Here is a 54497-nt window from a genome sequence, read left to right as displayed (position 1 = left end):
CCAGTCGGTGATCTGCTGGTTGAAGATGCCCGCGATCACCTGGGGGGAGAGGTTGAGCTCGTCGACGCCCTCGAGGTTGTAGACGACCGCGATCGGCGAGATGTAGTTCGGCAGCTCGAAGACCTCGCCGCCGCCGCAGCGCTCGGCCGCAGCGGTCAGCTCCTCCTCGTCGAGCGCGGCGTCGGAGCCGGCGAAGTCCACGCCGCCGGAGACGAACTGCTCGCGGCCGCCGCCGGAGCCGACCGGGTCGTAGTTCACGGTCACGCCCGGCTGCACGCCCGAGTAACCGGCGGTCCACCCCTGCATGGCGGCCTGCTGGCTGCTGGCGCCGGCGCCGTCCAGCGCGCCGCTCAGCTCCGTGGCGCCGCCCGTGCTGCTGGTGGTGCTGCCGCCACCGCCGCTCCCCTCGTTCGCCGCGCCGCAGGCGGTCAGCGCGAGGGTGCCGGCGAGCGCGGTCGAGAGGACGGCGGCGCGCGACGTGGTGCTGAGCTTCAAGGAAGGGGCCCTTCGACGTGTGCCCGGACCTCCTGCCGGGCAGCGCGGAACCAACGAGGACCGACGCTAGGGAGCCGAGGTGGACGCCTCCCCGTGCACCGGTGAACGGTAGGTGAACGGTGCCCGAGGCCTGCGTCACGGGATGTGGACCAACTCACGTCCAGCCGGTGAACGAGGGCGCGCCGACTGGCGCAGCGGCCCCGCGGCGGGAGCACCCCGTCCTCCCCGCCCCCGGCGAGCTCAGGGCGGTGCCCGGGACGGGGCCGTGCCGCGGAGGGCGGAGAGTGGTCCTTCTTCAGCGGTCGCGGCGCCAGGAGACGTCGACCGCGTGCCGCGTGAACCCGCTGCGCTCGTAGAGCGTCACCGCCGCGGCGTTGTCCTCCTCGACGTAGAGCAGCACCTGGCGCAGTCCGAGACCCCGCAGGTGGGCCAGCCCCACGTCGGTGAGCGCGCGGCCCAGACCGAGGCCCTGCGCGTCGGGGTCGATCCCGAGCACGTAGACCTCGCCCACCGCCTCCGGCCCCTCGTCGCCGGGCGGGTGCACCTTCGTCCAGTGCGACCCCAGCAGGCGGTCCCCGTCCCAGGCGAGGAAGAAGCCGGCCGGGTCGAACCACGACTCGGCCTCGCGCAGCAGCAGGTCCTCCGTCGTCCAGCTGCCCTGCTCGGGGTGGGACGCGAAGGCGCGGGCGTTGGTGCGCAGCCAGGCCTGCTCGTCGCGGCCGGGCCGGAAGGTGCGCACCACGACGCCCGGGGGCAGGCGCAGCCGGGGCTCGGGGTCGACGCCAGCCAGGTCGCGGCGCATCTGCAGCAGCACCCGGGCCCGCTCGTACCCGCGAGGCTGTGCCAGCTCGGCCGAGCCCGGCAGGTCGCCGTGGGCCCAGACCCGCAGCGCGCGGTCGCCGGCCAGCTCCTCGAGGTGGGCCAGCAGCGTGCGGCCGACCCCCTGCCGGCGGGCGCCGGGAGCGACGACCAGCTCGGCCTCGGCGTCCCCGGTGCCGTCCCCGCCCTCGAACCGCGCGTAGCCGGTCAGCGTGCCGTCGGCGGCGGTGGCGAGCACGTCGCGACCGCCGACCGGACCGCCGTGCTGCAGCCGCAGCTCGGCCTCCTCCGAGAGCGGGCGGACGCCGTCGGCCGCGGTCGCCGCGCGCAGCAGCGCGAGGACCGCGTCGACATCGGCCGGGTCGAGCCGGGCGACGTCCCGGACGAGGGGAGCGGTGGACAGGAGGGCCTCAGACCAGCTCGGTGTCGTTCTGCGCCCGGGCCTCGGCCTCGGCGCGCGCGGCGGCCGCGGCGGCGTCGGCGACCTGCTGGTCGAGCTTGTAGCCGACGTTGCGCACGGTGCCGATCAGCGCCTCGTGCTCGGTGCCGAGCTTGGCCCGCAGCCGGCGCACGTGGACGTCGACGGTGCGGGTGCCGCCGAAGTAGTCGTAGCCCCAGATCTCCTGGAGCAGCTGCGCGCGGGAGAAGACCCGGCCCGGGTGCTGGGCCAGGTACTTCAGCAGCTCGAACTCCTTGTAGGTGAGGTCGAGGGGGCGGCCGCGCAGCTTGGCCGAGTAGCTGTGCTCGTCGATCACCAGCTCGCCGGCCTGGGTCACGCCGCCCTCCGGACCGTCGGCGGGGGAGGCGGCGGCCAGCCGGCGGGCGGTGGCCCACTTGAGGCGGGCGTCGACCTCGGCCGGGCCGGCCGTGTCGAGCAGGACGTCGTCGACGCCCCAGTCCGCCGACAGCGCGACCAGGCCGCCCTCGGAGAGGACCGCGACCAGGGCGGAGGCGACGCCGGTGGAGGACAGCAGCCCGCAGAGGGTGCGCGCCTGGATGAGGTCGTGCCGGGCGTCGACCAGGACGACGTCGCCGGAGTCCCCGTCGAGCAGGCTCGACAGCTCCGGGGCCACCACGCGGACGTGGTGGCCCAGGAGGCCGAGGGCGGGCAGCACCTCGGTCGTGGCCTGACGCGCGGCGGTCATCAGCACGAGTCGCATGACGTCTCCTCAGGGGAGGCGGGGACGACGGACGTCGTCCGGGGACCCACGACGGCGCTGTCGAAGAGACAGCAGGATAACCGACGTGATCCATCCGGCCCCCTACGTGATCAGATCGCGATCTGTGACCGTTGATACGGACGACGGCGCACGACTGGCCGGCCTCGTCGCCGCCGCGCAGGAGGCGGGCCCGACGGCGACGGCCGGGGTGGTCCCCGGGTCCGGACACGCGGGGAGCGGCGCCACCGCGCCGCTCGTCGAGCGCACCGGTCGGTGGGTGTCTGCGACCATCGGACCGTGACGGTGACCGAGGCGCGACCCGGGCTCCCGGCCCGTGTGGGGCACCTGCCCGTCGCCGTCGCCGTCGTCGTCGCGACGGCGGTGCTGGTCGGGCTGCCGGCGGTCGCGGGTGAGACGGGCCGGCTGGCGGCGGTCGCCGTCCTGCAGGTGGCGCTGGTCGCGGCGTGGGTGCCGGCGACCGGGATCCCCGGGCGGATCGGCGCGCCGGCGCTGGGGCTCGCCGCGGCGGCCGGCGCGGACCTGCTGCTCGTGGTGCCCGAGCGGCCGGAGATCGGCGCGCTGCTCGCCGTCCCGGGCCTGGGCCTGCTCGCCGCGGTGCTGCACCAGATGCTGCGCCGGGCGCCGCGGTCCGACGTCGTCGGCTCGCTGGCCGGCGTCCTGCTGCTGATCACCACGGTCAGCGCCCTGGCCGTCCTGCTGCTCCTGCCCGCCGCCGGCGACGGGACGGCCGCGGCCACCGCGCTGCTCGTCGTCGGGGCGACGCTGCTGGTGGGCTCCCTGGTCGACGTCCTGCTGCCCCGTCCGGCGGTCGCGGCCGGCGTGCCGAGGGGCGTGCCCGCGCTGGTGCTCGGCGTGCTGGCGGGTCCGGTGGTGGCCGTGGTCGGCACCGGTGCCGGCGACGTCGCCACGGTCCTCGGTGCGGTCGTCGCCGGTCTGGCGCTGGGCGCGGTCGCCGCGCTCACCGGGCTGGCCGCGGGCTTCGTCGTCGCGTCAGGCCCGCGCCGGGCCTGGGCGGCGGTCCTGCTGCAGGCGGTGCTGCCCTTCGCCGCGGCCGCCCCGGTGGCGTTCTCCGTCCTCCTGCAGAACGCGCTCTGATCGGCCGGCCGTGCGCGCCCTGCTGGTGGTCCTGCTGCTCCTCGGTGGGCTGGCGTTCGCTGCCGACCGGGGCGCCGAGGCGCTCGCCGAGGACCGGGTGGCGCGGCTGGTCGCCGAGCGAGGCGGCCTGGCCGGCGAGCCGGCGGTCGAGATCGGCGGCTTCCCCTTCCTGACCCAGGCGGTCGGCGGGCGCTACGACGACGTGCGAATCTCCCTCTCCGGCGCGGACCTGGGCCAGCCCGAGGGCACCCGTGCCGACGTCTCGCTGCAGGGGGTGCAGGTCGCGCTGTCCGACATCCTGGCCGGATCGGTGCAGGACGTGCCGGTGGAGCGGGTCGACGGCACGGCGACGCTGTCCTACGAGCTGCTCGCCGACCAGCTCGGCCCGGGCACGACCGTGACGCGGGACGGCGGCGGCCTGCGGGTACAGCGCAGCGTGGAGGTCGCGGGGGTGCGCGTGCCGCTGGCCGCCACGGGCACGGTCTCGCTCGACGGCGACACCGTGGTGGTCGACGTCGACGAGGCCACCGGCGCGGGCGTCGACGTCCCGGGGTACCTCGTCGACCAGGTCAGCGACGCCCTGGACCTGCGCTACCGCATCCCGCCACTGCCCTTCGGACTGCATGTCACCGGAGTCGCCCCTGCCGACGACGGTGTGCGGGTGCGGGTCGAGGCGGCCGACACGGTGTTGCGGGGCTGAGGCCCCCGATCGGGCGACCCGGAACAGCCGGTGGGCCGGGCGGGTTGCTCCCCGACGTGGACCCGATGGGAGCCGGCGAGCAGGGGCGGGCGGCCACCGCCGTGCTCGAGGGCCTGGGCGTGTGCCCGGGCGATGCCGACCTGACCGTCGTCCAGTTCTCGACGGCGTTCTGCGGGCCGTGCCGAGCGACCCGGGCCCGCCTGCAGCAGCTGCAGGCCACCCGGCCCGGACTGGCGTACGTCGACGTCGACGCCGAGAGCCACCTCGACGCCGTCCGTGAGCTGGGCGTCCGGCGCACCCCGACGCTCCTCTACGTGGACCGCGCGGGCCGGCTGCTCGGCGGCAGGAGCGGCGCTCCGCGCCCCGACGAGCTCACCGCGCTGGTCGAGGCGCACGTCGCCCGCGCCGGTGCCCGGGACGGGTGAGGACTGTGATCCGTTACCCTCGCGCCGTGGGCATCCTGCTGACCAGTCGCCGCACAGTGGACCTGTGCCGCGTCGGCAGCTGCCTGTGTCCGGCCTCCTAGGACGAGCCCGGCCTCGTCCCGACGTGCCCTGACCGCCGTCCGGAAGCCCTGCTCCCATGCCTCCAGCACACCTCCCGACCGGCCACGAGGTCGACGTCCGGGGTCCGCGCGCCGCCGCGTGGGTCCCCGGCGCCGTCCTCGCCGTCGCGACCGGCCTCGCGCTGGTGGCGGCCCTGCTCCACGCGGCCACGGGCTCCTGCCCCGGCCGTCAGCTGCACCCGACCGTCCGCCGGGCCCGTCCCGCGCGCACCGCCTGACCGACCGCACACCTACCACAGGAGGGAACACCCCCCATGAGCCGCAACGACGTGCTCGTCTCCGCCGACTGGGCCCAGGAGCACATCGGCGCCCCCGGCATCGTCTTCGTCGAGGTCGACGAGGACACCAGCGCCTACGACAAGGGCCACATCGAGGGCGCGGTCAAGCTGGACTGGAAGACCGACCTGCAGGACCCGCTGCGCCGTGACTTCGTGAGCAAGGAGCAGTTCGAGCAGCTGCTGTCGGAGCGGGGCATCAGCAACGACGACACCGTCGTGCTGTACGGCGGCAACAACAACTGGTTCGCCGCCTACGCCTACTGGTACTTCAAGCTCTACGGCCACGACCAGGTCAAGCTGATCGACGGCGGCCGCAAGAAGTGGGAGCTGGACAGCCGCCCGCTGTCCTCCGACGTCGTCGAGCGCCCGGCCACCCAGTACCGCGCCAAGGACCAGGACACCGACATCCGCGCCTTCCGCGACGAGGTCGTCGCCGCGATCGGCCAGAAGAACCTGGTCGACGTCCGCTCGCCCGACGAGTTCAGCGGCAAGCTCGTGGCCCCGGCCCACCTCCCCCAGGAGGGCGCACAGCGCCCGGGCCACATCCCCACCGCGGTGAACGTGCCGTGGAGCAAGGCGGCCAACGAGGACGGCACCTTCAAGAGCGACGAGGAGCTGGCCACGCTCTACGCCGAGGCCGGCCTCGACACCTCGAAGGACACCATCGCCTACTGCCGGATCGGCGAGCGCTCGAGCCACACCTGGTTCGTGCTGCGCGAGCTGCTCGGCCACCAGAACGTCAAGAACTACGACGGCTCCTGGACCGAGTACGGCTCCCTCGTCGGCGTCCCGATCGAGAAGGGGGCCTGAGCATGTGCGGCGCTCCCAAGCAGGGCGGCGCGCTGGCCGGCGTGGACCTGACGACCCAGACGGTCATCCAGGGCCAGGTCTGGCACGACGGCGCCCCCGTGGCCGGTGCCTACGTCCGGCTGCTCGACTCGACCGACGAGTTCACCGCCGAGGTGGTCACCAGCCCGGAGGGCGAGTTCCGCTTCTTCGCCGCCCCGGGTGAGTGGAAGCTCCGCTCCCTGGCTCCGGCCGGCAGGGGTGAGCGCGTCCTCACCGCCGACGTCGGCCTGAACGAGACGACCGTCGCCATCGACTAGCGGTGCGGCACAGCGCCCGTCCCGGCACTCGCCGGGGCGGGCGCCGTCGCGCGTGGCCCCGCCCAGCGGCTCGCCGCGAGCGCACGAGTGGTGAAGGGCAGGGGGTCCTTCCTCAGTCGACGCCGGGTGGGAGGCGGTTGGGGCCGGCCTCGGGCGGCCGCGGACGGTCCTCGGGGTGCGCCCGGACGGCGACGATCGCGACGTCGTCGGCCCCGTCCACGGGCAGCATCCGCTCGATCAGCGTGTCGCAGAGCTCCTCCAGCGACGTCTCGCCGAGATCGCGCAGCGCCTCCCGCAGCATCGCCAGCCCCTGGTCCAGGTCGGCATCCCGGCGCTCGACCAGGCCGTCGGTGACCAGCAGCAGGGTGTGCCCATCGGCCAGCTCGGCGGTGTGGTCGGTGCGCGGTGCGTCGGGGTCGATGCCGAGCATCAGGTCGGGGCGGGTCTCGAGCAGCGTCGTCGAGCCGTCGGGGGCCAGCAGCACCGGCGGGAGGTGCCCGGCGTTGCTCCAGCGCAGCACGCGGGTGCCCGCGACCGGTACGTCCGGGTGCCGCTCGACGCGGGCGAGGACGACGGTCGCCAGCGTGCTCACCGCGAGCCCGCGCGCCACGTGCTCGGCGCGGGACAGCGTCGCCGACGGTGGCTCCTCGTTGTCGTAGGCCAGCACCCGCAGCAGACCGCGCAGCTGCCCCATCGCCGCGGCGGCGTCGCTGTCGTGGCCGACGACGTCCCCGATGACCAGCATCGTCGCGCCGTCGGGCTGCAGGAACGCGTCGTACCAGTCGCCGCCAACCTGCGCCCCGTGCGCTGCCGGGCGGTACCGCACGGAGACCTGCAGGTGGTCGGGCTCCGGCGGCGGGGTCAGCAGCGCCTGCTGCAGCCGGTCGGACAGCGCCCGCTGCTCGGCGGCCCGCTCGGTCACCCGCCGCAGTTCCACGGCCTGGCTCCGGGCGGCCAGCCGGTCGGTCAGGTCGCGGAAGGAGACGACCACGCCCGTCACCGCGCCGTCCTCCACCGCCGGGACGGCGATCAGCTCGACCGGCACGGGGGTGCCGTCGCGGTGCCAGAAGACCTCGTGGTCGGCGCTGACCGTCCGGCCGCTGTGCAGTGCGGCCCAGACCGGGCACTCGTGCTTCGGGTACGGCGAGCCGTCGGGCCGGCGCCCGTGGATCATCGTGTGCTGGTCGCGCCCGAGCTGCTCCTCGGCGGCGAGACCGGTCAGGCGCACCGCCGCCGGGTTGACGAACTCGACGCGCCCGTCGGCGTCGAGGCCGTAGATGCCGTCGGCGATGTTGGCCAGCACGCGCTCGTACCGGGCGAGGGTCCGGGAGAGCAGGGCCTCCACGTCCGAGCGGAGCGTGCCGCCCCCACCGTTGCCGACGATCCCCACGACCGGCGTCACCCCCCTCGCGTCCCGGACCGGTACCGCTCCGGTCCGCCAGCCTGCCCTACCAGGATCGGGTCTCGACCGGGACGTCGCCGTCGTCCCCGCGCACACGCGCCGGCAGGACGGCGGCGAGGGCCGAGGCGGGCAGCGGCGTCCGCCGGAACGGCAGGGCCGCGGCCGGGGGGCTCCCGGCGATCGGCACGTCAGAGCCCGACCAGGGCGGCGAGCTCCCCCATCGCGCCGTCGAAGTACCGGTCGGTGTCGGTGACCGACCCGACGAGGTGGCCGAACAGCTCGAAGCTGATGGTCCCGTAGACCGAGCTCCAGGCCAGCAGGGCGCGCAGCCGGACGGCGTCGTCGATGGCGGGGTGCTCGCCGCCGAGCAGGGCTGCCGTCTCGTCGCTGACCAGGTCCGGGTCCCGCTCGCGCCCCGCTGACTCGGGCAGCGCCCCACTGCGGGCCGCGTCGCCGATGATCCGGCCCAGGACCACGGCCACCCGGGCGGCCGCGGGCACGGTGTCGCGCGGCGCGGCGTAGCCCGGCACGGGGGAGCCGTAGAGGAGCGCGTACTCGTGCGGGTGCGCCCGCGCCCATGACCGGACGGCCCGGCACACCGCCAGCCAGCGCTCACGCGGGGGAGCGGCCGGGTCGTCGGCGTCCTCCGCGGCGGCGCCGAGCGCGTCGTAGCCGTCGGTGATCAGCCGGGTCAGCAGGTCGTCGCGGCTCGGGAAGTAGCGGTAGAGCGCCGACGAGGCCATGCCCAGTTCCCGCGCCACCGCCCGCAGCGAGAGCCCGGCCGCCCCCACCTCGGCCAGCTGCCGGCGCGCGGCAGCAGTGATCTCGGCGGTCAGCTCGGCGCGGAAGCGCTCCCGGACGGTCGGCGGCACGAGGTCATCGTCGCATTCCGCGAGCAGTGTACGCAAACGAGAGCAGCGCTCTTGACGACGCGATCGACGATGTGCGAGCGTCGATCGCAGCGGAGAGCACCGCTCTCGCGCTTCGACCGAGGAGGGGTCATGGCACTGCACGTGATCGTGGGCAAGGGGCCGGTCGGGACGGCGACGGCCGAGCTGCTGGCCGCCCGAGGACACCAGGTGCGGGTGCTGTCGCGCAGCGGCGGCAGGTCCACGGACACCGTCGAGCACCGTGTGGTGGACGCGGCCGACGCAGCCGCGCTCGCCGCGGCCGCACACGGCGCGGCGGCGCTCTACAACGCGGTAAACCCGGCCTACCACCGCTGGGCGACCGACTGGCCGCCCGTCGCCACGGCACTGCTCAACGCGGCCGAGCGGACCGGCGCGGTACTGGTCACGATGTCCAACCTGTACGTCTACGGCGCCCCGACCGGCCCGATGCGGCCCGAGAGCCCGCTGGCCGCCACCGACCTCAAGGGCCGGGTGCGCATCGCTATGTGGCGGGAGGCGCTGGCCGCGCACGAGGCCGGCCGGGTGCGGATCACCGAGGCCCGTGCCGCGGACTTCGTGGGCCCGCAGGTGCCCGCCGAGCACTCCCACCTCGTCCGGCAGCTGCCCACGCTGCGGCGCGGTCGCCGCGCCTGGGTGGTCGGCGACCCCGACGCCCTCCGCAGCTGGGCGTACCTGCCCGACGTCGCCACCACGCTGGCCACCCTCGGCACCGACGAGCGGGCGCTCGGCCGGGCCTGGCACGTGCCGAGCGCACCCCCGCGCTCGCAGCGGCAGGCGCTGGCCGACCTGGCGACGGCCATCGCTGCGCCGCCGGCCCGGGTGAGCCGGATCCCGTGGTCGGTCCTGCGCGGGATCGGGCCGGTGTCGCCGACGATGCGCGAGGTCGTCGACGTCCGGCACCAGTTCGACCGGGAGTACGTGATCGACGCGTCGGCGACCACCGCCACCTTCGGGCTCGCCCCCACGCCGTGGGACGAGGTGGTGGCCGCGACGGCCGGGGCGGTGCCGGCGACCGCCTGAGGAAGGGCCACCCTGCTCACCACCACCCGTGGGAGGACCCCCCGTCCTCCTCCCCCATCGGAGAAGGGCCCGTCCCTCTCATCCCTCGCGAGCTCGGGGTGAGCCTCCGGACGGGGCCTGCGGGACCCGGGAGGGGGCCTGAGCCTCGGGACGGGGCCGGGGGCCCTGCAGGGAGGCCGGGCCGGGCAGCCCTACGGTGGAGGGCATGGTCTCTGCCTGGGTCCTCGTCGCCCTGGCGTCGTTCGCGGCGCTCGGCTGCGGGTACGGCGCCGCCCGGCTCGCCCGCCGTCCCCCCGAGGCGCGACGGTGAGTGAGCCCGCGAGCGGCGCCACCGAGCTGCCGGTCGCCGACACCGTCGACGTCCGCACGGGGCCGGAGGTCTCCGAGGAGCTCCTCGCCGTCCTGCCGCTGCTCGGTGAATGGCACGGCGAGGGGCAGGCCGCCGGAGCCGAGGGCGACCACCGCTTCGGCCAGTGGATCCGGTTCAGCCACGACGGCCGCGGCTTCCTGGCGTACGACTCCCGCACCTGGCGGCTCACCGACGACGGGGAGGTGGTCGGACCGGCGGTCCGGGAGTCCGGCTTCTGGCGGCCCCGCGGCGGGGACGACGTCGAGCTGCTGGTCACCAGTCCCGACGGGCTGGTCGAGCTCTACGTCGGCCGGGCCCGGACGACGACCAGCTGGGAGCTGAGCACCGACGTCCTGGCCCGCACGCCGGACGCCCCCGAGGTGTCCCGCGCCGTACGGCTCTACGGCATCGTCGAGGGCGCGCTGATGTACGCGATCGACCGCGCCGTCGGCGACGAGCCGCTGCGGCCCACCATGTCGGCCCGGCTGGAGCGGCTGCGGTGAGCGGTACGCCGAGACGGGTCGCCGACCGCTACGTCGACGCGGTCTGCGAGCTCGACCCGATCGTCGCCACCTCGCTGGGCACCCGCCCCGGCGACGACCGGCTGCCCGACCCCAGCCCGACCGGGCTGGAGGCCGAGGCGCAGCTGGCCCGCGACACCCTCGCCGAGCTGGACCGCGTGCTCGGGGCCGACCCGGCGCTGGACGACGACCCGGTCGAGCGGCGCTGTGCGCGCCTGCTGCGCGAGCGGCTGAGCGCCGAGCTGGACGTGCACGAGGCCGGCGAGGGGTTGCGCGCGCTGTCGAACCTGTTCAGCCCGGTGCACTCGATCCGGCAGGTCTTCCTGCTCATGCCGACGTCCTCGGCCGAGGACTGGGCGGTCGTCGGCCGCCGGATGGCCCGCGTCCCCGAGGCCTACCGCGGCTTCCGCGCCTCGCTCGAGGAGGGCGCCCGGCGTGGGCTCCTGGTGGCCCCGCGCCAGGTCTCGACGGTGGTGGAGCAGCTCGGCGAGTGGCTGGCCGGGCCCTTCTTCGGGGGGTTCGCCGCGGGCGGCCCCGACGCGCTCCGCGGCGAGCTGGACGCCGCCGCGCAGGCCGCCGACGGCGCGGTCGCCGAGATGCGCGACTTCCTCCGCGAGGTCTACCTGCCCCGGGCCGAGGGGACGCCGGACGCCGTCGGCCGCGACCGCTACGCCCTGGCCGCCCGTCGCTGGACGGGCTCGGACCTCGGCGCCGGTGACGGCCTGGAGGAGGCCTACGCCTGGGGCTGGGCCGAGCACCGCCGGATCGTCGCCCAGCAGCGGGCCGAGGCCGAGCGGGTGGTGCCCGGCAGCACGCCGATGGAGGCCATGCGCTGGCTGGACGTGCACGGTCCCGCCGTCGACGGCGTCGAGGCGATCCGCGAGCGGCTGCAGACGATGATGGACGACGCGATCGCGGCCCTGGACGGCGTCCACTTCGACCTCGCCGAGCCGGTCCGCCGGGTCGAGGCGATGATCGCGCCCCCGGGCAGCGCCGCCGCGCCGTACTACACGCGACCGGCGCAGGACTTCTCCCGTCCCGGCCGCACCTGGCTGCCGACCCTCGGCCGGGAGCGGTTCCCGCTCTGGGACCTGACCTCGATCTGGTACCACGAGGGCGTCCCGGGCCACCACCTGCAGCTGGCCCAGTGGGCGTACGTCTCGGGACAGCTGTCGACCTACCAGACGTCGCTGGGCTCGGTCAGCGCGAACGTCGAGGGCTGGGCGCTGTACGCCGAGCGGCTCATGGACGAGCTGGGGTACTTCGCCGAGCCGGGCACGCGGCTGGGCTTCCTCGACGCCCAGCAGCTCCGGGCGGTGCGGGTCGTCATCGACATCGGCATGCACCTGGGGCTGCCCGTACCGGACGACGCCGACGGCGCCCTCGCCGCGCACCGCGGGCGGCCGTGGACGCCGGAGCTCGCCCGCGCCTTCCTCGGGGAGCACAGCGGCGCCACCCCGGCCTTCCTCGACAGCGAGCTGGTCCGCTACCTCGGGCTGCCCGGGCAGGCGATCAGCTACAAGCTCGGCGAGCGCGCCTGGCTGGACGGTCGTGCGGCGGCGCAGCGGGCGCGGGGCGCGGCCTTCGACCGGAAGGCCTGGCACATGGCCGCGCTGTCGCAGGGCTCGCTGGGGCTGGACGACCTGGCCGCGGAGCTCGCCGTCCTCTGAAGGAGGACCCCGTCCTCCCCACCCCTCGCAAGCTCAGGGTGGGACCCGGGACGGGGCCGCGGCGGGCCTCTGGACGGGGGCGCCCGGGACGGGGCAGGCGGGACCCGCGCCGAGCCTGCGGGGCGTGGGGGCGACGGGGTCCGCTGTCAGAAGCGGGTAGGAGGCGGGTTGACCGGGTCGGTGTCGTGGCCCACCGGGTCGTCGGGGGAGGCGGGGTGCGCCTCCAGCCGGGAGCCGAGGAGGTCGTCGATCGCGCCGGCCGGCCCGCCGACGTAGGTGCTCATGAGGGTGGGGTCGGTGGCGACGAACCAGGCGCGGTCGGCCGGCCACCACACGGCGGCGCTCTGCTCCTGCGGCTCGGGGGCGAAGTTGGCCGAGGCCAGCGTCACCGGTCCGCGGCGCAGCAACAGGTCGCAGGTGGGCAGCGCCAGGTGCGGCCGGCCGTCGTGCGCGTCGTCGCACCAACCGAACCAGCATTCGTCCGGCGTGGTCGTCCACCGGGCGAGCAGGCCGGCCAGCGCCGCGGCCACGGAGGCGGGCAGGTGGCCCTCGGCGGGGCTGTCGTTCCAGACGTCGGGCTGGTCGTCCTCGCTGACGTACTCCCAGGAGCCGGTGATCGCCGGCCACTGCATCAGCCGGTGCGCCGTGGTGCCGTTGTAGGCCGCGACCTCGTCCCAGCGGACGTCGACGTCGTCGTCCCCGGCGTAGCGCACGGCGGGGTGCAGGACCCGGGCGTAGGCCTCGAAGACCGGTGGCACCAGGGAGGCGACGGTGCGGTCGCGCCGGAGGGCGGCAGCGACCCACGCGCCGGGGGAGTCGCCGGTCCCGACCGCGCCGGTGGACAGGGCGGACCTCCCCGGGAAACGGACAACCCCCGGGCTGCTCCACGGCGCCCTGCCTGGCGGGCCAGGGGGCAGCGCGTGGGCCGACTGGACAAGTGTCGGCAGCCCGGGGGTCGGGTGACTGTCCGGTTCTCGCTCGCCGCCGTACGACGGACGGGCGATCATGCCGTCGTTCGGATTCCACTCCGAACGGGCGGCCCATCTGGACGGCGGCTAGCGGACAGCCACCTCACGAGTCCGATAAGCATGCAAAGTTCGGACCACCTCCTCTCTCGTGTACCTCGACGGTACGTCCCCTCCGAGGGGTCGGCAACGCGCTTTTTCAGCCGTCGGCGGAACGCCGCTGGTACACGTCGGGGACGCCGTCGGCGTCGGCGTCGGCGCGCTCCTGCTCGGCGATCCGCTTGTAGCGGCGGTTGCGCAGCCGGAGCACCACCGTGGCCAGCAGCGCCGCCACGAACGTGCCGGTGAGGATGCCGACCTTCGCGTGGTCGTAGGTGGGCGAGCCGGCTCCGTAGGCCAGTTCGGTGATGAGCAGGGACACGGTGAAGCCGATGCCGCCGAGGAGTGAGAGGCCGAGCACGTCGGGCCAGCCGAGGTCCTCGTCGAGCTCGGCGCGGGTGAACCGTGACACCAGCCAGGTCGAGGCGGTGATGCCGATCGCCTTGCCCGCGACGAGGCCCACGGCGATGCCCAGGGCCACGCGGTCGGTGACGGACGTGGCGAGCCCGGACAACCCGCCCACGGCCACCCCGGCCGAGAAGAAGGCGAAGACGGGGACCGCGACCCCGGCCGACAGCGGCCGCAGCCGGTGCTCGAAGTGCTCGGCGAGCCCGGGGCCGGCCCCCGGCCCCCCGGCGGCCTGGCTGCGCACCACCGGGACGGTGAAGGCGAGCAGGACCCCGGCGACCGTGGCGTGCACGCCGGACTCGTGCACAAGCACCCAGGTCACCACCGCCAGGGGCAGCAGCAGCCACCACCTCCGGACGCGCTTCTGCACGAGGAACCCGAAGAGCGCCAGGGGGACCAGCGCGAGCAGCAGCGAGTCGACGGAGAGGTCCTCGGTGTAGAAGAGCGCGATCACCACGATCGCCAGCAGGTCGTCGACCACGGCGAGGGTGAGCAGGAAGGTCCGCAGCGCGCTCGGCAGGTGGGTGCTGATCACCGCCAGGACGGCGAGGGCGAAGGCGATGTCGGTCGCCGACGGGATCGCCCAGCCCCGCAGTGCGCCCGGCGCACCGCCCAGGTTCAGCAACACGAACAGCAGCGCGGGGACGGCCATGCCGCCGACGGCGGCCGCCACGGGCAGCGCCGCCCTGCGTGGGTCGCGCAGGTCGCCGGCCACGAACTCCCGCTTGAGCTCGAGGCCCGCGACGAAGAAGAAGATCGCCAGCAGGCCGTCGGCGGCCCAGGTCCCGAGAGTGAGGTCGAGGTGCAGGGACGCCGGCCCGATCCGTGTGTCGCGCAGGGTCTCGTACGCGGCCCGCCAGGGGGAGTTGGCCCACACCAGCGCGATCGCCGCCGCAGCGAGCAGCAGGGCCCCGCCCACGGTCTCCTTGCGGAGGATGTCGGTGATCCGGCGGGTCTCGGCCCAGGAACCGCGGGCGAAGACCGTCGAACCGGGGGGCTTGCTCATGGGGGGCTCCAGCGGGGTCGGCGGTAGAGGACCTGCCGACCAGACTTCCCGGCACACCTGTCCGGAGACCCTACCGGCGACCCGTCGGGTGCGCCGTCCCGCGCACCCCCGCTCCGTACAGTGGACGCCGTGACCCACCGCGCTGCACGGCCGTCCGGGGACGGCCGGTGAGGCTCGCCGAGCTGGCCGGGCGCCGGGTCGGCGTCTGGGGTCACGGTCGCGAGGGACGGGCCGCGGTGCGCGCCGCGCTGACCGCCGGCGCGGCGGGCGTCCTGGTCGTCGACGCCGTCCCGCCGACCGACCTCCCGCCGGGTGTGCAGGCCGGCAGCGACGTCGCCGACCTCGCCGGCTGCGACGTGGTGTTCCGCTCGCCGGGGATCAGCCCCTACCGCGAGGACGCCCGCGCGCTGGCCGCCCGGACCACCCTCGTCTCGGGCACCGGCGTGGCCCTGGCCGAGTTCACCGCCCGTGACGTCCCGACGCTCTGCGTCACCGGCACCAAGGGCAAGAGCACGACCAGCGCGCTGGCCGCCGTGGTGCTCAGCGCGGCCGGCCGGCCGGCGGTGCACGCCGGCAACATCGGCACCCCGCTGCTGGACGTCCTGCTGGACGGTCAGGTCGGCCGTGCGTCCGCCACCGGTCCCACGTCGCTGGTCGTCGAGGTCTCCAGCTACCAGGCGGCCGCGGTCGAGGGCTGGTCCGGCTGGGGCGCGGTGACCTCGCTGGCCCCCGAGCACCTGGACTGGCACGGCGACGTCGAAACGTACTACCGCGACAAGCTGCACGTCTTCGCCGCCTGCGGGCCCGGCTCGGTGGTCGTCAGCCCCCAGGCCCGGCCGATCGCGGAGCAGCAGCTCGACCCGGCGGTGCTGGTCGACCCGGCCGACGTCGTCCCCGAGGCGCGGCTGGCCGGCTTCCCGCTGGAGCGCCTCGCGGGCGTCCACAACGTCGCCAACCTGCACGTCGCGCTGGCCGCCTGCGTGCGGATGGGCGCCGACCTCGACCGCTCCGCCGAGGCCGTCCGCGCCGCCGTCGCCGACTTCCGGGCGCTGCCGCACCGGCTCTCGCCGGTGGCCACGCGGGACGGCGTCACGTTCGTCGACGACGCGCTGAGCACCACCCCGGTGTCGGTGCGCGCGGCGATCGACGCCTTCGCCGGGCGGCAGGTCACGCTGATCGCCGGCGGCCAGGACCGCGGGCTGGACTACACCGACCTCGCCGCGGCGGTCGTCGCCCGCCGCGGCACGGTGCAGGTGCTCACGATCCCGGACACCGGCGCCCGGTTCGCCGCCGACCTGCGCGCCGCCGCGGCCGCCGCGGGCGTCGACGCGCCGGTCACCGAGACCGGCTCCCTGGCCGAGGCCGTCGCCGAGGCGCTCCGCACCGCCCGCCCGGGCGGCCTGGTGCTGCTCTCGCCGGGCGCGCCCAGCTACAACCGCTTCCGCAACTACGAGGAGTTGGCACGCACCTATGAGCAGATCCTCCTCGACGCCGGAGCCCGGCGTGTCTGACGCCTTCGTCGTCGCCGGCCGCTCCCTCGACCCCGCCACCGGCGAGGCCGCCTTCACCTACCGGCTGGCCGGCGACGAGTTCACCGAGCGACTGACCCTGGATCCGGACCTGCTGGGCGGTGCCGACCCGGCGCGGGTGGACGCCGCACTCGACCTGGTCCACCTGGTCATGGGCACCAGCTACTACAAGCTGCGCGCGCCCGGCCGGGTCGTCGTCGAGCGGCCGGTGACCAAGGCGCAGGCCGCCGTCGCCGAGGCCGCGTACACGCACGGACTGGGCGAGTTCGCCGCGGTCAACCGGCTGCCGGTGCCGCACGAGGTCGCCTTCGACCTCGAGACGACCGACGACGTCCCCGCGCCGGCGGACCGCGGCGAGCGCCAGGCGCTGCTGCCGGTCGGCGGCGGCAAGGACTCCGCCCTGGCGTTGGTCGTCGTCACCCCGGCCACCGCGTTCGCGGTCAACCCGACCGACGCCCAGCGCGACGTGGCCCGGGCCGCGGGGGTGCCGCTCATCGGCGTCCGCCGCCGGCTGGACCCGCTGCTGGGCGAGCGCACGCGCGCCGGCGGCCTGAACGGGCACGTGCCGGTCACCGCGATCAACTCGGCGATCTCCACGCTGGTCGCCGTCCTCGGCGGGTTCGACCCCGTGGTGTTCGCCAACGAGCGCTCGGCCGACGAGGAGACCCTGACGGTCAACGGCGCGCGGGTGAACCACCAGTACTCGAAGTCCTACGAGTTCGAGCGGCTCTTCGCCGCGGCGGCGGCCGAGGTGGGCGTGGGCTACTTCAGCCTGACCCGGCAGCTGTCGGAGCTGGCGACCGTCGCGGCGGTGGCGGCCCTGCCGGACCTGCGCGGCGAGATCCTCAGTTGCAACCGCAGCTACACGCAGGCACACCTGGGTGGGGAGGCCACGCAGCGCTGGTGCCTGCACTGCGACAAGTGCCTGTTCACCTTCCTCTGCTTCGCGGTCTTCCTCACCCCGGGGGAGGCGCGGGAGGTGTTCGGCGGCGACCCGCTGGCCGACCTGTCCCTGGTCGACGGGTTCCGGCGGCTGTGGGCCACGGAGAAGCCGTTCGACTGCGTGGGGGAGCGGGCCGAGAGCGCCGCCGCGATGGCCCACCTCGCGCAGAGCGCCGCGTGGGGCGGGCACGCCGTCGTCCGGGCGCTGGGCGAGGAGGCGGCCTCGTTCGCCCGGGTCACCGGCGCCACCGTCGAGGGCTTCCTGCCGCCCCGCGGCGAGCACTCGGTGCCCGACCGCCACCTCGCCTCGCTGCAGCGGGTGCTCGCGGAGGCCCGCCCGCCGGTGCGGTGAGCGGCGCGCTCGCGGACGTCGCGCGGGCGCTGCTGCGGCCCGGCGCCCGCGACGTCACCGGACTGGCCGCCGCCGTCCCCGGGCAGCTGGGTCGGCTGGCCGCGGAGCTCACCGCCGCCGGTCGCGCCGGCACCCGGGTCGGCCTGGTCACGGGCGTGCACATCGCGTGGGCGCCCACGCCGGCGGCCGAGACCGACGGGCCGGTGGGCACCGCCGTCCTGGCCGCCGGGTTGGCGGAGCTCGGCGCGGACCCGGTGGTGCTCACCGACGAACCGTGTGCGCAGGTGACCGCCGCCTGCCTGGAGGTGCTCGGCGCCGGGCGCCTGGAGGTGCTGCCGGGATCCGCGGGCGAGGCGCAGGTGCGGGACCGGGTGGCCGCGCTCGGCCTCTCGCACCTGGTCGCGGTCGAGCGGCTGGGGCCGAACGCGGACGGGCGGGTGCTGACGATGCGCGGCTTCGACGTGACCGGGTCCACCGCGCCGCTGCACGCGGCCTTCGACCTGCCGGGGCTGGTGACCGGAGCGGTCGGCGACGGCGGCAACGAGATCGGCATGGGCAACGTGCCGGCCGACGTCGTCGCCGCCTGCGTCGCGCACGGCGACCGGATCGCCTGCCGGGTGCCCGTGGACGCCCTCGTCGTCGCCGGCACCTCCAACTGGGGCTGCTCCGGACTGGTCGCCGGCCTGGCACGGCTCTCCCACGGGCGCCGCGACGCCCTGGCCGCGCTGCTGGACCCGCAGGTGGACGCGCGGCTGCTCGCGGCCGCGACCGCGGCCGGCGCGATCGACGGCGTCACCGGGGTGCCCGGCGCCACGGTGGACGGCGTCCCGGTGGCCGGCTACGCCGACCTGCTGGCCGACCTGCGGGCCATGGCGCGGACCTAGGCTGGACCCGTGCCCGCCCCGCACCCGCACTCCGCCGCCGCGCCGGACGGCGCGGCACCGCTGGCCGAGCGCCTGCGCGCCCGCGGGCTGCGGCTGACGACCCAGCGTCAGCGGGTGCTCGCCGCGGTGGCCGCGCTGGAGCACGCCACCCCCGACGAGATCGCCACCCGGTTGCGCGAGGAGGCCGGCCCGGACGGCGCGGCACCGGACACCTCGACGGTCTACCGCAACCTCGAACTGCTCGAGCGGCTCGGGCTGGTGTGGCACACCCACCTCGGCAAGGGCGCGCCGGTCTACCACGCCGCCGAGCACCCCCACCTGCACGTGGTGTGCGCCAGCTGCGGGGAGATCTCCTCGGTCGACCCGGCCCTGCTCGACCCCGCCGCGGAACGTCTGGCCGCCGACCTGGGTTTCCAGCTGGACGTGGGGCACGTCGCGCTGTCGGGGACGTGCCGCGCGTGCCGCGAACGAGCCGGATCGGAGTCCTGATGTCCACCCCCAGCCCCCTGCTCTCGCGCCCCGGCGCCGTCCCGGTGGAGGACGGGTCCGTGCCGGCGCACTACGGCAGCCCCCTGCGCGAGCAGCGTGAGCTCGCCGAGGGCGCCGGTCTGGTCGACCGCAGCGACCGCGACGTGCTCGTCGTCCCCGGGGCCGACCGGCTGACCTGGCTGCACAGCCTGCTCACCCAGCACCTCGAGCAGCTCGGCGACGGCACCGGCGCCGAGGCCCTCGAGCTCTCCCCGAACGGGCACGTCGAGCACCACCTCGTCCTCGCCGAGCTCGCCGGCAGCACGTGGGTGGACGTCGAGCCGGGCACCGGCGCGGCGCTGCAGCAGTACCTGGAACGGATGCGGTTCCTGCTCCGCGTCGAGCCCGCGCTCGTGACCGAGGCCTGGGCGCTGCTGTCCCTGGTCGGCCCGCGCGGCGACGCGGTGCTCGCCGCCACCGGCCTGCCGGTCCCCGCCGCGCCGTACGCGGTGCTCCCCCTGGACGGCGGCGGCTGGGTGCGCCGGATGCCGCCGATCGGGGACGGCGCACCCGCGGTCGACCTGCTGGTCCCGCGCGCCGAGCTGGCCGACCGCGCCGACGCCCTGCTCACCACCGGGGCCGCGCCCGCCGGGGTGGACGCGTACGACGCGCTGCGGGTCGAGGCCCGCCGGCCGCGCCTGGGCGTCGACACCGACCACCGCACCATCCCCAACGAGACCGGTTGGCTGACCAGCGCCGTCCACCTGGCCAAGGGCTGCTACCGCGGCCAGGAGACCGTCGCCCGGGTGCACAACCTCGGCCGCGCGCCGCGGCGGCTGGTGCTGCTGCACCTCGACGGGTTGGCCGAGCAGCTGCCCGAGGCCGGGACGCCGGTGCAGCTCGGCCCCCGCGACGTCGGCCGGGTCGGCTCCGTCGTCCGCCACCACGAGCTCGGCGTCGTGGCGCTGGCGCTGGTCAAGCAGTCGGTGCCGATGGACGCCGAGCTGACCGTGGCCGGCGCCCGGGCCGCGATCGACCCCGACGACGCCCCGGCCACTCTGGACGACACGGTCGCTGCGGCGCGTGAACGGGTCCAGGCCGTGCGATCTGGGACCATCCCCCGGTGACCGCTCGCCCCACCGGAGAGGCCCGCTCGTGACCCCCGAACCGACCCGCGCCGGCGGCACCGCCGTCGACGCACTGCTCGACCCCGGCTTCCTCGAGGGCGCCGTGGCGCGGCCGATGGCCGACGTCCGCCGGCTGCGCCGCCAGGCCGAGCAGGAGGAGGTCAACCTCTCCTACACCCGGCGGCTGCTGCAGGGCCGGCTGGACATCGTGCGCCGCGAGCTGCAGCGCCGCGCCGAGCACGACGGCCGCTCGCTGGTCGACCTGCTGCCCGAGATCCTCGCCGAGAAGGGCCGCGGCCCGGCCCACGGCCTCGGCCGGCACCAGACCGTGCAGCCCGCCACGCCGGAGGCGTACGAGAGCTGGGTCAACTCGCTGACCCCCGGCGTCGACCTGTCGGCGGTCCCCGAGCTGCCGGACGCCGAGCTGGAGCGGGCCGCCCGCGCCCTGGCCGAGGCCGAGGGGGCGCTGTCCGAGCGGCGCCGTGGCGTGCAGCAGGTCATGGACGGGCTGGCCGCCGAGCTCGCCCGCCGCTACCGCAACGGCGAGGCCGACGTCGCCGCCCTGCTGGCCGACGAGGGACGGTGACGGCCTCCTCGGAGGGGCCCGCCGCGAGCTCGCGAGTGGCGGGGGGCGAGGAGGTCCTCTCGTGGCCGGACAACCCGGTGCTGGTCGAGGTGTGGCGCTCGGGCTTCCTGGAGTCGGTGCACTGCGGCTCCCTGGTCGTCGTCGGCCCCGACGGTGCCGTGCTGTACGCCGTGGGGGACGTCGAGCGGCCCGTGCTGCCGCGCTCGGCGAACAAGCCGGTGCAGGCCACCGCGCTGCTTGCCGCCGGCTGGAGGCCGCGCTCGGGGGAGGAGCTGGCGATCGGCGCCGGGTCGCACTCCGGCGAGGACGGGCACCGCGAGCTGGTCGCCGGCATGCTCGCCGCCGTCGGGCTCTCGCCGGACGACCTCGGCTGCCCGCCGGCGCTGCCGGTGCACGACCCCACCTCCGCGGCCTGGCTGGCCGCGGGCCGGTCGCCGGAGCGGCTGGCGATGAACTGCTCGGGCAAGCACGCGGCGATGCTCTCGGCGTGCGTCGCCGCCGGCTGGCCCACCGAGGGCTACCTCGAGCGCGAGCACCCGCTGCAGCAGGCGGTCGAGGCGCGCCTCGGGCAGGCCGCGCGCACGCCGGTGGCGGCGGTCGTCGTCGACGGCTGCGGCGCCCCGCAGCACGCGCTGCCGCTGACCGGCCTGGCACGGGGCGTGGCCTCGCTGGTCGAGGCCGCGGCCGGCACGTCGGACCGCGCGGTCGCCGACGCGATGCGGGCGCACCCCTGGTTCGTGGCGGGGAGCGGTCGCGACGACACCGACCTCATGCGCGCCGTCGACGGCCTGCTGGTCAAGGGCGGTGCCGACGGCGTGCACGTCGCCGCGCTGCCCGGCCGTGGCGCGGTCGCCCTCAAGCTCGACGACGGCGGCGACCGCGGCCGCACGCCCGCGCTGTGCGCCGGCCTGAGGCAGCTCGGCGTCCCGGCCGAGCAGCTGGCCCCCTGGTCGCTGACGCCGGTCTCCGGCGGGGACGGCGTGGTCGGGGAGGTGCGAGCAGCCGCAGCGCTGCTGACGTGAGTCGACACGCCGGGTGTGAGGCGCTTCACGGCCGGGTGCTAGCTCCTCCGCTTGCAGGAGCTAGCACCCCGGCCTAGCGTCATGAGTGTGCAGAACCCGAGCGACTTCGTCCGCGGGCAGGTGACCACCGTCCGCGGTGTGGTCGACCAGGTCGCGAGCAGTGTCGCGGGGACGGTGGCCGCCGAGCGCTCCAAGGTCTCGGCGACCGGGTCCCAGGTCGGGGAGTTCATCCGGGAGCAGCGCAACGCCGCCCGGGTGTCCCTCCGCGAGCTCGCCCGCACGGCCGGGGTGAGCAACCCGTACCTCTCGCAGGTGGAACGGGGGCTGCGCAAGCCGTCGGCGGAGATCCTCGCCGCCATCGCCAAGGGTCTGAAGATCTCGGCCGAGACGCTCTACGAGCAGGCCGGGATCCTCGACCGCCGCGCCGGCAACCCGGACACCGTGGCCGCGATCCGCGCCGACCCGTCGCTGTCCGAGCGGCACAAGGCCGTGCTGCTCGAGCTCTACGAGACCTACGTCAGGGAGCACGCCACCAACGCGTCCACCCCGGCGGACCCCTCTGACCCCACCCCGAACCGTTCCGCGAAGGAGTCGGCATGAAGACCCTGCTCAACAAGACCGTGCTGAAGGAGTACGGCGAGACCGTCGCCGTCCAGAACAAGCAGGTCCTGCTGGCCGCCGTCGGCGCCGGTGACCTGGCCGTCGAGCGGACCCTCGCCGCCGTCGGCACGCTGCGCTCGCGCGTCGAGGCCCTGCCCGGCGAGGCCCAGGTGCAGGTCGACCTGGCCGCCAAGGAGGCCCGCACCCGCGCCGAGGAGGCCGTCCGGACCGCCCGCACCTCGGCCCAGCACGTCGCCTCCGCCGTCCGCCCGGACGCCGTCGCCAGCACGGTGGCCGGCCTGGTGAGCACCGCCCGCACCCAGGCGGTCGCCACCATCGAGACCCTCGCCGTCCGCGGTGCCGAGGTCGTCGAGGAGCTGCGCCGCCAGCCCGTCGTCCGCCGGGTGGTCGGCCGCGCCGAGCGCGCGGTGGACGCCGTCGAGGACACCCTCGAGGAGGTCCTCGAGGAGACCGCCGAGACCGTGGCCGAGGCCTCCAACGAGGTCACCTCGATCGCGCAGAAGACGGCGGCGAAGGCGGAGAAGGCCATCGACTCCGCCGAGGAGGCCACGCACGAGGCCGCCCAGTCGGCCAAGGCGACCCTGGAGTCGGCCGAGGAGCCCGAGGCGCCCAAGCCGGCTCGCAAGCGCGCCGCCGCCAAGAAGACCTCCGCGGCCCGGAAGTCGACCCCGGCCGGCACCTCCACCCGCGTGACCCGCGCCCGCACCACCAAGCGCGACAACTGACCCAGGACCTCCCTGCCCCCACCGCTCGCAAGCTCGCGGCGGGACCCTGCAGGGAGGCCGGCCCGTCCTCCCCACCCTCCGCTAGCTGAGGGTGGGCCCCTGGACGGGGGCCAGAGAGGGCCGCGACCGGCTCTCGTTCGACCCAGGGCCCCGGAGCTGCGCACAGCGCTCCGGGGCCCTGCCGTGTCCGGACCTCCCTCGGAGGGGTCGCGGCACCGCGGGCGGGGCGCCCCCCGCGAGTACCCTCCCGGGCATGCTGAGCTTCAACGGGGTCCTGCTGGACGTGCTGAGCCTCGCGACCCTGGCGCTCGCCGCGTGGGCGCTGGCCGACGCCCTCATCCGCCCCGCCGCCGGCTACGTCGCGGCGGGCAAGCTCACCAAGCCCGGGTGGGGGGCCATCCTGGCCCTGTCCCTGGTCGTCCTCCTGCTCATGGGGCCGATGAGCTTCCTCGGTCTGCCGGCGGTGATCGCCGCGATCGTCTACCTGGTCGACGTGCGGCCCGCCGTCCGAGGCCTGAGCCGGGGCGGCAGCAGCTGGTGAGCCGCCGGGCTCACCAGCCCCGGGTGTCCTTCGGGATCACGATCCACAGCAGCAGGTAGGCGATGAACTGCGGGCCGGGCAGCACGCAGGAGAGCACGAACGCCAGGCGCAGGACGGTCGGCGAGATTCCGTAGCGCCGGGCGATCCCCGCGCAGACACCGGCGATGACCTTGTTCTGGGTGTCACGACGGAGGGGGAGGCGGGCAGGCGGGGTCATGCCCCCGACCCTACGGTCGGACCGTGCTCCTGCGCGCCGTCCGCGGCGACATCACCCAGGCCGACGTCGACGTCGTCGTGAACGCGGCCAACCCCGGGCTGCTCGGCGGCGGCGGGGTCGACGGCGCGATCCACGCGGCCGGCGGACCCGAGATCCTCGCCGAGTGCCGGGCGATCAAGGAGCGGCTGCCCGGTGGCCGGCTGCCGCGCGGCCAGGCGGTGGCGACGACGGCCGGCCGGCTCCCCGCCCGCTGGGTCGTGCACACGGCCGGGCCGGTCTGGTCGGCGGACGAGGACCGCTCCGCCGTCCTGCGCTCCTGCTACACCGAGAGCCTGCGCGTGGCCGACGGGCTGGGCGCGCGGTCGGTGGCCTTCCCCGCGGTCTCGGCCGGCGTCTACGGCTGGCCGCTGGAGGACGCCGCGGTCCAGGCGGTGGCCGGCGTCCGCGCGGCGGTGGTCCAGCACGTGCAGGAGGTGCGGTTCGTGCTGTTCGACGACCGCGCGCTGGCGGCCTTCGAGGCCGCCCTCAGCGGCTGAAGACGCCGTCCGGGGGCTCGGGGGAGGCGACCGCGTCGGCGTCGTGCACCGCCCGGGCCCGGCCGGCGAAGCGGTCCAGGTCGGCGCCCTCGACCACCCGGCTGGGCATCGGGTCGGCAGCGCAGCGGCGGACCAGCGCGGGGATCGGCAGCTCGGCGTCCGAGGCGACCGCCACCAGGTTGCCGAAGCGGCGGCCGCGGAGCGTGCCCGGCTCGGCCAGCAGGCAGACGTGCGCGAAGACGGCGCGCAGCGTGGCCACCTGGGTGCGGGCGAAGCGCAGCGGCGGGCCGTCGGCGACGTTCACGACGAACGAGCCGCCGGCCCGCAGCACGCGGTGCGCCTCCTGCGCGTACTCGACGCTGGTCAGGTGCGCCGGCGTGCGGGCCCCGGCGAAGACGTCGCTGACGACCACGTCCGCGCCGGCGCTCGGCAGGGCGACCAGCCCGGCGCGGGCGTCGGCGGCGCGCACCCGGACGCGGGCGTCGCGCGGCAGCGGCAGGTGGGTGCGGACCAGCTCGGTGAGCGGCTGGTCGAGCTCGACGACCCGCTGCCGGGAGCCGGGACGGGTCGCCGCGACGTAGCGCGGGAGGGTCAGCGCGCCACCGCCGAGGTGGACGACGTCGATGGGCCGGCCCTCCTCGGCGGCGAGGTCGAGCACGTGGCCCATCCGGCGCACGTACTCGAACTCCAGGTGGGCCGGGTCCTCGAGGTCGACGTGCGACTGCGGCGTCCCGTTCACCATCAGGACCCAGGAGCCGTCGCGGTCGGCGTCACCGAGCAGTTCGGCGGTGCCACCGTCGACGGGTGTGGGGCCGGGCGGGACGACGGGCTCGACCTGCTTGCGACGGCTCATCGACAGCCATCGTGCCGCACCGCCGAGATCGCCGGTCGCGTCGCTGGAGAGCCGCTCGCGCCGGGCGTCAGCGGCCGCGCAGCAGCGCCTCGGCGGCCGGGTCGCCGGTCACCGTGACCTCGGCCGGACGGCCCCACAGTCGGCACAGCAGCTGACCGGCCGGGGCCTCGAGCCGGGCGTCGGCGGCGCCGTCGTCCCCGTCGTGCACCTCGACGTCCCCGCGGCTGACCCGGACGGTCCAGGCCCGGCCGGTGTCGGTGCTGCGCACGACGACCGCCGCCGTGGCGGAGAGCACCGGCTCGACGTGCGCCCACCGGGGGACGACGACGCGCAGCACCTCGTCCGCGCCGTCCTCGGCCAGCTCCGGGTCGACCGCGGTGACCGGCCGGCCGGCGGCGACCTCGAGGTCCATGCGGTGGACGGCGAGCTCGTGGGCCTGCCGGCGGACCCACGAGCCGACGGTCCGCTCGGCTGCCGGGCTCATGTGCCAGGCCGGGGCATCCGGGGGCGTGTCGCGCAGGGCGCGCAGCAGGTCGGTGAGACCCGCGGCGTACCAGTCGAGCAGGCCGTGGTCCGGCGGCTGCGGCGGTGCGGCGGGCCGCTCCGTGGTGCCGGCCCGCACGATCGCGGTCGCCCAGCGGTGGACGGCGCCCAGGTGTCCGACCAGGTCGCGGATCGTCCACGCGGGCACCCAGGGGACCAGTGCCTGCAGGCCGGGCGCGGCCGTTCCCCCGGCCTCGACCTCCCGCACCAGGAGGCTGAAGCGCTCACCCTCTCGGACGACGGCCTCGGTGCACCGTCGCCGCAGGCGCTCGTCGATCGCCACGGCACCCATGGTGCCGGAGGGAGGCTCGGCGAGGGCGGGTCACGGATCGCTGCGGATGTGCTCCCGGACCTGGTCGATGAGGTGCTGCGGGATCTCGGTGAGACCGTGCTCGGCACGGGCGTGCTCGGCGACGGCGGCGAGGATCTCCTCGTCCGTGGGCTCGAGGAACGTCCGGGTGCAGTTGGGGACGACGTCGCCACAGGAGAAGTGCTTCACGATTCCCTCGGGGTTGCTGGTTCGGATGGGTGGTGGAGCCGGTTCCTACCCATCGGCGGCGAGCCGGAGCAGGAGACGTTCGACGCGGACGACGCCCACCGCGACCCCGACGTCGTCGACGCAGACGATCGGGTCGAAGCGCGAGTGCTCGGGGCGCGCCGCGGCACGCCGCGCCACCTCGCGGACCCCCGCGAGCGCGGGGACGCGGAGGCTCACCGGGGCGATCCGGTGACCCGGCTCGTCGTCGCCACGACGGCGCGGCAGCAACAGCGCCACGGGTCGGCCGGCGGAGTCGACGCGCAGCCCCGGCTGGCCGCCGGGCACCACGCCTCCCGACGGTCCGCCCTCGACGGGCACCTGCTCGACCAGGCTGGCCACGTGCTCGACCAGGCGGGCCTTCGCCGACCGGAAACGCAGCGGCGCGGCCGTCCCCGGGTCGAGTCGGGGCCAGGCGGGACCGGGCCGGCCGAAGAGCCAGCCCTGGCCGAGCGGGACACCCAGGCGGAGCAGCGCCTCCACCTCGCCCCAGGCCTCGATGCCCTCGGCCAGCAGCCAGGCGTCGATCCGTCCGGCGAACTCGCCGAGCAGTTCGGTGAGGGCCAGCTTCACCTCGTCGCCGTCCACCCCGGACACGATCGCCCGGTCCAGCTTGACCATCTGGGGCTTGATGGCGGCGATCTGCCGGAGGCCGGAGTAGCCGGACCCGGCGTCGTCCACCGCCAGGAGCGCGCCACGGCTGCGGAGCCGGTCGCGCAGGTCGAGGAGGGGTCCGAGATCGGTCACGTCCTGGTGCTCGGTCAGCTCGAGGACCAGCGGAGCGAGGTCCGGGACGGCCAGGAGGACGTCGGTGAGCTCGGGGTCGGTGAGCAGGTGCGGGCTGACGTTGACGGTGAGGAAGCAGTTGGGTGGCACCGTGCGCAGCAGGTCCAGGCAGCGCCGGACGACGAGGCCTTCCAGACGTGCTCCGGAGCCCCGGGTGCCCGCGGCGGCGAACCACCGATCGGGGGGCACCCGGCTCGGCTTCCCGTCGGGCTCGCAGAAGCGGGCCAGGGCTTCGTAGCCGGCGACGACGCCGCGTCGCAGGTCGATGATCGGTTGGAAGAGCAGACGCAGCAACGACGGGTCGGCGAGGACCGACTCCAGTCGCCGTGGCCACTCCGCCGACGTCCCCGCGGGGGTCACGGGCGGGCGTCGGGGGTGAGCAGGTGCATGGTGGTGCCCGCAGTCCTATCTCCGCAGTCCGACTCCGTCGCCCCGCATGTACGGACCGTAGCGGATCGGAACCTCTCCTGCCGCAGCGCCGGGAGGTCTCCCCGGCCGGGGAGGACGGCCCGGCGAGGACGAGCAGGTCAGGGACGCGTGTGCTGTGCGCCACACGCGTCGGGGCTCTCCGCCGGGTCGCGGCCGCGCTCAGACCGGGGCGACCGCCGACCAGCGCACGGTGACCTCGCCGTGCCGCCACCGGCGGCTGGAGCCGACGAAGGGCCAGCCCTGCTCGGCGAGCGACTCGACGGCGGCGGCCCAGCGCTGCCGCGGGCCGAAGGTCGACAGCCCGGCCGCCGTGGCCCACGCGGTGTCCAGGGCGCGGAGGAGCTCGTGCACCGGCTGGCCCGGCACGTTGTGGTGGATGAGTGCCTTGGGCAGCCGCTCGGCGAGGTCGGAGGGCCGGTCGAGGTCCGAGACCCGCGCCGACAGCGTCAGGGTGAGCGGCCCGTCGGCGTCGAGGGCGACCCACGCCGAGCGCCGTCCCCACTCGTCGCAGGTGCCCTCCACCAGAAGTCCTCCGGGACCCAGGGCGGCGCATATCGTCTGCCAGGCCCGGGCGGCGGACTCCTCGTCGTACTGGCGCAGCACGTTGAACGCGCGCACGAGCACCGGCCGCAGGCCGGCCAGCTCGAAGCCGCCCACCCGGAAGTCGACCCGCGGGGGGTCGCGGTCGGCGGCGACGGCGGCCACCCGCTCGGGGTCGATCTCCAGGCCGACGACCTCGAGGCCGTGCACCTCCGGGCCCAGCCGGTCGGCGAGCTCCAGCGTGGTCACCGCCGACGAGCCGTAGCCCAGGTCGACGACCAGCGGGCGCGCGGCGTCACGCAGCCGCGGCACCTGGGTGGCCAGCAGCCAGCGGTCGACCCGGCGCAGCCGGTTGGCGTTGGTGGTGCCGCGGGTCGGCAGGCCCAGGGCGCGGGCCCGGCCGGCGGCCAGCCGCGGGTTGGCCTTCTTCGGGAGGCTGGCGCGACGTCTGTGGTCCCCGCCTGCTGCCTCGCTCACCGGCCCAGAGCGTAGTCGCGGTTAGCGTGGTGCCGTGCAGGTCCGACGGAACGCCCGCCTCGCGGAGCTGACGACCCTCGGCGTGGGCGGTCCCATCGACCGGCTGGTCGAGGTGTCCGACCCCGACGAGCTGGTCGCCGCCGTCCGCGACGCCGACGCCGCCGGGCGGGCGCTGCTGGTCCTGGGTGGCGGCTCCAACCTGATCGCCCCGGACGCCGGGTGGCCCGGTGACGTGGTCGTGGTGCGCAGCCGGGGTGTCGAGCGGGACGGGAGCCGGCTGGTCGTGCAGGCCGGCGAGCCCTGGGACGACCTGGTCGCGTACAGCGTCGAGCAGCGGTTGGCCGGCATGGAGGCGATGTCCGGCATCCCGGGCTCGACCGGGGCGACGCCGGTGCAGAACGTCGGCGCCTACGGCCAGGAGGTCGGCCAGGTCATCACCGCCGTCCGCGTCTGGGACCGGGTGGGGTCCACCGAGCGCGTGCTGACCCCGGCCGAGTGCGGGTTCGCCTACCGGGACAGCCGGCTCAAGCGCGAGCCCGGCCGGTTCGTCGTCCTGACCGTCTCGTTCGAGCTCGAGCCGAGTGACCTGTCCCGGCCAGTGGGCTACGCCGAGCTGGCGCGCACCCTCGGCGTCGAGCTGGGGGAGCGGGCCCCGCTGGCCGACGTGCGCGCCGCCGTGCTGGAGCTGCGCCGCGGCAAGGGCATGGTCTGGGACCTCGCCGACCCCACCAGCCGCAGCGCGGGCTCGTTCTTCACCAACCCCGTCGTCCCGGTGGATCGGGTGGTCGAGGGCTGCCCGAGCTGGCCCGCCGGCGACGGCATGGTCAAGCTCAGCGCCGCCTGGCTGGTGCAGCACGCCGGCTTCGGTCGCGGCACGCGGCACGGACGCGTGGGGACGTCGCCCCGCCACAGCCTCGCGCTGACCACCGAGCCCGGGGCGACCGCCGAGGAGCTGCTCGCCTTCTCCGAGAAGATCATCGCCGCGGTACAGGAGCGCTTCGGCGTGACCCTGGAGCGCGAGCCCACCGCGATCACACCGTCGCCCTACCGGGCGACACCGCGGCCAGCTGCCGTCCCCGACGGACGCTGAGCCCCGTTCCGTCGTTCGTCGGGGGACCCTCCGGGCCCCCGCTCCTCACGACACCGCGGCCAGCTGCCGTCCCCGACGGACGCTGAGCCCCGTTCCGTCGTTCCTCGGGGGACCCCCCGGCCCCACTCGGCACGACAGGGCGGTCACCCGTCGACGAGGTCGAGGAACATCACGTGTAGACCGACGTAGCCGTGCTCGGGGTGGTGGAACGCGCCGGGCACCGTGCCGATGACGACGAAGCCCAGTGACCGCCACAGCGCGACGGCGGGCGCGTTGGTCTCGACGACGGCGTTGAACTGGATGCCGCGGTAGCCGGCGTCGCGGGCCCAGCCGACCACGTGCTCGCCGAGCGCCCGGCCGACCCCACGCCCCTGCGCGGCCGGGTCGACCAGGAAGCTCGCCGTCGCGATGTGGGACCCGCGGCCCGGTCGGTTCGGGCCCATCTTCGCGCTGCCGAGCACCGTGTCGCCGTCGACCGCGACCACGGTCCGCCCCGGCGGCTGCTCCATCCAGAGCGGCCGGGCCTCCTCCGGGGAGAGCCCCTCCGGGTAGGCGTAGGTGTGCCCGGCGTCCACGACCTCCCGGAAGAACCGGTGGATCGCCGGCCAGTCCTCGTCGGTCGCCTCGCGGATCAGCACCGGCTCAGCCCTCACGGTGCACCTTGTGCTGGGCGGCCTGCGCCCGTGGGCGGACGACGAGCAGGTCGACGTTGACGTGGTGCGGCCGGGTGAGCGCCCAGGCGATGCAGTCGGCGACGTCCTCGGCCACCAGCGGCTCGCGCACCCCGCGGTAGACCGCTTCGGCCCGTTCCCGGTCCTGGACCCGGTTGAGGGCGAACTCCTCGGTCCTCACCATGCCGGGCGCGATCTCCACCACGCGGACCGGTTGGTCGAACAGCTCCAGCCGCAGCGTCTCGGCCAGCGTGTGCACGGCGTGCTTGGCCGCCGTGTAGGAGGCCCCGCCCTCGTAGCTGACGAGCCCGGCGGTGGAGCCCACGAACAGCAGGTCGCCGGCACCCGACTCGATCAGCCTGGGCAGCAGCGCCTTGGTCAGCCGGACGGTGCCCAGCACGTTGACCTCGTAGGTGCGCGCCCAGGAGTCCAGGTCGGCCTCGGCCACCGGGCTGGCGTCGAACGCGCCGCCGGCGTTGTTGACCAGCACGTCGACCGGGCCGAGGGCGCCGGCGAACTCCGCGACCGAGTCGGGGTCGGTGAGGTCGAGCGGCAGCGCCCGGGCCCCGATCTCCGCGGCCAGTGCCGTCAGCCGGTCCATGCGCCGCGCGCCGAGGACGACGTCGAAGCCCTCCGCCGCCAGCCTCCGGGCCGTGGCCGCGCCGATGCCGCTCGACGCACCCGTGACGACGGCCGTCCGGCCGCTCCCGGGGAGTGCGCGGTACCCGGACGAGGGCGGAGGTGAGGCACCTGACATGTGGCCATCCTGGCGCTGATGCAGGATGGAGAGCCGACAGGGGGTGCCGAGCCGGCGCCGGGACGACAGCAGCAGACGGCGGGAGGTCCTCGTGCCCGCTCGCCGTTTCCCCCGCTCGGGCGCGCCCCGTCGGGTGGCCACCCTCTCGGTGCACACCAGCCCCCTGGACCAGCCCGGTGCCGGCGACGCCGGGGGGATGAACGTCTACGTCGTCGAGGTCTCCCGGCGGCTGGCCGAGCGCGGCATCGCCGTCGACGTCTTCACCCGCGCCACCTCCAGCGACCTGCCGCCGGTGGTCGAGATGAGCCCCGGGGTCACCGTGCGGCACGTCAGCGCCGGCCCGTTCGAGGGCCTGGGCAAGGAGGAGCTGCCGGCGCAGCTGTGCGCCTTCACGGCCGCCGTCCTGCGCGAGGAGGCCCAGCACGAGCCGGGTCACTACGACGTCGTGCACTCGCACTACTGGCTGTCGGGCCAGGTCGGCTGGCTGGCCCGCGACCGGTGGAGCGTGCCGCTCATCCACACCGCGCACACGCTGGCCAAGGTCAAGAACGCCGCGCTGGCCGCCGGCGACCGCCCCGAGCCGCGGGCCCGCGTCATCGGCGAGGAGCAGGTCGTCGCCGAGGCCGACCGGCTGGTCGCCAACACCGACGACGAGGCCCGCCAGCTGGTCGAGCACTACGGCGCCGACCCGCGACGCACCCTCGTCGTCCCGCCGGGGGTGGACCTCGACCGCTTCACCCCCGGCGACCGGACGGCGGCCCGCCGCCGCCTGGGCATCGCCGAGGACGCCGTCGTCCTCCTGTTCGTCGGCCGGATCCAGCCGCTCAAGGCCCCCGACCTGCTGCTCGAGGCGGCCGCGCGGATGCTCGCCGACGACCCCGCGCTGCGCGACCGGCTGCAGGTGCACGTGGTGGGCGCGCCCAGCGGCACCGGTCTGGAGGCCCCGCGCCAGCTCGAGCAGCTGGCCGCCGCGCTCGGGATCGCCGACCTCGTCCGGTTCCTGCCGCCGGTGCACGCCGAGCGGCTCGCCGAGCACTACCGCGCCGCGGACGTCGCCGTCGTCCCCAGCCACAACGAGTCCTTCGGCCTGGTGGCCCTGGAGGCGCAGGCCTGTGGGACGCCGGTCGTCGCGGCCGCCGTGGGCGGGCTGCGCACGGCCGTCCGGGACGGCGTCTCCGGGGTGCTGGTCGAGGGCCGGGACCCGGCCGACTACGCCGCCGCCCTCCGCGCGGTGCTCGCCCGCCGGGAGCTGCTGTCGGCCGGTGCGCGCCGGCACGCGGCCTCCTTCTCCTGGGAGCGCACCGTCGACAGCCTGGTCGCGGCCTACACGGCTGCCGCGGAGGAGATGGCCAGGGCATCCCAGGAGGCCGCCTCGGGTCGGCTGCGCCGCCCGGCCTGGGCGCTGGGTGGGGTGCGGGCGCTCGGCGCGCAGGTGGCCCGGTGAGCGGCTCGGCCGTCCTGGCGGCTCCGCCGCGCGGGAGCGAACGGGAGGCGAGGTGAGCCGCGAGCGGACCGTCGCCGAGCTCGACGCGGTCGTCGAGCAGACGCTCCGCGACAGCGAGCTGGTGCACGAGCACCCCGCGCCCGGTCGCTGGCTGGTCGACCTGCCCGGCACGAAGAAGCTCAAGACCGTGTGCGGGTTGATCGTCGGTGAGCACGCGTTGCGGGTGGAGGCCTTCGTCTGCCGCCAGCCGGACGAGAACCGCGAGCAGCTGTGGACCTACCTGCTGCAGCACAACGCCCGCATGTACGGCGTCGCCTACTCCATCGACAGCGTCGGCGACGTCTACCTGACCGGCCGGCTGCCGCACGCGGCGGTCACCCCCGACGAGCTCGACCGCGTGCTGGGCGCGGTGCTCAGCTACGCCGACGACCACTTCAACACCATGCTCGAGATCGGCTTCGGCACGTCGATCCGCCGGGAGTGGGAGTGGCGGGTCAAGCGGGGCGAGTCCCTGCGCAACCTGGAGGCCTTCGCCGACTTCGTCGACCCCGGGCGGAGGTCCCGCGCCGCCGGAACCCCGGACGGCGGGGAGTGACGGCGACCGAACGGTCGCTCCCCGAGGCCGCCGAGGAGCGGCCCGGTCACGCCCGCCGGTGGTGGGTGCTGGCCACCATGACGGTCTGCCTGCTCGTGGTGATCATGGGCAACACGACCCTCAACGTCGCGATCCCCACGCTGCAGCGCGAGCTGGGTGCCAGCCAGGGGGAGCTGCAGTGGGCGATCGACGCCTACATCCTCGTCTTCGCCGGCCTGCTGTTCTCCTGGGGCGTCGTCGGCGACCGCATCGGCCGCCGGAGGGTGCTGCTCATCGGCCTGTCGGTCTACACGGCCGGCTCGCTGCTCGGCGCGTTCAGCAGCAGCCCCGGCGAGCTGATCGCCTGGCGGGCGGTCATGGGCATCGGCGGCGCGGCCGTCCAGCCGACGACCCTGGCGGTCATCACCAACGTCTTCCCGCCGGGCGAGCGCGGCCGCGCGATCGGCGTCTGGGCGGGTACCGCCGGGATCGCCGTGGCCGGCGGCCCGCTGGCCAGCGGCGCGGTCCTGGAGAACGCCTGGTGGGGGGCGATCTTCCTCATCGCGGTGCCGGTCGCGCTCCTCGGCATCGTCGCGACGCTGCTCGTCGTCCCCGAGTCCCGCGACCCGTCGCCGGGCCGGCTCGACGTCCCCGGCGTGCTGCTGTCGGTGCTGGCGCTGGTGGGGCTGGTCTACGGGATCATCCACGGCGGCTCGGGGGCCGGCTGGGGCTCACCCGGTGTCCTCGTGCCGCTGTTCGGCGGGCTGGCCCTGCTGGCGCTGTTCGTGTGGCTGCAGCGCCGCTCGACGCACCCGGCGCTGGACGTCACCCTCTTCCGCAACCCGGCCTTCTCGGCCGCCGCGGCCGCCCTCGGGCTGAACTTCTTCGCGCTCATGGGCGCGACCTTCTACCTCGTCTACTACCTGCAGGGCGTGCTCGCGTACGGCCCGCTGGTCAGCGGCGCGGCGCTGATCCCGATGGCGCTGGGCATGGCGGTCATGGCGCCGGGCAGCTCGCGGCTGGCCGAGCGGTTCGGTGCCAAGGCCGTCGTCGGCACCGGGTTCGGCCTGCTCACAGCGGCCGTCCTGGGCTTCCAGCTGCTGGACGAGACCTCGTCGCTGGTGCTGCTGCTGGGGATCCTGTCGGTGCAGGGCCTGGGGATGGGCATGGTCATGGCGCCGACGACCGAGTCGATCATGTCCGTCGTCCCCCGGCACAAGGCCGGGGCCGGCGCGGCGGTGAACAACTCGGTGCGCCAGGTCGGCGGTGCGCTGGGTGTGGCCATCCTCGGGTCGCTGCTGGCCAACGCCTACGCGACGCGGCTCGGCGACGCCGTCGACGCGCTGCCGGCCGATCTGCGCGAGGAGGCCGGCACCTCGCTCGTGGCCACCCTCGGCGCGGTGCAGCAGACGCTGGCCGGCGGCGACCCCGAGGCCGCCGCCGCGGCGGGTCGGCTGGTCGGCCCGGCCCGGGAGGCGTTCGTCACGGCGATGCACCTCACCGCCGTGGGGACGGCGCTGGCCACCGCGCTGGCCGCCGTCGTCGTCCTGGTCTGGCTGCCGGGACGGCGTGCCCGGTCCGGGGGCTGAGGCGCCCGCCAGCGGTTAGCGTGGCGCCGGTGCAGGAACACCCCGAGCAGCAGCGGCAGGTCCGCGCGCTCGTGGGCCTGCTCGCCGCCACCGCGCTGGTGTACCCGCTGCTGCTGTGCGCGGTCCGCCTGACCTTCGCCCAGCTGCTCGACGTCGACCTCGGCGGCACCCTGCTCTGGCTCACCGCCGGGGCGGCGTGCAGCGTGGCCGCCGTCGCGGCGCTGCGCTGGGGCGTCGACCGCCCCGTCCGCAGCCCGTGGCTGCTCACCGGCCTGCTGCCGCCGGTGGCGTTCGAGGCCTGGCTGCTGTGGCCGCTGCTCGTCGGGTGAAGGACCTCCCTGCCCCGCCACTCACCGGCTCGCGCCAGGCCCCGTCCGGAGGCGGGTCGCGGCCCCGTCCCGAGGCTCACCGCGAGCCTGCGAGGGGTGAGGAGGACGTGGTCCTTCCACGGTGAGAGGGACGGGGTCCCTTCCTCCTGCAGGGAGGCCGTTCCGCCACCTCACCGGTCGGGCAGGATGGCCGTGTGACGACAGGAACGCTCGTGCTGCTCCGCCACGGCGAGAGCGAGTGGAACAAGGCCAACCTGTTCACCGGCTGGGTGGACGTGCCGCTGTCGGAGAAGGGCCGCGGCGAGGCCGCCCGGGGCGGTGAGCTGCTCGCCGAGCACGGCCTGCTGCCCGAGGTGGCGCACACGTCGGTGCTCAAGCGCGCGATCAGCACCGCCGAGCTGGCGCTGGCCGCCGCGGACCGGCAGTGGATCCCGGTCAAGCGCTCGTGGCGGCTCAACGAGCGGCACTACGGCGCGCTGCAGGGCAAGGACAAGGCCGCGACGCTCGCCGAGTACGGCGAGGAGCAGTTCACGATCTGGCGCCGCTCGTACAGCACCCCGCCGCCGCCCATCGAGCCCAGCAGCGAGTACTCGCAGGACGGCGACCCGCGCTACGCGGTGCTGCCCCCGGAGGTGCGGCCGCAGACCGAGTGCCTGGCCGACGTCGTCGTCCGGATGCTGCCGTACTGGTACGACGCGATCGTGCCGGACCTGCGCGCGGGCCTGACCGTGCTCGTCGCCGCGCACGGCAACAGCCTGCGGGCGCTGGTGAAGCACCTGGACGGCATGGGCGAGGACGAGGTCGTGGGGCTCAACATCCCCACCGGCGTCCCGCTGCGTTACGACCTGGACGACGACCTGCGTCCGGTCAAGCCCGGTGGCGAGTACCTCGACCCCGAGGCCGCCGCTGCGGCCATCGAGGCCGTCAAGAACCAGGGCAAGCGCTGACGAGTGGGGGGCCGGAGGCCTCCCCGAGGAAGCGCGGACGCGACGGCCCCCACCCGTCTGTCGCGACGAGTGGGGGCCGGAGGCTGCCGCGAGGAGCGACGCAGCGGCTCAGCGCACCCCGGGTACGGCACCTGGCCGCGGTCGATCGCCCGCAGGGCGGTCAATCAGCACGCGCGTGCATCTCCCGCTCGCCGGTGACCAGGTAGACGACCCGACGCGCCACGCTGACCGCGTGGTCGGCGAAGCGCTCGTAGTAGCGGCCGAGCAGGGTGATGTCGATGGCCGCCTCCATGCCGTGCGGCCAGTCCTTGCTGAGCAGCTCGCTGAACAGCTGCCGGTGCAGCTGGTCCATCAGGTCGTCCTCGGCCTCCAGCGCGGCGGCGGCCTCGACGTCGAGCTTGGCGATGACGGTCGCCGTCTGCCGTACCAGGCTCTCGGCGACGTGCCCGGCCTTGAGGAAGATCGGCCGCAGCTCCTGCGGGACGGCGTGCTCGGGGAAGCGCATCCGCGCCAGCTTGGCGACGTGGACGGCGAGGTCACCCATCCGTTCCAGGTCGCTGATGATCCGCATCGCTGCGGTGATCGTGCGCAGGTCCGTGGCGACCGGCGCCTGCCGGGCCAGCAGGGTGAAGCACCGCTGCTCGATGCTCTCCCGCGTGGCGTCGATGTGGTCGTCGCCCTCGATCACCAGGTTCGCCAGCTCGATGTCGGCGTCCAGCAGCGCGGTCGTCGCCTTGCTCATGGCCGACCCGACCGAGTTGGCCATCTCGACCAGGCAGTTGTTGATGTCGTCGAGTTCCTCGTGGTAGTGCTGCCGCACCGTCGTCCTCCTCGTCGGCCGTGTCGGCCGTGGCCAACACTCGGGGGTACCCGCTGTTCGAGGCCCCGACGATCTCTGGACCCCGAGGGTAGGACCGCGCGTCCACCTCGACCGGCCGCGGCGGTGAACGCGGGGACACGGGGACGTGAACAGTCACGATCCGGGGTGCTCCGGTCACCCGCACGGAGGATGTCCGGCGGTCCGCGCGGCCTAGCATCGGCGCGTGAGCTCGTCGGTCGCCCTGCTGGTCGGCCTCGTCGTCGGCGTGGTCGCCGGCGCCGTGGTCGCCGGTCTCCTGGTGCGTCCGCGCCGTCCCGACCCCGAGCACGCCGTCCCGTCCGGCGGCCCGGCGCCCGAGGCGGTCCTGTCCCAGCGGCTGCTGGACCTGATCGAGCCCGCCGTCGTCCTGCTCGACGCCGACGACGTGGTCCTGCTGGCGAACCCGGCGGCCCGCTCCCTCGGCATCGTCCGGAGGACCCGGCTGCTGGTCCCCGAGCTGCTGGACCTGGCCCGCGCGGTGCGCGAGGACGACCGGCGCCGCGCCGAGGTCTCGCTGCCCGGCTCGGTCGTCGGCGGGGGGCCGCGCCAGGTCGGGGTGCTGGGCGTCCGGCTGGAGCGCGACACCGGACCGGCGCCCGGGGCGGTGGCGCTGGTGCTGCAGGACGTGACCGAGGCGCGCCGGGTAGAGGCGGTCCGGCGGGACTTCGTGGCCAACGTCGGCCACGAGCTGAAGACCCCGGTCGGGGCGCTGTCGCTGCTGGCCGAGGCGATCGAGGACGCCGCCGACGACCCTGAGACGGTGCGTCGCTTCGCCAGCCGCATGACGCACGAGGCGGACCGGCTGGCCCGTCTGGTCCGCGAGCTCATCGACCTGTCCCGGCTGCAGGGGGGCGAGCCGCTGCCCGAGCTCGTGCCGGTGGACGTCGACACGGTCATCGCCGAGGCGGTCGACCGCACCAAGCTGGCGGCCACCGCCAAGCAGATCGCCATCGTCTCCGGCGGTGAGGGCGGGCTGGTGGTGCGTGGTGTGGAGTCGCAGCTCGCCACGGCGGTCACCAACCTGCTGGCCAACGCCGTCAGCTACAGCCCCGAGAACACCCGGATCGCCGTCGGCGCCCGCGCCCGCGCAGGGTTCGCGGAGATCACCGTGACCGACAGCGGCATCGGCATCCCGCGCGAGGACCGTTCGCGGGTGTTCGAGCGCTTCTACCGGGTCGACCAGTCCCGGGCCAGCCGCACCGGCGGCACCGGCCTCGGGCTCGCGATCGTCAAGCACGTGGCCACCAACCACGGTGGCTCGGTGAGCGTGTGGAGCGAGGAGGGCCTCGGCTCCACCTTCACCCTGCGGATCCCGCTCGCCGAGGCCGCACCCGAACCCGCCGGCGACGCGCCGGCCGAGCACGACCTGGCCGGCGGCCCGTCCGCCGCTGACGCCCCGGAAGGACGGTCATGACCCGAGTGCTGGTGGTGGAGGACGAGGAGTCCTTCTCCGACGCGCTGTCCTACATGCTGCGGAAGGAGGGGTTCGACCCGGTCGTGGCCACCACCGGGCCGGAGGCGCTCGCCGAGTTCGACCGCGGCGGCGCCGACATGGTGCTCCTCGACCTGATGCTGCCGGGGCTGCCCGGCACCGAGGTCTGCCGTCAGCTGCGCTCTCGCAGCAACGTGCCGATCATCATGCTGACCGCGAAGGACGCCGAGGTCGACAAGGTCGTCGGGCTCGAGCTCGGCGCCGACGACTACGTCACCAAGCCGTACTCGGCCCGCGAGCTGGTCGCCCGCATCCGCGCGGTGCTGCGCCGCCGTGGCGACGTCGAGGCGCCGGCCGACTCGGCCCTGGAGGCCGGCCCGGTGCGCATGGACGTCGACCGGCACGTCGTCTCGGTGGACGGCGAGCCGGTCGCCCTGCCGCTCAAGGAGTTCGACCTGCTCGAGCTGCTCATGCGCAACGCCGGACGGGTGCTCACCCGGGTCCAGCTCATCGACCGGGTGTGGGGTTCGGACTACGTGGGCGACACCAAGACCCTCGACGTCCACGTCAAGCGGCTGCGCGCCAAGATCGAGCCGGACCCGGCCAACCCCAAGTACCTGGTGACCGTCCGCGGGCTCGGCTACAAGCTCGAGGCCTGACCGGTCGTCGGCCCACCGGCCGCACCGCGGCCTGGAGCCGTCTCCCGAGGCGTTGAGCCCTGCCGGGCACTCCGTCGCGGGAGCCTCCGGCCCCTCCTCGCGCCGCCCCGCGGGGCGTCTCCTGTGCGCACCGCGGTCCGGTGTCGTCCCGGCTGCGCCGAGCCCCACCGCCGCCTCGTCGCGGCCCCCTCCAGGAGCCCACTCCTCGACGACACGACGGCCGGGTGCGGTCCCCGGCCGGGTGTCGAGCGGACCGGCCGGGGTTACTGACCCCGGCCGGTCTCGTCCTGCAGCTCGTCGATCTTGCGCGACGCGTCGGCCTTGGTGATGTCGTCCGGCACGTCCTCGCCGGCCTCGCGGGCCAGCGTGTGCAGGTAGCTCTTCTGGGCGCCGGTGGCGGGCTCGTCGCCGGTCACCCAGTCCGACGGGTCCTTCTGGGTGCTGCGGTCCTCGTTCGCGGTCGGTTCGCTCATGTGTTCGATCCTAGGCCGGGGTCAGCTCCCGCGCAGGTCGAGCCGCGGCCGCACGGCGAGCGGCCTCCCACCGGCGGCCGGTCCGGTAGACGTGCACGCCGCCGCAGGGGCACTCGACGTGCAGTGCGATGTGGGTCGGGTGGTTGACCACCGAGCGGATGCGCCGGTCGGCGACCAGCTCGTCGGTCCTCGTCACGGGGCAGGTGATCAGCAACACAGGCTGAGCGTGCTCCGGGGCGGCCGCGGGCACGAGTGGCAGAAGTGACCTCTATCGCATTTTTTCTGCCATGCTGTCCGGCATGAGCACCGACCGTCCCCTCGTGGTCAGCGTGGTGGTCGCCGACGGTCTCGTCGGCAGCTTCGGGCTCGGCGTGTGTGCCGAGGTCTTCGGCTACGACCGCCGGTACATGGGGCTGCCGCGTTTCGACTTCGCGCTGGTCACCGAGGCGCCCGGCGTCCTGCGCACCGACACCGGCATCCCCATCACGGTGGAGCACGGCCTGGAGCGGCTGGCCCGCTCCGACATCGTCTCGATCACGGCGTGGGAGTTGTTCGACCGCGTGCCCTCGCCCGTGCTGCTCGACGCCTTCCGCGAGGCGTATGCCCGGGGCGCCACGATCATCAGCCACTGCACGGGCGCCTTCGTGCTCGCCGAGGCGGGACTCCTCGACGGCAAGCGGGTCACCACCCACTGGAAGTACGCCGGCGAGCTGGCCGCCCGCTTCCCCGCCGTCGACGTGGACCCCTCGGTGCTCTACGTCGACAACGGCCGGATCCTCACCGGCGCCGGGACGGCGGCCGGCGTCGACACGCTGCTGCACCTGGTGCGCCGGGAGTGGGGCGCCGCGGCCGCCAACGCCCTGGCGCGCGAGATGGTGGTGCCGCCCCACCGCGACGGAGGGCAGGCGCAGTTCATCGACGCCCCCGTCGCCGAGTGCCAGGACGACCTGCTCGGCGCCGTCCTGGAGTGGGCCCAGAACCACCTCGCCGACGACCTGAACGTCGAACTGCTCGCCCGCCGCGCGCTGATGAGCCCGCGCAGCTTCGCCCGCCGCTTCAAGGCGACGACCGGCACCACCCCGCACGCCTGGCTGCTCGGCCGGCGCCTGGCGGCCGCGGAGGCGCTGCTCGAGGAGAGCGACGCACCGGTCGAGGAGATCGCCCGGCTCGTCGGCTTCGGCACCGCCGCCGGGTTCCGGGAGCAGTTCACCCGCCGGCGCGGGGTGTCCCCACGGGCCTACCGGCAGACCTTCCGGGCCGCGCTCGCCGCGGTGGACGACGACCGGGCGGCGTGAACCCGGCGAGATCGGCGGTCTCGCACGCTCCGACCGCGGGATCCGTGCCAGATCGCCGATCCCGCCGCGCTGACTAGGCGCCGGGGATGGGCCGGGCCACGCCGACCAGGGAGTCGAGCCGGCCGGCGTTGGCCGGGGCCAGCGGGCTGCGGATGACCCGGGTGAGTGCCAGCCCGGCCCGGGCCAGCAGCAGCGCGTGGGTGCGCGGCGTGAAGTGCCAGATGTGCTCGGTCGGCTTGAGCGTCCACCAGTGGGTGCGAAGCAGCCGAGCCGGCAGCGAGGAGACGTAGGGCGTCGAGAACAGGACGACGCCGTCGTCGGCGACCAGCGAGCGCACCGTCCGCCAGAAGGAGAGCGGGTCGGGCACGTGCTCGGCGGTGTCCCAGGCGCACACGACGTCGAAGCCCGGGGTCAGCGGCGCGTCCTCGAGCTGACCGCAGAACACGTCGAGCCCCAGGGTGCCCCGGGCGTGCTCGGCGCCGGTGCGGGAGAGCTCGACGCCGGACGTCGTCCAGCCGGCCTCCCGCGCCGCGGCGAGGAACAGGCCGTAGCCGGCGCCGACCTCGAGCAGCCGCCCGCCCACCGCGCCGCCGCGCTCGCGGTCGACCAGCGCGAGCCGGCCCGCCGTCCAGGTGCGCTGCAGCACCATCGCCGGCGACCAGCGGCCCCCGGCCGAGGGCGCGCCGTCGGCCGAGGCGACGCCCGCCCCGTAGACGCCGCCCTCGAAGTAGCCCACGTCGTCGTAGAGCCGCTGCAGCGCCTCGGGGCGCAGCCGCGGGCTGATGAAGACCAGCTCGCACTGCGGGCAGCGGACCACCCCGAACGGGGCGACGTCGTGCACCAGCGTGCCGGGCAGCCGGCACAGGCAGCAGACGACGTCCTCGGTGTCCCCGGCCGTCCAGTGCACGAGCTCTGCCACCGGGTCAGCCTACGGAGCGACCGGCCCCTTGCACCGCAGCGCCGGAGGCCGCGCCGGGCGTCCCCGGCCCGGCGGGCACCGGCCCGGGAGGGGCGGGCGGTGAGGTCGCGGCCGGATAGCGGCTGGCCACCAGGGTGGCCAGCCGCCGGCGGACGACGGGGGAGACCAGACCCTCGTCGGCGCCGGCGCCCAACAGCTCCCCGGGGACGACGACGTAGCGGTCCGGGGCCGCCTCGGCCAGCGCGAGGAAGGCGCGGCGCACCGCCTCGGCGTCGGCACCCGCGGGCGCCGAGGTCACCGGGGCGTCCACGACGACGGTCAGGTCGGGCAGCAGCCCGTGCGTACCCCACAGCGACGTCCGGAGGATGCGGTCGCCGTCGAGGCCCTGGCCGGCGCCGTGGAAGGCGATCGAGGTGTCCACGTAGTGGGTGTTGACCACCACCCGGTCGGCCTCGAGGGCCGGTCGGATCACCGTCGCGACGTGCTGGGCGCGGTCGGCGGCGGCCAGCAGCGCGGCGGTGTGCGGCGTGACCGGGCGGCCGGTGTCGTCGAGGGCCGGCCTGGGCTGCGGGAGGCCGGTCCCCGAGCCGGGCGCGGCCGGGAAGAGCAGGCCGCGCACCTGGCGGCCCAGCCGCGTGTCGCTGGGCTCGGCGGTCACCTCGACCTCGCAGCCGCAGTCACGCAGCACCTGGGCCAGGTCCGCGGTGTAGCGGCGGGTCAGCTCGCGGTCGGCGCCCTCGACGACGACGAACAGCCCCACGCCGCTGGAGGCGGCCGAGAACAGGTCCGAGCGGCCCCACAGCAGCCGCAGCACGTCGCGGACGCGGGTGCGCGAGCGGGCCGGCACCACCTGGCGGGTGGCGTAGGCGCTGACGACCAGGGCCATCGCGCCGCCGACCAGCAGCGTCAGGCCGGGGCCGGTGAGCGTGAGCACCAGGTCGCCGAGGCGGACGTCGTGGGTGCCCAGGAGCCCGGCCAGCCCGGGGCCGACCGCCACGGCGAGCAGCAGCACGATCCGCACCGAGGAGATGACGAAGGCGAAGACCCGGCCGCGCAGCCGGTCCTCGACCTCGAAGCCGATGAGCGTGTAGCCGATGATCCAGCTGACGCCGGCGAACAGGCCCACGCAGAACGCCGCGGCGGTGGCCAGCACGAAGTCCCGCAGCAGCGACATGACCAGCAGTGCGACGCCGGCCAGCCCAATGGCGTGGGTGAAGACGCTGCGCCGCGGGACCGTGGGCAGGATGCGTGGCCCGGCGAGCATCCCGATGGCCAGGCCGGTGAAGACGACGCCGAACACGACCGAGTAGCCGGCCGTACCGGCGCGCAGGGTGGCCACGTACAGCTGGGCCACGCCGACGGTGAGCCCGCCGGCGCCGAACGCGCCGATCACGCCGACGTACAGGGCCCGCATGAACGGCTGGCCGCGCAGGAAGGCCACGCCCTCCACGACCAGCGAGAAGACGTTGCGCTGCGCGCCGTCCCGGTCGACCGGCGTGCCCGGGATGAGCCGGCGGGAGACCAGCACGGTCATGGCGCTGAGGCCGAAGCTGCCGGCGTTGAAGACCAGGGCGACGACGATCGCCGTCCGCGCCTCGCTGCCGTCGCCCTCACCGAGGAGCCGGCTGACGGTGGACAGCAGCGCGAACAGCAGGGCGGCGACGGGGACCGCGCCGTACACGGAGAACAGCGACACCTGGTTGGCGACGGCGAGCCGCTCGCGGGGCACGATCGACACCCACATCGCCTGCTTGGCCGGGGTGGTGAAGAGCCCGACCGCCTCGACGAGGAACTGGGCGACGTAGAGCCAGGTCAGCTCGTAGGTGACCGCGATCGACAGGTACAGCGTCAGCGCCAGCAACTCGCCGACGACCACCGTCGTCCGCCGGTCGAGCCGGTCGGCCAGCGCTCCGGCCACCGGACCCAGCACCAGGTCGGGCAGGAGCCGGGTGAGGATGACGCCGGAGATCGCCGCGCCCTGCACCGCCAGGGACTCGCCGCGGGTGAGCTGCTGGGCCATCGCCGTGGTGGCCAGCAGCCCCAGCCAGTCGCCGAGGCTGGAGACGGTGATCGCGGCCCACAGCCGCCGGAACACCGGGATGCGGACGAGTGCGAGGAAGGCGTTGTCGGACCGCCCCCGGGCCGGGGGAGGGGCCGCCGTCGCGCGCTCCTCGCTCACAGTCCCCGCCGTCCGGTCGTCGGTCGCGTCGGGGAGAGGGTAGTGGCGCGACGTGACCGTTCGGTGCCGTTCGACCCTCGGACGGGGGAGCGCTCAGGGCCGACGGCGGTGCAGCGTCACCGGGACGGGCGGTGGGCTCGCCGGATGGGGGGCGACCAGGCCGCGGTCCAGCCGCTCCTCGGTCAGCCGGCGCAGCTCCGCGTAGGCCGCCGACCCCAGGAGGGCGGTGAGCTCGCCCTCGTAGGTGGCCACGAGCGGCTCGGCGGAGACGTGCGCCGCCGGTGAGCCGGTGCACCACCAGTGCAGGTCGTGCCCGCCGGGACCCCAGCCGCGCCGGTCGAACTCGCCGATGCTCGACACCAGCACCGTGGTGCCGTCGGGACGCTCGACCTCCTGCTGCTCCCGGCGCACCGGCAGCTGCCAGCACACGTCGGGCTTGGTCAGCAGCGGGTGCATCCCCTCGCGCAGCGCCATGCGGTGCAGCGCGCAGCCGGTGCCGCCGGGGAAGCCGGGTCGGTTGAGGAAGACGCAGGCGCCGTCGACCAGTCGGGTGCGCAGCGAGCGGACGCCGCCCTCCTCGTCGGCGTCGTCCTCCTCGGTCCAGGCGCCGCGACCGAGCGGTGCGAGCTGCCAGTCCTCGTCGGTGAGGTCGGCGACGGCGGCGGTGACCCGGGCCAGGTCGTCCTCGTCGCTGAAGAAGGCGCCGTGGCTGCAGCAGCCGTCGTCCGGACGGCCCTCCACGACGCCGGCGCAGCCGCGGCCGAAGACGCACGTCCAGGCCGACGACAGCCAGGTCAGATCGGCCCGGACGACGTGGTGCGGATCAGCCGGGTCGGGGAACTCGACCCACTCCCGGGGGAAGTCCAGCGGCACCTCGGGCGGGACGTCGTGCACCCGGCCAGCCTAGAGAAAGGACCCCCTCCCCCTCACGCCTCGCTCCGCTCGGCGCGAGCCTCTGGAGGGGGCCATGCAGACTGACCGCATGAGGCTCGGGGTCCTGGACGTCGGCTCGAACACCGTGCACCTGCTGGTGGTCGACGCCCATCGCGGCGGTCACCCGACCCCACAGCACGACGACCGCTGGCTGCTGCGCCTCGCCGAGCACGTCGGTGACGACGACCTGCTGTCCAAGGACGGCGAGAAGGCGCTGCTCAAGGCGGTGCGCAAGGCGTGCGAGCAGGCCGAGAAGCAGCGCTGCGACGAGGTGCTGGCGCTGGTCACCTCCGCCATCCGCGACGCCCGCAACGGCATGGAGGTGCTGGAGCGGGTCCGCCAGAAGACCGGCGTGGAGCTGCAGGTGACCAGCGGCGAGGACGAGGCGCGGCTGACCTTCCTCGCCGTCCGGCGGTGGTTCGGGTGGAGCGCCGGGCGGCTGCTCGTGCTCGACATCGGCGGCGGGTCGCTGGAGCTGGCCAGCGGCCTGGACGAGGACCCCGACGTCGCGCTGTCGCTCCCACTGGGTGCCGGCCGGGTGACCCGGCGCTTCCTGCCCGAGGCGCGCACCGGCGGGCGACCGGACCTGCGTGCCCTCGCCGAGCTCGACGAGTACGCCGCGGACCTGCTCGAGCCGGCGGCGAAGAAGCTGCTGGCCGGCGGCCCGCCGGACCTGGTGACGGCGACCTCCAAGACGTTCCGGACGCTGGCCCGGCTCACCGGCGCGGCGCCCTACTCCGCGGGCCTGCGTGCCCCGCGTGAGCTGACCCTCGAGGGCCTGGTCCAGCTGCTCGGGTTCGTCGCCCGCATCGAGTCCTCGGCGCTGGCCGAGCTGCAGGGCGTGTCGCCCGACCGCGCCCACCAGATCCCCGGCGGCGCCGTCGTGGCGCGGGCCGCGATGCGAGCGCTGGACGTACCGTCCGTGCGGATCTGCCCGTGGGCGCTGCGGGAGGGCGTCATCCTCCGGCGACTGGACTCGTTGGAGGACGAGAGATGAGCACTCCTCCCGGAAGCCGCGGCGAGGGGCGCCGCGACCCGGAGACCGGCGGCCGGCCGCTGGCCGACATCCTGCGCGAGGCCGGGGTCGAGTCACCCACCCGTGGCCGGCGCCGCCGCGGGGACGAGCTCGAGGACACCGGCGTCCGCCAGCGCGGCTCCGGGGACACCGGGCGGGTGGCCGACCGGACGCAGTTCGGTCGGCGCGCGAGCGACCGCGCGGGGGACCGGACCGGGAGCCGGGCCGGGGACCGCGTCAGGGAGCAGATCGAGGACGCCGCCGCGCCGGTGCCCGAACGGCGGGTCGGACGCCGACAGCCCGAGCCCTCGACCGCCGCCATCCCGGGGCTGCGGCCCTCGCGCAAACCGGGCGTCCCGACCGCCACCGGGACCACGCCGGAGGCCACGGTCCGCGAGCGGACGCCTCGGGCGCGGGCGGAGGGCGCCGAACCCGGGCCGCGGACCGGCCCGATCCCCGTCGTCCGGACCGACGACCCGCCGATGCTCGAGGACGAGGACCTCGGCCCCCGCGAGGGCGCCCTGGCCTGGCTGCGCTTCATCGGCGAGCTCGTGCTCGCGCTGGCCGCCGGGGTCGGCATCTACTTCCTGTTCACCGTGCTGTGGCAGCAGCTGCCCTACGTGGCCGTGCTGCTCGCGCCGGTCGCCGTGGCCGGCCTGGTCGGCGGCGTCAGCGCGTGGCGGCAGCGCCAGGACCGGGAGCCGGCCGGCGTGCGGCTGGTGGCGATCCTGGTCTTCGCCGGGACCCTGCTCACCATCGCACCCGCCGCCAACCTGCTCGCCACCGCGTGAGGACCCCTCTGCAGGGTCCCGCCACTCGCGAGCGCGGGGCGGGACCCTGCAGAGGGGCCACCCTCCTCACCTCCGCAGGCTCAGGCCGTGGCCGCCGTCAGTCCTCGTCCTCGTCCTGGTCCGTCGCGGCGAACTGCTCGACGATCGCGGCGTTGAACGCGTCGAGGTCGTCGGGCTTGCGGCTGGTGACGAGGTTGCCGTCGACGACGACCGCCTCGTCGACCCAGGTCGCGCCGGCGTTGCGCAGGTCGGTCTGCAGCGAGGGCCAGGAGGTCATCCGCCGCCCGCGGACGACGTCGGCCTCGGCCAGCACCCAGGGTGCGTGGCAGATCGCCGCCACCGGCTTGCCCGCCTCGAAGAACGCCCTCACGAAGGCCACGGCATCGGCGTCCGCGCGGACGAAGTCGCCGTTGATGACGCCGCCGGGCAGCACCAGCGCGTCGTACTCGTCGGGGTCTGCCGAGCTGACCACCGCGTCCACCTTCTTGGTGTCGCCCTTGTCGATGTGCTGGTAGGCGGTGATCTCCCCGGCCTCGAGGGACACCAGCTCCGGCTGGGCACCGGCCTCCTCGAGCGCCTGCCACGGCCGGTCGAGCTCCACCTGCTCCACGCCGTCGGTCGCGAGGACGGCCACCTTCAACCCGTTGAGTTCGTCAGCCATGCGGCGGCGGCTACCCCGCCCCCGAGTGGCACACACGCCGCGAGCACTAGGTTCGGCCCCGTGCGTGCGCAGATCACCGCCCCGGTGCGCCGCCTGCTCGACGCCCTCTCCGGGGCCGGGCCGCGGGTCGCGGACCCGGTCCGCGCCGCGGCCGACGCCACCGCCGCGGGGTGCACGGTCGCCCTCGAGCACACGCCTGCCGCGGACGCCCCCGTCGAGCTGCGCGACCTCGTCGCCCGGGTGGCCGGCGCGGGGCTCGCGGGTGCCTGCGAGCTCACCGTGCCCGTCGACCGGCTGGGGCCCGCGGCCGCCGGGGTGGTCCGTGCCGCGGCCGAGGCCGGGCTCGACGTCGCGCTGGCCGGCGCCCCGGCCGCCGTGGACGCCCTCGCGGCGGACGCCGGACCGGTCACCGTGGTGGTCCGTGCGGCCGACGCCGGCGCCGAGGAGCGTTGCCGTGCGCTGGCGGACGGCCGGGTGCGGCTGACCGGGGCACACCTGCCCGGGCGGCGCGGTGCGGCCGCCGACCTGGCCTTCGTGCGCTGCCTCGACGTGCTGATGAGCGGGGCCGGGCGCCCTGGCGTCGGCACGACCGACCCGCGGCTGGTCGCCATCGCCGGCGAGCGCGCCGCCTGGAACGAACGACCCCCCGACAGCTGGGAGTACGTCATGCCGTGGCAGGTCCGCAGCGAGCAGCAGCGCCGGTTGGTCGCCGGCGGTCACCGGGTGCGGGTGGTCCTGCGCTCGGGTCCGGCGACGTCCGCCCTCCGTCCGGCGGGCCGGTCGTGAGCGCGGGGGAGGCCGCCCGCTCCGGCCTGGCGATCATCGGTGGCGGGAAGATCGGGGAGGCGCTGCTCTCCGGGCTGGTCCGCCGCGGCGGGCCCGAGGGGATCGTCGTCTGCGAGCGCCACGCCGAGCGCGCCGCGCAGCTGACGGAGCGGTACGGCGTCCCGGTGCTGGAGCTCGCCGAGGCCGCCGCCCGCGCCCGGGTGCTGCTCCTCGCGGTCAAGCCCCAGGACATCGGCACGCTGCTCGGGCTGCTGGCGGGCTCGGTGGACGCCGGCCACCTCGTGGTGTCGGTCGCCGCCGGCGTCCCGACGTCGACGATCGAGGCAGCGCTGCCCGAGGGGGTCCCCGTCGTCCGGGTGATGCCCAACACCCCGGCCCTGGTCGACGAGGGGATGAGCGTCCTGTCGGCCGGGGCGCACGCCGACGAGGGGCACCTGGACGAGGCCGAGGCGCTGCTGGCCGCCGTCGGGCGGGTGCGGCGGGTGCCGGAGGCCCAGCAGGACGCCGTGACCGCCCTGTCGGGCAGCGGACCGGCCTACTTCTTCTACCTGGTCGAGGCGATGGTCGACGCCGGCATCCTGCTCGGCCTGCCGCGCGACCTCGCCGTGGACCTCATCGTGCAGACCGCGCTGGGCTCGGCGGTGATGCTGCGGGACTCCGGCGAGCACCCGGTGCAGCTGCGGGAGGCCGTCACCAGCCCGGGCGGGACGACGATCGCCGCCATCCGGGAGCTGGAGCGGCACAGCGTGCGCGCGGCGCTGATCGCGGCCATCGAGGCGGCGCACGCGCGCTCGGTGGAGCTGGGACGGGCCGCGCGCGACCGGTGACCGTACCCCGAGCGAGCGTCGATGTGTCGACTCAGCGTGACCGCGTCGCGACGTGTTGCCTACGACGCGCCCGGGCACATGTCGACGTGGCTACATAGGTGTAGTTCTGCCCAGGACGGACCGTTCCCCCTGTTCGTTTCTTCCATCGCTTCTGTCACGCATGTCCCCCTACTCTCTGTGTCAGCACATGCGGGCTCCGTAGTCGGTGGGGAAGCCGACGCCCGGCGCGTGCTAGGTCCGGAGATGAAGAGATGACCATGCCCCAGCGCACCGTTCCCGCCGCCTACGCCCGCCCGGGCATCCCCGGCCCGCGCCCCGCTGGCCGGCCCATCCAGGCCGCCACCATGGCCCGCCCCGTCCCGCCGCAGCACCCGGCCGCCATGCCCGTCGGCCGTCCGCCGATCCCGGCCCCCCGCGCCGCCGTCACCTTCCTGACGGTCGCCGAGGTCGCCAGCATGATGCGCGTCTCCAAGATGACCGTGTACCGCCTCGTGCACGCCGGTGAGCTCTCCGCCGTCCGCGTCGGCCGCTCGTTCCGCGTCCCCGAGCGCGCCGTCCAGGACTACCTGCGCGACGCCTACACCGACATCGCGTGACGACAGCGACGGGAGCATCGCAGCGAGCGCCAGCGAGCGAGGAGCGGACCGGCGCGCGGAGTCGCGCCATGGGCATCGCCTGAGACGTGACGGGCTCGTCGGCGCAGCCGGCGAGGAGGGGTGGACCGGGGCGCGGTCGCGTCACCGAGGTCGCCCGAGGCACCACCCCACCCCTCGCGGGTGGGATCCGGATCGCCGGCAGGCCCACGCGGCAGCGTCGCCGCGGGGCCGCCGGGTACGCTCGGACGCCGAGCGACGCCGGGGCTGGTTCCGGTCCGGGTCGTCGCACACGAGCTGATCACCTCGCGCGGCGCCCGGTGCGACCTCCCGGTCGACGGTGGCCGCCGCGCCGCAACGACGTCGGGAGCACGCACATGGGTTCGGTCATCAAGAAGCGCCGCAAGCGGATGGCGAAGAAGAAGCACCGCAAGCTGCTGAAGAAGACCCGCGTCCAGCGCCGCAACAAGAAGTGAGCTGACGCTCGTGCCGCCCGCGGTTGTCCTGGTCACCGGTGTCAGCCGGTGGCTCGGGGGTGCGCTGGCGGCCGAGCTCGCTCGCGACCGCGCCATCGAGCGCGTCATCGGGGTGGACACCGTCCCCCCGTCGCCGGAGATGCTCCGCCGGCTGGGCCGCACCGAGTTCGTGCGGGCCGACATCCGCAACCCGATGATCGGCAAGGTCATCGCGACGGCCTCGGTCGACACGGTCGTGCACATGAACATCAGCTCCACCCCCGCCGGCTCCGGCGGGCGGGGGCCGATGAAGGAGCTCAACGTCATCGGCACGATGCAGCTGCTGGCCGCCTGTCAGCGGGCTGAGTCGGTCCGCCGGTTCGTGTTGAAGTCGAGCAGCGCCGTCTACGGCGCCTCCTCCCGCGACCCTGCGGTCTTCACCGAGAAGATGCAGGCCCGCCGGGTGCCCTCCGGGGGCTTCGCCCGGGACAGCCTCGACATCGAGGGCTACGTCCGGTCCTTCGCGCGCCGCCGTCCCGACGTGGGGGTGGTCGCACTGCGCTTCACCAACTTCATCGGCCCGCGCATCGACTCGGTGCTCACCTCCTTCCTGCGCATGCCGCTGGTCCCCACGGCGCTGGGGTACGACGCCCGCGTGCAGTTGCTGCACGAGGACGACGCCCTCGCCGTGCTGACCAGGGCCACCACCGGTGACTTCGCCGGCACCGTGAACGTCGGCGGGGAGGGCACCCTGCTGCTGTCGCAGGCGATCCGCAGGCTCGGCCGGCTGCAGGTCCCGCTGCCCTCGCCCGCACTGGGCTCGCTGGGCCGGCTCACCCGCCGGTTCGGGTACGTCGACTACTCTCCGGAACAGATGCGCTTCCTCAACTTCGGTCGCGTCGTGGACACCACGGTGCTGCGCGACGAGTTCGGCTACACCCCCCGGTACACCACCGAACAGGCGCTGGCCGACTACGCGACCACCGTGGTGCCGGTGATCCCGCCCCAGGTGGTCGCCGGTGTCACGGAGCGGGCGCAGGGCCTCGTGGCCCGCATCGGTGCGACGGCCGGCACGGTGGGGGAGCGGCTGCGTCCGGCACCGCCGTCCCCGTCACTGCGGGCGGTGCGCGATGCCTGAGGCGCGGGTCATCCCGCTGCGGCCCGACGACGAGGAGCCGCGCGTCCCACCCCCGTCGTCCGCCTCGTGGGAGGAGCAGGTCGCCGGCGGCCTGGAGTTCCTCCGCCGTCGGGTGACCGGCGACTACGACACCGACGAGTTCGGCTTCGACCCCGACCTCACCGACCACGTGCTGCTCCCGCTGCTGCGGCCGCTGTTCGAGCGCTGGTTCCGGGTGGAGACCCACGGCGTGGAGAACGTGCCCACCACCGGCGGCGGGTTGGTCGTCGCCAACCACTCGGGCACCCTGCCGCTCGACGCGATGATGGCCACGGTCGCCCTGCACGACGACCACCCGGCCCGCCGGCGCCTGCGGTTGCTCGGCGCCGACCTGGTCTTCGACCTGCCCTTCATCGGCTCGCTGTCGCGCAAGCTCGGCTCCACGCTGGCCTGCAACGAGGACGCCGAGCGGCTGCTGACCGGCGGTGAGTTGGTCGGGGTCTTCCCCGAGGGCTTCAAGGGGATCGGCAAGCCGTTCCGCGAGCGGTACACGCTGCAGCGCTTCGGTCGCGGCGGTTTCGTCACGGCCGCCCTGCGCACGGGGGCGCCGATCATCCCGTGCGCCATCGTCGGGGCCGAGGAGACGTACCCGATGATCGGCAACGTCAAGACCGTCGCCCGGCTGGTCGGCCTGCCCTACTTCCCGGTGACGCCGACCTTCCCCGCGCTCGGCCCGCTGGGGCTGGTGCCGCTGCCGTCGAAGTGGCTGATCGCCTTCGGTGAGCCGATCGAGACGGCGTCCTACGGTCCGGCTGCCGCCGAGGACCCGATGCTGGTCTTCAACCTCACCGACCAGGTGCGCGAGACGATCCAGCAGTCGCTCTACCAGCTGCTCCTGCAGCGCAGGTCCGTCTGGGGCTGAGCCTGCGGCGAGTGGGGGCCGGAGGCCTCCGCGAGGAGGGGCAGGTGGAGCTCCGCGCAGGTCGGGGACGGCACCTGGCCGCGGTCGGAGGCCGGTAGGCCGACAGATCAACTCAGCTTGCGGCGGCGGATGGCCAGCGCACCGCCGACCAGACCGCCGGAGAGTGCGGCGGCCGCGACGGTGGGGACGACGGTCTTCGCGGCCTTGCGGCCGGTGCGGAAGTCCCTGATCTCCCAACCGCGGGAGCGGGCGACCGCACGCAACTCGGTGTCGGGGTTCACCGCGACCGCGCGGCCGGTGAGCGTGAGCATCGGGAGGTCGTTGGAGCTGTCGCTGTAGGCCGTGCAGCGCGACAGGTCCAGGCCCTCCCGCTCGGCCAGCGCCCGGACCGCCTCCGCCTTGGCCTCGCCGTGCATGAGCTCACCGACCAGCCGCCCGGTGTAGTGCCCGTCCACGACCTCCGCGACGGTGCCCAGCGCGCCGGTGAGCCCCAGCCGGTGGGCGATGATGCTGGCCAGCTCCACCGGCGTCGCCGTCACCAGCCAGACCCGCTGGCCGGCGTCGAGGTGCTGCTGGGCGAGCACCCGCGTGCCCGCCCAGATGCGGTCGGCCATGAGCTCGTCGTAGATCTCCTCGCCGGCCTGCACGATCTCGGCGACCGGGCGCCCGGCGACGAAGGCCAGCGCGCTCTCCCGGATCGTGTGCATGTCGTCGGCGCTCTCGTTGCCGGCGATCCGGAACTTGGCCTGCTGCCACACGAACCGCGACATGTCGCGGGCGGTGAGGTACTTGCGGGCGGCCAGTCCGCGGGCGAACCAGAAGATCGACGCGCCGACCATCATCGTGTTGTCGACGTCGAAGAACGCCGCCGCGGTCAGGTCCGGGACGACGGCCGGCGCCGGCTCGACCTCGGCGGCCGCGGCCGAGGCGGCACCGGCGACGTGGGCCCGCGTCTCCTCGTCCAGCACGTCCGCCGAGCGCCCACGGCGGCCGCGGAAGGGCAGTCCCGGCACGACGACCTCCACTGTGGCTCCTCCACCGCCCTCGCGGGCGGCCGGTGGACACCCGACCCTAGTGGCGTCCCGCGGGCGAGCGGCCGGGGGTCCTGGGCACCGCCCGTCCTCGGTTGCGACCCCGCTGGAGGGCGCGCGGTGCTGCGGGTCGGAGCCGGTGGTGACAACATGACCGCGGTCCGTCCACGCCACCCGGTCGAGGGGCGGTGCGAGTCACCCTCCGCGGGTGGCCATGACCGCTGCACCGGAGGAGATGTGCATGACCGACGTCGGTAGCTCGCTGTCCGCGCTGGTGCGCAGGGCGGCGCGGGACCGTGCGGACGCACCGGCCGTCGTCGCCGGCGAGGAACGGCTCAGCTGGGGGGAGCTGGACGCGCAGGTCGACCGCGCGGCCGCCGGCTACGCCGCCCGCGGACTGACCCCGGGCGAGCGGGTGGCGGTGCAGCTCCCCAACGGCGTCGACTGGCTGCGGGCGACGCTGGGCGCCCTGCGCGCGGGCCTCGTCGTCGTCCCGGTCAACACCGCCTACACCGACCCGGAACTGGAGTACGTGCTCACCGACTCGGGGGCGTCGCTGCTCGTCGCGGGCGGAGACCGTTCCCCGGTGGCCGGCGTGCCGGTGCTCGCCGGCCCGCCGGCGGACGACGCCCCGCCCCCCGCGGTGCCCGAGGGGGACGGCCCGGCCTTCCTCGCCTACACCAGCGGCACCACCGGCCGACCGCGCGGCGCCATGCTCCCCGCGGCGGCGCTGCGGGCCAACCAGGAGCAGTGCCTGCGGATGGACCCGCCGCCGGTCCGGCCCGACGACCGCGTCCTGATCGTGCTGCCGCTGTTCCACGTCTACGGGCTCAACGCCGGCTTCGGCCTGGTCGCCGCCACCGGCGCCTGCGCGGTGCTCCTGGAGTCCTTCGACCCGGTGGCGTCGCTGGAGGTCATGGCCCGCGAGGAGGTCACCGCGATCCCGGGCGCCCCGCCGGTGTTCCAGGCCTGGCTCGCCGTCGCCGACGCCGCCGGGTCCGACGCCCTCCTGCGCCGTGCCTTCGCCGCGGTCCGCATGGCCTCCTCCGGGGCCGCGCCGCTGCCCGAGGAGGTCTGGACGGCGATGCGCGAGCGGGCCGCGGTCACCGTGTGGGAGGGCTACGGGCTCACCGAGGCATGCCCGGTGGTGGCCAGCACCCTGGCGACCGGGCGGGCCAAACCGAACTGCATCGGCGGCCCGGTCCCCGGCGTGGAGCTGCAGCTGCGCGACACCGCGCTGCACGAGCCGGTCGAGGAGGACGACGTCCCGACGCCCGGCGACCTCGCCGAGGACGGTCCGGGCGAGATCTGGGTGCGCGGCGCCAACCTCTTCTCCGGCTACTGGCCCGACGGGGTCGACGGTCCGGACGCCGAGGGCTGGCTGCCCACCGGCGACCTCGCCTACGCCGACGAGGACGGCGACCTGCACCTGGTCGACCGGCGCAGCGACCTCATCCTGGTCAGCGGCTTCAACGTCTACCCCGCCGAGGTGGAGCGGGTGCTCGACGCGCACCCGGCCGTCGCGGAGAGCGCGGTCATCGGCGTGCCCGACCCGCAGACCGGTGCCGCCGTCCGGGCCGTGGTCGCGCTGCGGCCGGGCCGGCAGCTCGGCTTCGAGGAGCTGCGCGAGCACGCCGCGGCGTCCCTCGCCCGGTACAAGGTGCCGACGTCGGTGCACGTGCTCGCCGCGCTGCCGCACTCGCTGACCGGCAAGGTCAGCCGTGCCCGGCTGCGCGAGCTCGGCCTGGCCCGCGCCGACGAGGAGCCGGCGGCGTCGGGAGGCGACGGTGACCGCTGACGCACCCAGGCTGCAGCTGCTGACCCGGGCCGACTGCCACCTGTGCGC

Annotated in this window: 62 protein-coding genes (2 of these 62 running past the window's edge); 39 read left to right on the top strand and 23 right to left on the bottom strand. The window is 75.3% G+C overall.

Translation table 11 applies throughout. From position 1 onward, the window contains the following. The 3 genes from pstS to ACU610_RS17340 all read right to left on the bottom strand — a co-directional run. Nucleotides 1-495, bottom strand: partial view of a phosphate ABC transporter substrate-binding protein PstS gene (gene pstS / locus ACU610_RS17350; protein WP_446768939.1) — the start only. Its footprint begins 624 nt before the window's first position; the window shows 495 of its 1119 coding nt (coding positions 1-495); its start codon is at nt 493-495; its stop codon lies off the left edge, out of view. 295 nt (nt 496-790) lie between these two features. Beyond that, the gene (gene mshD, locus ACU610_RS17345; RefSeq protein ID WP_446770731.1) at nt 791-1717 is read right to left on the bottom strand and encodes a mycothiol synthase; all 927 of its coding nucleotides are present in this window, start codon (nt 1715-1717) and stop codon (nt 791-793) included. Nucleotides 1718-1724: 7 nt separating this feature from the next. Further along, nucleotides 1725-2474, bottom strand: a complete 750-nt coding sequence (locus ACU610_RS17340) for a winged helix-turn-helix transcriptional regulator (RefSeq protein WP_446768938.1) — start codon at nt 2472-2474, stop codon at nt 1725-1727. Nucleotides 2475-2771: 297 nt separating this feature from the next. On the opposite strand from ACU610_RS17340, the gene ACU610_RS17335 reads away from it, so the two are divergent. From ACU610_RS17335 to ACU610_RS17310, 6 genes are all read left to right on the top strand, one after another. Continuing rightward, the gene (locus ACU610_RS17335) at nt 2772-3590 is read left to right on the top strand and encodes a hypothetical protein (RefSeq protein WP_446768937.1); all 819 of its coding nucleotides are present in this window, start codon (nt 2772-2774) and stop codon (nt 3588-3590) included. Between the two features lie 10 nt (nt 3591-3600). Continuing rightward, nucleotides 3601-4290 carry an LmeA family phospholipid-binding protein gene (locus ACU610_RS17330; protein ID WP_446768936.1) on the top strand — a complete coding sequence of 230 codons (690 nt, stop codon included), beginning with the start codon at nt 3601-3603 and terminating at the stop codon, nt 4288-4290. A gap of 65 nt (nt 4291-4355) precedes the next feature. Then, complete coding sequence (locus ACU610_RS17325; RefSeq protein WP_446770730.1) at nt 4356-4715, top strand: thioredoxin family protein; 360 nt, start codon at nt 4356-4358, stop codon at nt 4713-4715. Nucleotides 4716-4872: 157 nt separating this feature from the next. Further along, nucleotides 4873-5073 (top strand): hypothetical protein, encoded by a 201-nt coding sequence (locus tag ACU610_RS17320; RefSeq protein ID WP_446768935.1) that lies wholly within the window; start codon nt 4873-4875, stop codon nt 5071-5073. Nucleotides 5074-5109: 36 nt separating this feature from the next. Next, nucleotides 5110-5943, top strand: a complete 834-nt coding sequence (locus tag ACU610_RS17315) for a sulfurtransferase (RefSeq protein ID WP_446768934.1) — start codon at nt 5110-5112, stop codon at nt 5941-5943. Between the two features lie 2 nt (nt 5944-5945). Continuing rightward, a complete protein-coding gene (locus ACU610_RS17310) occupies nt 5946-6239 on the top strand; it encodes a DUF1416 domain-containing protein (protein ID WP_446768933.1) in 294 nt (97 codons plus the stop codon). A 112-nt stretch (nt 6240-6351) separates the two neighbouring features. Here the strand turns inward: ACU610_RS17310 and ACU610_RS17305 are convergent, their stop codons facing one another. Further along, nucleotides 6352-7641 (bottom strand): PP2C family protein-serine/threonine phosphatase, encoded by a 1290-nt coding sequence (locus tag ACU610_RS17305; protein WP_446768932.1) that lies wholly within the window; start codon nt 7639-7641, stop codon nt 6352-6354. Between the two features lie 188 nt (nt 7642-7829). Then, on the bottom strand, nt 7830-8513 hold the full coding sequence (locus ACU610_RS17300) for a TetR/AcrR family transcriptional regulator (protein WP_446768931.1): 684 nt from the start codon (nt 8511-8513) through the stop codon (nt 7830-7832). A gap of 129 nt (nt 8514-8642) precedes the next feature. Here ACU610_RS17300 and ACU610_RS17295 point away from each other — a divergent pair, with 129 nt between their 5' ends. From ACU610_RS17295 to ACU610_RS17285, 3 genes are all read left to right on the top strand, one after another. Beyond that, the gene (locus tag ACU610_RS17295) at nt 8643-9572 is read left to right on the top strand and encodes an NAD-dependent epimerase/dehydratase family protein (protein ID WP_446768930.1); all 930 of its coding nucleotides are present in this window, start codon (nt 8643-8645) and stop codon (nt 9570-9572) included. 306 nt (nt 9573-9878) lie between these two features. Beyond that, nucleotides 9879-10424 carry an FABP family protein gene (locus ACU610_RS17290; protein ID WP_446768929.1) on the top strand — a complete coding sequence of 182 codons (546 nt, stop codon included), beginning with the start codon at nt 9879-9881 and terminating at the stop codon, nt 10422-10424. Next, complete coding sequence (locus tag ACU610_RS17285; protein WP_446768928.1) at nt 10421-12112, top strand: DUF885 domain-containing protein; 1692 nt, start codon at nt 10421-10423, stop codon at nt 12110-12112. Before ACU610_RS17290 ends, ACU610_RS17285 begins: the two co-directional genes overlap by 4 nt. Before the next feature lie 146 nt (nt 12113-12258). Here the strand turns inward: ACU610_RS17285 and ACU610_RS17280 are convergent, their stop codons facing one another. Both ACU610_RS17280 and nhaA read right to left on the bottom strand, forming a co-directional pair. Continuing rightward, a complete protein-coding gene (locus ACU610_RS17280; protein WP_446768927.1) occupies nt 12259-12870 on the bottom strand; it encodes a hypothetical protein in 612 nt (203 codons plus the stop codon). Nucleotides 12871-13276: 406 nt separating this feature from the next. Further along, on the bottom strand, nt 13277-14590 hold the full coding sequence (gene nhaA / locus ACU610_RS17275) for a Na+/H+ antiporter NhaA (RefSeq protein WP_446768926.1): 1314 nt from the start codon (nt 14588-14590) through the stop codon (nt 13277-13279). Nucleotides 14591-14757: 167 nt separating this feature from the next. Here nhaA and murD point away from each other — a divergent pair, with 167 nt between their 5' ends. The 10 genes from murD (at nt 14758) to ACU610_RS17225 (ending at nt 23387) form a co-directional block, all read left to right on the top strand. Continuing rightward, nucleotides 14758-16101 carry a UDP-N-acetylmuramoyl-L-alanine--D-glutamate ligase gene (gene murD, locus ACU610_RS17270; RefSeq protein WP_446768925.1) on the top strand — a complete coding sequence of 448 codons (1344 nt, stop codon included), beginning with the start codon at nt 14758-14760 and terminating at the stop codon, nt 16099-16101. Then, entirely contained in the window at nt 16094-17413 is a 1320-nt protein-coding gene (locus ACU610_RS17265) for a hypothetical protein (RefSeq protein ID WP_446768924.1), read from the top strand. The genes murD and ACU610_RS17265 overlap by 8 nt, the downstream gene beginning before the upstream one ends. Beyond that, nucleotides 17410-18297: a glutamate cyclase domain-containing protein gene (locus ACU610_RS17260; RefSeq protein WP_446768923.1), complete on the top strand. Its 888-nt coding sequence runs from the start codon at nt 17410-17412 to the stop codon at nt 18295-18297. Before ACU610_RS17265 ends, ACU610_RS17260 begins: the two co-directional genes overlap by 4 nt. A gap of 9 nt (nt 18298-18306) precedes the next feature. Then, on the top strand, nt 18307-18786 hold the full coding sequence (locus ACU610_RS17255) for a Fur family transcriptional regulator (protein ID WP_446768922.1): 480 nt from the start codon (nt 18307-18309) through the stop codon (nt 18784-18786). Further along, on the top strand, nt 18786-19892 hold the full coding sequence (ygfZ, locus tag ACU610_RS17250; RefSeq protein ID WP_446768921.1) for a CAF17-like 4Fe-4S cluster assembly/insertion protein YgfZ: 1107 nt from the start codon (nt 18786-18788) through the stop codon (nt 19890-19892). The genes ACU610_RS17255 and ygfZ overlap by 1 nt, the downstream gene beginning before the upstream one ends. 28 nt (nt 19893-19920) lie before the next feature. Further along, entirely contained in the window at nt 19921-20478 is a 558-nt protein-coding gene (locus ACU610_RS17245; protein WP_446768920.1) for an RsiG family protein, read from the top strand. Then, a complete protein-coding gene (locus ACU610_RS17240) occupies nt 20475-21500 on the top strand; it encodes an asparaginase (RefSeq protein WP_446768919.1) in 1026 nt (341 codons plus the stop codon). The genes ACU610_RS17245 and ACU610_RS17240 overlap by 4 nt, the downstream gene beginning before the upstream one ends. A gap of 87 nt (nt 21501-21587) precedes the next feature. Further along, nucleotides 21588-22100: a helix-turn-helix domain-containing protein gene (locus tag ACU610_RS17235; protein ID WP_446768918.1), complete on the top strand. Its 513-nt coding sequence runs from the start codon at nt 21588-21590 to the stop codon at nt 22098-22100. Then, nucleotides 22097-22846 (top strand): hypothetical protein, encoded by a 750-nt coding sequence (locus tag ACU610_RS17230; protein WP_446768917.1) that lies wholly within the window; start codon nt 22097-22099, stop codon nt 22844-22846. Before ACU610_RS17235 ends, ACU610_RS17230 begins: the two co-directional genes overlap by 4 nt. 253 nt (nt 22847-23099) lie before the next feature. After that, entirely contained in the window at nt 23100-23387 is a 288-nt protein-coding gene (locus ACU610_RS17225; protein ID WP_446768916.1) for a DUF2516 family protein, read from the top strand. Between the two features lie 10 nt (nt 23388-23397). Here the strand turns inward: ACU610_RS17225 and ACU610_RS17220 are convergent, their stop codons facing one another. Beyond that, entirely contained in the window at nt 23398-23604 is a 207-nt protein-coding gene (locus ACU610_RS17220; protein ID WP_446768915.1) for a PspC domain-containing protein, read from the bottom strand. A gap of 23 nt (nt 23605-23627) precedes the next feature. Here ACU610_RS17220 and ACU610_RS17215 point away from each other — a divergent pair, with 23 nt between their 5' ends. Then, nucleotides 23628-24140, top strand: coding sequence for an O-acetyl-ADP-ribose deacetylase (locus ACU610_RS17215; RefSeq protein ID WP_446768914.1), 513 nt, complete (start codon nt 23628-23630; stop codon nt 24138-24140). On the opposite strand, the gene ACU610_RS17210 is transcribed toward ACU610_RS17215, so the two are convergent. The 5 genes from ACU610_RS17210 to ACU610_RS17190 all read right to left on the bottom strand — a co-directional run bounded on the left by ACU610_RS17210 (nt 24130) and on the right by ACU610_RS17190 (nt 28303). Then, complete coding sequence (locus ACU610_RS17210) at nt 24130-24993, bottom strand: spermidine synthase (RefSeq protein WP_446768913.1); 864 nt, start codon at nt 24991-24993, stop codon at nt 24130-24132. The genes ACU610_RS17215 and ACU610_RS17210 overlap by 11 nt on opposite strands. Nucleotides 24994-25060: 67 nt before the next feature. Beyond that, nucleotides 25061-25819 carry a maleylpyruvate isomerase family mycothiol-dependent enzyme gene (locus ACU610_RS17205; RefSeq protein ID WP_446768912.1) on the bottom strand — a complete coding sequence of 253 codons (759 nt, stop codon included), beginning with the start codon at nt 25817-25819 and terminating at the stop codon, nt 25061-25063. Nucleotides 25820-25858: 39 nt separating this feature from the next. Beyond that, complete coding sequence (locus ACU610_RS17200) at nt 25859-26035, bottom strand: DUF1059 domain-containing protein (protein WP_446768911.1); 177 nt, start codon at nt 26033-26035, stop codon at nt 25859-25861. Between the two features lie 45 nt (nt 26036-26080). Beyond that, entirely contained in the window at nt 26081-27217 is a 1137-nt protein-coding gene (locus ACU610_RS17195; protein WP_446768910.1) for an EAL domain-containing protein, read from the bottom strand. Between the two features lie 228 nt (nt 27218-27445). Continuing rightward, nucleotides 27446-28303 carry a class I SAM-dependent methyltransferase gene (locus ACU610_RS17190; RefSeq protein WP_446768909.1) on the bottom strand — a complete coding sequence of 286 codons (858 nt, stop codon included), beginning with the start codon at nt 28301-28303 and terminating at the stop codon, nt 27446-27448. A 34-nt stretch (nt 28304-28337) separates the two neighbouring features. On the opposite strand from ACU610_RS17190, the gene ACU610_RS17185 reads away from it, so the two are divergent. Further along, entirely contained in the window at nt 28338-29393 is a 1056-nt protein-coding gene (locus ACU610_RS17185; RefSeq protein ID WP_446768908.1) for a UDP-N-acetylmuramate dehydrogenase, read from the top strand. Between the two features lie 143 nt (nt 29394-29536). On the opposite strand, the gene ACU610_RS17180 is transcribed toward ACU610_RS17185, so the two are convergent. Together ACU610_RS17180 and ACU610_RS17175 are read right to left on the bottom strand one after the other, a co-directional pair. Next, nucleotides 29537-30046, bottom strand: coding sequence for an N-acetyltransferase family protein (locus tag ACU610_RS17180; RefSeq protein WP_446768907.1), 510 nt, complete (start codon nt 30044-30046; stop codon nt 29537-29539). Next, nucleotides 30036-30821, bottom strand: a complete 786-nt coding sequence (locus tag ACU610_RS17175) for an SDR family oxidoreductase (RefSeq protein WP_446768906.1) — start codon at nt 30819-30821, stop codon at nt 30036-30038. Before ACU610_RS17175 ends, ACU610_RS17180 begins: the two co-directional genes overlap by 11 nt. 91 nt (nt 30822-30912) lie before the next feature. Between ACU610_RS17175 and mshA the strand changes: the two genes are divergently transcribed. The 5 genes from mshA to ACU610_RS17150 all read left to right on the top strand — a co-directional run bounded on the left by mshA (nt 30913) and on the right by ACU610_RS17150 (nt 35704). Further along, nucleotides 30913-32265, top strand: a complete 1353-nt coding sequence (gene mshA, locus ACU610_RS17170; protein ID WP_446768905.1) for a D-inositol-3-phosphate glycosyltransferase — start codon at nt 30913-30915, stop codon at nt 32263-32265. Between the two features lie 52 nt (nt 32266-32317). Continuing rightward, nucleotides 32318-32860, top strand: coding sequence for a YbjN domain-containing protein (locus tag ACU610_RS17165; RefSeq protein ID WP_446768904.1), 543 nt, complete (start codon nt 32318-32320; stop codon nt 32858-32860). Next, on the top strand, nt 32857-34428 hold the full coding sequence (locus tag ACU610_RS17160; protein WP_446768903.1) for an MFS transporter: 1572 nt from the start codon (nt 32857-32859) through the stop codon (nt 34426-34428). The genes ACU610_RS17165 and ACU610_RS17160 overlap by 4 nt, the downstream gene beginning before the upstream one ends. Before the next feature lie 29 nt (nt 34429-34457). Next, a complete protein-coding gene (locus ACU610_RS17155; RefSeq protein ID WP_446768902.1) occupies nt 34458-34757 on the top strand; it encodes a hypothetical protein in 300 nt (99 codons plus the stop codon). Between the two features lie 194 nt (nt 34758-34951). Further along, the gene (locus ACU610_RS17150; protein WP_446768901.1) at nt 34952-35704 is read left to right on the top strand and encodes a phosphoglyceromutase; all 753 of its coding nucleotides are present in this window, start codon (nt 34952-34954) and stop codon (nt 35702-35704) included. Between the two features lie 160 nt (nt 35705-35864). Here the strand turns inward: ACU610_RS17150 and phoU are convergent, their stop codons facing one another. After that, nucleotides 35865-36524 (bottom strand): phosphate signaling complex protein PhoU, encoded by a 660-nt coding sequence (gene phoU / locus ACU610_RS17145; RefSeq protein ID WP_446768900.1) that lies wholly within the window; start codon nt 36522-36524, stop codon nt 35865-35867. Nucleotides 36525-36747: 223 nt separating this feature from the next. Between phoU and ACU610_RS17140 the strand changes: the two genes are divergently transcribed. Both ACU610_RS17140 and ACU610_RS17135 read left to right on the top strand, forming a co-directional pair. Continuing rightward, nucleotides 36748-37977, top strand: a complete 1230-nt coding sequence (locus tag ACU610_RS17140; protein ID WP_446768899.1) for a sensor histidine kinase — start codon at nt 36748-36750, stop codon at nt 37975-37977. Beyond that, nucleotides 37974-38654, top strand: a complete 681-nt coding sequence (locus ACU610_RS17135) for a winged helix-turn-helix domain-containing protein (RefSeq protein ID WP_446768898.1) — start codon at nt 37974-37976, stop codon at nt 38652-38654. Before ACU610_RS17140 ends, ACU610_RS17135 begins: the two co-directional genes overlap by 4 nt. A 263-nt stretch (nt 38655-38917) precedes the next feature. On the opposite strand, the gene ACU610_RS17130 is transcribed toward ACU610_RS17135, so the two are convergent. Together ACU610_RS17130 and ACU610_RS17125 are read right to left on the bottom strand one after the other, a co-directional pair. Beyond that, nucleotides 38918-39127, bottom strand: coding sequence for a DUF3072 domain-containing protein (locus tag ACU610_RS17130; protein WP_446768897.1), 210 nt, complete (start codon nt 39125-39127; stop codon nt 38918-38920). A gap of 10 nt (nt 39128-39137) precedes the next feature. Continuing rightward, a complete protein-coding gene (locus ACU610_RS17125; protein ID WP_446768896.1) occupies nt 39138-39323 on the bottom strand; it encodes a hypothetical protein in 186 nt (61 codons plus the stop codon). A gap of 103 nt (nt 39324-39426) precedes the next feature. On the opposite strand from ACU610_RS17125, the gene ACU610_RS17120 reads away from it, so the two are divergent. Beyond that, nucleotides 39427-40422, top strand: a complete 996-nt coding sequence (locus ACU610_RS17120) for a helix-turn-helix domain-containing protein (protein WP_446768895.1) — start codon at nt 39427-39429, stop codon at nt 40420-40422. Between the two features lie 73 nt (nt 40423-40495). Here ACU610_RS17120 and ACU610_RS17115 read toward each other — a convergent pair whose 3' ends face one another. The 3 genes from ACU610_RS17115 to ACU610_RS17105 all read right to left on the bottom strand — a co-directional run bounded on the left by ACU610_RS17115 (nt 40496) and on the right by ACU610_RS17105 (nt 44414). Continuing rightward, nucleotides 40496-41341 carry a class I SAM-dependent methyltransferase gene (locus ACU610_RS17115; protein ID WP_446768894.1) on the bottom strand — a complete coding sequence of 282 codons (846 nt, stop codon included), beginning with the start codon at nt 41339-41341 and terminating at the stop codon, nt 40496-40498. 4 nt (nt 41342-41345) lie between these two features. After that, nucleotides 41346-43520: a bifunctional MFS transporter/dTMP kinase gene (locus tag ACU610_RS17110; RefSeq protein WP_446768893.1), complete on the bottom strand. Its 2175-nt coding sequence runs from the start codon at nt 43518-43520 to the stop codon at nt 41346-41348. Between the two features lie 93 nt (nt 43521-43613). Then, entirely contained in the window at nt 43614-44414 is an 801-nt protein-coding gene (locus ACU610_RS17105; protein WP_446768892.1) for a hypothetical protein, read from the bottom strand. 88 nt (nt 44415-44502) lie between these two features. On the opposite strand from ACU610_RS17105, the gene ACU610_RS17100 reads away from it, so the two are divergent. Further along, nucleotides 44503-45450, top strand: a complete 948-nt coding sequence (locus ACU610_RS17100) for a Ppx/GppA phosphatase family protein (RefSeq protein WP_446768891.1) — start codon at nt 44503-44505, stop codon at nt 45448-45450. Further along, the gene (locus ACU610_RS17095) at nt 45447-46259 is read left to right on the top strand and encodes a hypothetical protein (protein ID WP_446768890.1); all 813 of its coding nucleotides are present in this window, start codon (nt 45447-45449) and stop codon (nt 46257-46259) included. The genes ACU610_RS17100 and ACU610_RS17095 overlap by 4 nt, the downstream gene beginning before the upstream one ends. 97 nt (nt 46260-46356) lie before the next feature. Here ACU610_RS17095 and ACU610_RS17090 read toward each other — a convergent pair whose 3' ends face one another. After that, nucleotides 46357-46920: a type 1 glutamine amidotransferase domain-containing protein gene (locus ACU610_RS17090; protein WP_446768889.1), complete on the bottom strand. Its 564-nt coding sequence runs from the start codon at nt 46918-46920 to the stop codon at nt 46357-46359. A 60-nt stretch (nt 46921-46980) separates the two neighbouring features. Here ACU610_RS17090 and ACU610_RS17085 point away from each other — a divergent pair, with 60 nt between their 5' ends. The 6 genes from ACU610_RS17085 to ACU610_RS17060 all read left to right on the top strand — a co-directional run bounded on the left by ACU610_RS17085 (nt 46981) and on the right by ACU610_RS17060 (nt 51620). Further along, nucleotides 46981-47706, top strand: coding sequence for a hypothetical protein (locus tag ACU610_RS17085; RefSeq protein ID WP_446768888.1), 726 nt, complete (start codon nt 46981-46983; stop codon nt 47704-47706). Beyond that, complete coding sequence (gene proC, locus ACU610_RS17080; protein ID WP_446768887.1) at nt 47703-48533, top strand: pyrroline-5-carboxylate reductase; 831 nt, start codon at nt 47703-47705, stop codon at nt 48531-48533. Before ACU610_RS17085 ends, proC begins: the two co-directional genes overlap by 4 nt. Nucleotides 48534-48790: 257 nt before the next feature. Further along, nucleotides 48791-49129: a helix-turn-helix domain-containing protein gene (locus ACU610_RS17075; RefSeq protein ID WP_446768886.1), complete on the top strand. Its 339-nt coding sequence runs from the start codon at nt 48791-48793 to the stop codon at nt 49127-49129. Nucleotides 49130-49503: 374 nt separating this feature from the next. After that, nucleotides 49504-49602: a 30S ribosomal protein bS22 gene (locus tag ACU610_RS17070; RefSeq protein ID WP_012854759.1), complete on the top strand. Its 99-nt coding sequence runs from the start codon at nt 49504-49506 to the stop codon at nt 49600-49602. A 10-nt stretch (nt 49603-49612) separates the two neighbouring features. After that, nucleotides 49613-50719, top strand: a complete 1107-nt coding sequence (locus tag ACU610_RS17065; protein WP_446768885.1) for an NAD-dependent epimerase/dehydratase family protein — start codon at nt 49613-49615, stop codon at nt 50717-50719. Continuing rightward, complete coding sequence (locus tag ACU610_RS17060) at nt 50712-51620, top strand: lysophospholipid acyltransferase family protein (RefSeq protein WP_446768884.1); 909 nt, start codon at nt 50712-50714, stop codon at nt 51618-51620. The genes ACU610_RS17065 and ACU610_RS17060 overlap by 8 nt, the downstream gene beginning before the upstream one ends. 107 nt (nt 51621-51727) lie before the next feature. On the opposite strand, the gene ACU610_RS17055 is transcribed toward ACU610_RS17060, so the two are convergent. Continuing rightward, nucleotides 51728-52645, bottom strand: a complete 918-nt coding sequence (locus ACU610_RS17055) for an HAD family hydrolase (protein WP_446768883.1) — start codon at nt 52643-52645, stop codon at nt 51728-51730. Nucleotides 52646-52892: 247 nt separating this feature from the next. Between ACU610_RS17055 and ACU610_RS17050 the strand changes: the two genes are divergently transcribed. Both ACU610_RS17050 and ACU610_RS17045 read left to right on the top strand, forming a co-directional pair. Continuing rightward, on the top strand, nt 52893-54449 hold the full coding sequence (locus tag ACU610_RS17050) for a class I adenylate-forming enzyme family protein (protein ID WP_446768882.1): 1557 nt from the start codon (nt 52893-52895) through the stop codon (nt 54447-54449). Continuing rightward, nucleotides 54439-54497 carry the start of a glutaredoxin family protein gene (locus ACU610_RS17045; RefSeq protein WP_446768881.1) on the top strand. It continues 190 nt past the right edge of the window, so only the first 59 of its 249 coding nucleotides appear in the window; its start codon is at nt 54439-54441; its stop codon lies beyond the right edge, outside the window. The genes ACU610_RS17050 and ACU610_RS17045 overlap by 11 nt, the downstream gene beginning before the upstream one ends.

The organism is Geodermatophilus sp. URMC 61, assembly GCF_052931555.1.
This window is presented reverse-complemented; position numbering and strand designations above follow the sequence as displayed.

What these genes read in the sequence shown, in the direction of transcription:
- ACU610_RS17135 (WP_446768898.1), top strand. Translation starts at nt 37,974, where the DNA reads ATGACCCGAGTGCTGGTGGTGGAGGACGAGGAGTCCTTCTCCGACGCG.
- ACU610_RS17130 (WP_446768897.1), bottom strand. Translation starts at nt 39,127, where the DNA reads ATGAGCGAACCGACCGCGAACGAGGACCGCAGCACCCAGAAGGACCCG.
- ACU610_RS17230 (WP_446768917.1), top strand. Translation starts at nt 22,097, where the DNA reads ATGAAGACCCTGCTCAACAAGACCGTGCTGAAGGAGTACGGCGAGACC.
- ACU610_RS17070 (WP_012854759.1), top strand. Translation starts at nt 49,504, where the DNA reads ATGGGTTCGGTCATCAAGAAGCGCCGCAAGCGGATGGCGAAGAAGAAG.
- ACU610_RS17100 (WP_446768891.1), top strand. Translation starts at nt 44,503, where the DNA reads ATGAGGCTCGGGGTCCTGGACGTCGGCTCGAACACCGTGCACCTGCTG.
- ACU610_RS17090 (WP_446768889.1), bottom strand. Translation starts at nt 46,920, where the DNA reads ATGGCTGACGAACTCAACGGGTTGAAGGTGGCCGTCCTCGCGACCGAC.
- ACU610_RS17075 (WP_446768886.1), top strand. Translation starts at nt 48,791, where the DNA reads ATGCCCCAGCGCACCGTTCCCGCCGCCTACGCCCGCCCGGGCATCCCC.
- ACU610_RS17095 (WP_446768890.1), top strand. Translation starts at nt 45,447, where the DNA reads ATGAGCACTCCTCCCGGAAGCCGCGGCGAGGGGCGCCGCGACCCGGAG.
- ACU610_RS17210 (WP_446768913.1), bottom strand. Translation starts at nt 24,993, where the DNA reads ATGAGCCGTCGCAAGCAGGTCGAGCCCGTCGTCCCGCCCGGCCCCACA.
- ACU610_RS17310 (WP_446768933.1), top strand. Translation starts at nt 5,946, where the DNA reads ATGTGCGGCGCTCCCAAGCAGGGCGGCGCGCTGGCCGGCGTGGACCTG.
- ygfZ (WP_446768921.1), top strand. Translation starts at nt 18,786, where the DNA reads ATGTCCACCCCCAGCCCCCTGCTCTCGCGCCCCGGCGCCGTCCCGGTG.
- ACU610_RS17050 (WP_446768882.1), top strand. Translation starts at nt 52,893, where the DNA reads ATGACCGACGTCGGTAGCTCGCTGTCCGCGCTGGTGCGCAGGGCGGCG.
- ACU610_RS17220 (WP_446768915.1), bottom strand. Translation starts at nt 23,604, where the DNA reads ATGACCCCGCCTGCCCGCCTCCCCCTCCGTCGTGACACCCAGAACAAG.
- ACU610_RS17175 (WP_446768906.1), bottom strand. Translation starts at nt 30,821, where the DNA reads ATGTCAGGTGCCTCACCTCCGCCCTCGTCCGGGTACCGCGCACTCCCC.
- ACU610_RS17325 (WP_446770730.1), top strand. Translation starts at nt 4,356, where the DNA reads ATGGGAGCCGGCGAGCAGGGGCGGGCGGCCACCGCCGTGCTCGAGGGC.
- ACU610_RS17120 (WP_446768895.1), top strand. Translation starts at nt 39,427, where the DNA reads ATGAGCACCGACCGTCCCCTCGTGGTCAGCGTGGTGGTCGCCGACGGT.
- ACU610_RS17315 (WP_446768934.1), top strand. Translation starts at nt 5,110, where the DNA reads ATGAGCCGCAACGACGTGCTCGTCTCCGCCGACTGGGCCCAGGAGCAC.
- ACU610_RS17340 (WP_446768938.1), bottom strand. Translation starts at nt 2,474, where the DNA reads ATGCGACTCGTGCTGATGACCGCCGCGCGTCAGGCCACGACCGAGGTG.
- ACU610_RS17225 (WP_446768916.1), top strand. Translation starts at nt 23,100, where the DNA reads ATGCTGAGCTTCAACGGGGTCCTGCTGGACGTGCTGAGCCTCGCGACC.
- ACU610_RS17295 (WP_446768930.1), top strand. Translation starts at nt 8,643, where the DNA reads ATGGCACTGCACGTGATCGTGGGCAAGGGGCCGGTCGGGACGGCGACG.
- ACU610_RS17320 (WP_446768935.1), top strand. Translation starts at nt 4,873, where the DNA reads ATGCCTCCAGCACACCTCCCGACCGGCCACGAGGTCGACGTCCGGGGT.
- nhaA (WP_446768926.1), bottom strand. Translation starts at nt 14,590, where the DNA reads ATGAGCAAGCCCCCCGGTTCGACGGTCTTCGCCCGCGGTTCCTGGGCC.
- ACU610_RS17060 (WP_446768884.1), top strand. Translation starts at nt 50,712, where the DNA reads ATGCCTGAGGCGCGGGTCATCCCGCTGCGGCCCGACGACGAGGAGCCG.